The sequence below is a fragment of the Nocardioides ginsengisoli genome (assembly GCF_039537225.1).
Lineage (GTDB): Bacteria > Actinomycetota > Actinomycetes > Propionibacteriales > Nocardioidaceae > Nocardioides > Nocardioides ginsengisoli.
Genome location: NZ_BAABAC010000024.1, coordinates 251,621 through 307,005, shown reverse-complemented (window position 1 = coordinate 307,005; position 55,385 = coordinate 251,621). Strand labels below are relative to the sequence as shown.

General features: G+C 71.4%; 58 protein-coding genes and 2 pseudogenes (1 of these 60 cut by a window edge). 41 read left to right on the top strand and 19 right to left on the bottom strand.

The window, feature by feature from the left end:
* Window positions 1–65: 65 nt before the first annotated feature.
* From menC to AB4880_RS14720, 6 genes are all read right to left on the bottom strand, one after another.
* A complete protein-coding gene (gene menC / locus AB4880_RS14745) occupies window positions 66–1,172 on the bottom strand; it encodes an o-succinylbenzoate synthase (protein WP_367919969.1) in 1,107 nt (368 codons plus the stop codon).
* Window positions 1,169–2,032 carry a GNAT family N-acetyltransferase gene (locus AB4880_RS14740; protein WP_367919968.1) on the bottom strand — a complete coding sequence of 288 codons (864 nt, stop codon included), beginning with the start codon at window positions 2,030–2,032 and terminating at the stop codon, window positions 1,169–1,171. The genes menC and AB4880_RS14740 overlap by 4 nt, the downstream gene beginning before the upstream one ends.
* Entirely contained in the window at window positions 2,029–3,171 is a 1,143-nt protein-coding gene (locus tag AB4880_RS14735) for a M20 family metallopeptidase (protein ID WP_367919967.1), read from the bottom strand. The genes AB4880_RS14740 and AB4880_RS14735 overlap by 4 nt, the downstream gene beginning before the upstream one ends.
* Before the next feature lie 159 nt (window positions 3,172–3,330).
* Window positions 3,331–4,287 carry a 2-hydroxyacid dehydrogenase gene (locus AB4880_RS14730; protein WP_367919966.1) on the bottom strand — a complete coding sequence of 319 codons (957 nt, stop codon included), beginning with the start codon at window positions 4,285–4,287 and terminating at the stop codon, window positions 3,331–3,333.
* Window positions 4,284–4,964 (bottom strand): GntR family transcriptional regulator, encoded by a 681-nt coding sequence (locus AB4880_RS14725; RefSeq protein ID WP_367919965.1) that lies wholly within the window; start codon window positions 4,962–4,964, stop codon window positions 4,284–4,286. The genes AB4880_RS14730 and AB4880_RS14725 overlap by 4 nt, the downstream gene beginning before the upstream one ends.
* Before the next feature lie 3 nt (window positions 4,965–4,967).
* Window positions 4,968–6,185 (bottom strand): M24 family metallopeptidase, encoded by a 1,218-nt coding sequence (locus AB4880_RS14720; RefSeq protein WP_367919964.1) that lies wholly within the window; start codon window positions 6,183–6,185, stop codon window positions 4,968–4,970.
* Between the two features lie 254 nt (window positions 6,186–6,439).
* Between AB4880_RS14720 and AB4880_RS14715 the strand changes: the two genes are divergently transcribed.
* Genes AB4880_RS14715 through AB4880_RS14680 form a run of 8 tightly spaced genes read left to right on the top strand, consistent with a single transcriptional unit; the run spans window position 6,440 to window position 15,439 of the window.
* Window positions 6,440–8,011, top strand: coding sequence for an ABC transporter substrate-binding protein (locus tag AB4880_RS14715; RefSeq protein ID WP_367919963.1), 1,572 nt, complete (start codon window positions 6,440–6,442; stop codon window positions 8,009–8,011).
* Between the two features lie 4 nt (window positions 8,012–8,015).
* Window positions 8,016–9,050, top strand: coding sequence for an ABC transporter permease (locus AB4880_RS14710; RefSeq protein WP_367919962.1), 1,035 nt, complete (start codon window positions 8,016–8,018; stop codon window positions 9,048–9,050).
* Complete coding sequence (locus tag AB4880_RS14705) at window positions 9,050–9,907, top strand: ABC transporter permease (RefSeq protein WP_367919961.1); 858 nt, start codon at window positions 9,050–9,052, stop codon at window positions 9,905–9,907. Before AB4880_RS14710 ends, AB4880_RS14705 begins: the two co-directional genes overlap by 1 nt.
* Before the next feature lie 11 nt (window positions 9,908–9,918).
* Window positions 9,919–10,935, top strand: coding sequence for an ABC transporter ATP-binding protein (locus tag AB4880_RS14700; protein WP_367919960.1), 1,017 nt, complete (start codon window positions 9,919–9,921; stop codon window positions 10,933–10,935).
* A complete protein-coding gene (locus AB4880_RS14695) occupies window positions 10,935–11,762 on the top strand; it encodes an ATP-binding cassette domain-containing protein (protein ID WP_367919959.1) in 828 nt (275 codons plus the stop codon). The genes AB4880_RS14700 and AB4880_RS14695 overlap by 1 nt, the downstream gene beginning before the upstream one ends.
* Window positions 11,759–12,850 carry a sugar phosphate isomerase/epimerase family protein gene (locus AB4880_RS14690; protein WP_367919958.1) on the top strand — a complete coding sequence of 364 codons (1,092 nt, stop codon included), beginning with the start codon at window positions 11,759–11,761 and terminating at the stop codon, window positions 12,848–12,850. Before AB4880_RS14695 ends, AB4880_RS14690 begins: the two co-directional genes overlap by 4 nt.
* Window positions 12,847–14,358 carry an FAD-binding oxidoreductase gene (locus AB4880_RS14685; protein ID WP_367919957.1) on the top strand — a complete coding sequence of 504 codons (1,512 nt, stop codon included), beginning with the start codon at window positions 12,847–12,849 and terminating at the stop codon, window positions 14,356–14,358. The genes AB4880_RS14690 and AB4880_RS14685 overlap by 4 nt, the downstream gene beginning before the upstream one ends.
* Window positions 14,345–15,439, top strand: coding sequence for a sugar phosphate isomerase/epimerase family protein (locus AB4880_RS14680; RefSeq protein WP_367919956.1), 1,095 nt, complete (start codon window positions 14,345–14,347; stop codon window positions 15,437–15,439). Before AB4880_RS14685 ends, AB4880_RS14680 begins: the two co-directional genes overlap by 14 nt.
* Window positions 15,440–15,498: 59 nt before the next feature.
* On the opposite strand, the gene AB4880_RS14675 is transcribed toward AB4880_RS14680, so the two are convergent.
* Window positions 15,499–16,014, bottom strand: coding sequence for a MarR family winged helix-turn-helix transcriptional regulator (locus AB4880_RS14675; protein ID WP_367919955.1), 516 nt, complete (start codon window positions 16,012–16,014; stop codon window positions 15,499–15,501).
* 106 nt (window positions 16,015–16,120) lie between these two features.
* On the opposite strand from AB4880_RS14675, the gene AB4880_RS14670 reads away from it, so the two are divergent.
* The 8 genes from AB4880_RS14670 to AB4880_RS14635 are packed head-to-tail and all read left to right on the top strand — an operon-like array spanning window position 16,121 to window position 24,354.
* Window positions 16,121–17,068, top strand: coding sequence for a VOC family protein (locus AB4880_RS14670; protein WP_367919954.1), 948 nt, complete (start codon window positions 16,121–16,123; stop codon window positions 17,066–17,068).
* Window positions 17,065–17,871 carry an aspartate dehydrogenase domain-containing protein gene (locus AB4880_RS14665; RefSeq protein WP_367919953.1) on the top strand — a complete coding sequence of 269 codons (807 nt, stop codon included), beginning with the start codon at window positions 17,065–17,067 and terminating at the stop codon, window positions 17,869–17,871. The genes AB4880_RS14670 and AB4880_RS14665 overlap by 4 nt, the downstream gene beginning before the upstream one ends.
* Entirely contained in the window at window positions 17,872–18,720 is an 849-nt protein-coding gene (locus AB4880_RS14660; RefSeq protein WP_367919952.1) for an alpha/beta fold hydrolase, read from the top strand.
* Window positions 18,717–19,223: a cupin domain-containing protein gene (locus tag AB4880_RS14655; protein WP_367919951.1), complete on the top strand. Its 507-nt coding sequence runs from the start codon at window positions 18,717–18,719 to the stop codon at window positions 19,221–19,223. Before AB4880_RS14660 ends, AB4880_RS14655 begins: the two co-directional genes overlap by 4 nt.
* A gap of 3 nt (window positions 19,224–19,226) precedes the next feature.
* Window positions 19,227–20,012: an SDR family oxidoreductase gene (locus AB4880_RS14650; RefSeq protein ID WP_367919950.1), complete on the top strand. Its 786-nt coding sequence runs from the start codon at window positions 19,227–19,229 to the stop codon at window positions 20,010–20,012.
* Window positions 20,013–20,061: 49 nt separating this feature from the next.
* The gene (locus AB4880_RS14645; protein ID WP_367919949.1) at window positions 20,062–21,717 is read left to right on the top strand and encodes a thiamine pyrophosphate-binding protein; all 1,656 of its coding nucleotides are present in this window, start codon (window positions 20,062–20,064) and stop codon (window positions 21,715–21,717) included.
* On the top strand, window positions 21,714–23,195 hold the full coding sequence (locus AB4880_RS14640; RefSeq protein ID WP_367919948.1) for an aldehyde dehydrogenase: 1,482 nt from the start codon (window positions 21,714–21,716) through the stop codon (window positions 23,193–23,195). Before AB4880_RS14645 ends, AB4880_RS14640 begins: the two co-directional genes overlap by 4 nt.
* Before the next feature lie 28 nt (window positions 23,196–23,223).
* A complete protein-coding gene (locus AB4880_RS14635; protein WP_367919947.1) occupies window positions 23,224–24,354 on the top strand; it encodes an FAD-dependent monooxygenase in 1,131 nt (376 codons plus the stop codon).
* Here the strand turns inward: AB4880_RS14635 and AB4880_RS14630 are convergent.
* A complete protein-coding gene (locus tag AB4880_RS14630; RefSeq protein ID WP_367919946.1) occupies window positions 24,341–25,690 on the bottom strand; it encodes an FAD-dependent oxidoreductase in 1,350 nt (449 codons plus the stop codon). The genes AB4880_RS14635 and AB4880_RS14630 overlap by 14 nt on opposite strands.
* A 77-nt stretch (window positions 25,691–25,767) precedes the next feature.
* Between AB4880_RS14630 and AB4880_RS14625 the strand changes: the two genes are divergently transcribed.
* Window positions 25,768–26,700: a LysR family transcriptional regulator gene (locus AB4880_RS14625; RefSeq protein WP_367919945.1), complete on the top strand. Its 933-nt coding sequence runs from the start codon at window positions 25,768–25,770 to the stop codon at window positions 26,698–26,700.
* A gap of 107 nt (window positions 26,701–26,807) precedes the next feature.
* On the opposite strand, the gene AB4880_RS14620 is transcribed toward AB4880_RS14625, so the two are convergent.
* Window positions 26,808–27,704 (bottom strand): phenylalanine 4-monooxygenase, encoded by an 897-nt coding sequence (locus AB4880_RS14620; protein WP_367919944.1) that lies wholly within the window; start codon window positions 27,702–27,704, stop codon window positions 26,808–26,810.
* A 90-nt stretch (window positions 27,705–27,794) separates the two neighbouring features.
* Here AB4880_RS14620 and AB4880_RS14615 point away from each other — a divergent pair, with 90 nt between their 5' ends.
* Window positions 27,795–28,226, top strand: a complete 432-nt coding sequence (locus AB4880_RS14615) for an Lrp/AsnC family transcriptional regulator (protein WP_367919943.1) — start codon at window positions 27,795–27,797, stop codon at window positions 28,224–28,226.
* 25 nt (window positions 28,227–28,251) lie between these two features.
* On the top strand, window positions 28,252–28,473 hold the full coding sequence (locus tag AB4880_RS14610; RefSeq protein ID WP_367919942.1) for an SDR family NAD(P)-dependent oxidoreductase: 222 nt from the start codon (window positions 28,252–28,254) through the stop codon (window positions 28,471–28,473).
* Window positions 28,474–28,527: 54 nt separating this feature from the next.
* Here AB4880_RS14610 and AB4880_RS14605 read toward each other — a convergent pair whose 3' ends face one another.
* From AB4880_RS14605 to AB4880_RS14595, 3 genes are read right to left on the bottom strand one after another with little or no spacing between them, the layout of a single operon-like run.
* Window positions 28,528–29,109: a hypothetical protein gene (locus AB4880_RS14605; RefSeq protein ID WP_367919941.1), complete on the bottom strand. Its 582-nt coding sequence runs from the start codon at window positions 29,107–29,109 to the stop codon at window positions 28,528–28,530.
* A gap of 10 nt (window positions 29,110–29,119) precedes the next feature.
* Window positions 29,120–30,109 (bottom strand): hypothetical protein, encoded by a 990-nt coding sequence (locus AB4880_RS14600; RefSeq protein WP_367919940.1) that lies wholly within the window; start codon window positions 30,107–30,109, stop codon window positions 29,120–29,122.
* Complete coding sequence (locus tag AB4880_RS14595) at window positions 30,099–30,455, bottom strand: hypothetical protein (protein WP_367919939.1); 357 nt, start codon at window positions 30,453–30,455, stop codon at window positions 30,099–30,101. Before AB4880_RS14595 ends, AB4880_RS14600 begins: the two co-directional genes overlap by 11 nt.
* Window positions 30,456–31,059: 604 nt before the next feature.
* Here AB4880_RS14595 and AB4880_RS14590 point away from each other — a divergent pair.
* Window positions 31,060–31,665, top strand: coding sequence for a hypothetical protein (locus tag AB4880_RS14590; protein ID WP_367919938.1), 606 nt, complete (start codon window positions 31,060–31,062; stop codon window positions 31,663–31,665).
* 92 nt (window positions 31,666–31,757) lie between these two features.
* Here AB4880_RS14590 and AB4880_RS14585 read toward each other — a convergent pair whose 3' ends face one another.
* From AB4880_RS14585 to AB4880_RS14575, 3 genes are all read right to left on the bottom strand, one after another.
* Window positions 31,758–32,147, bottom strand: a complete 390-nt coding sequence (locus tag AB4880_RS14585) for a hypothetical protein (RefSeq protein WP_367919937.1) — start codon at window positions 32,145–32,147, stop codon at window positions 31,758–31,760.
* A 495-nt stretch (window positions 32,148–32,642) separates the two neighbouring features.
* Window positions 32,643–34,109 carry a hypothetical protein gene (locus tag AB4880_RS14580; protein ID WP_367919936.1) on the bottom strand — a complete coding sequence of 489 codons (1,467 nt, stop codon included), beginning with the start codon at window positions 34,107–34,109 and terminating at the stop codon, window positions 32,643–32,645.
* Complete coding sequence (locus tag AB4880_RS14575; protein WP_367919935.1) at window positions 34,106–34,387, bottom strand: hypothetical protein; 282 nt, start codon at window positions 34,385–34,387, stop codon at window positions 34,106–34,108. Before AB4880_RS14575 ends, AB4880_RS14580 begins: the two co-directional genes overlap by 4 nt.
* Window positions 34,388–34,485: 98 nt before the next feature.
* On the opposite strand from AB4880_RS14575, the gene AB4880_RS14570 reads away from it, so the two are divergent.
* From AB4880_RS14570 to AB4880_RS14560, 3 genes are all read left to right on the top strand, one after another.
* The gene (locus AB4880_RS14570) at window positions 34,486–35,166 is read left to right on the top strand and encodes a hypothetical protein (protein WP_367919934.1); all 681 of its coding nucleotides are present in this window, start codon (window positions 34,486–34,488) and stop codon (window positions 35,164–35,166) included.
* 317 nt (window positions 35,167–35,483) lie between these two features.
* Entirely contained in the window at window positions 35,484–35,885 is a 402-nt protein-coding gene (locus AB4880_RS14565) for a hypothetical protein (protein WP_367919933.1), read from the top strand.
* Window positions 35,882–36,601, top strand: coding sequence for a hypothetical protein (locus AB4880_RS14560; RefSeq protein WP_367919932.1), 720 nt, complete (start codon window positions 35,882–35,884; stop codon window positions 36,599–36,601). Before AB4880_RS14565 ends, AB4880_RS14560 begins: the two co-directional genes overlap by 4 nt.
* A gap of 25 nt (window positions 36,602–36,626) precedes the next feature.
* On the opposite strand, the gene AB4880_RS14555 is transcribed toward AB4880_RS14560, so the two are convergent.
* Window positions 36,627–37,292: a hypothetical protein gene (locus AB4880_RS14555; protein ID WP_367919931.1), complete on the bottom strand. Its 666-nt coding sequence runs from the start codon at window positions 37,290–37,292 to the stop codon at window positions 36,627–36,629.
* Window positions 37,293–37,431: 139 nt separating this feature from the next.
* Here AB4880_RS14555 and AB4880_RS14550 point away from each other — a divergent pair, with 139 nt between their 5' ends.
* Window positions 37,432–37,701 carry a hypothetical protein gene (locus tag AB4880_RS14550; RefSeq protein ID WP_367919930.1) on the top strand — a complete coding sequence of 90 codons (270 nt, stop codon included), beginning with the start codon at window positions 37,432–37,434 and terminating at the stop codon, window positions 37,699–37,701.
* A gap of 75 nt (window positions 37,702–37,776) precedes the next feature.
* Window positions 37,777–38,394, top strand: a pseudogene (locus AB4880_RS14545) (SDR family NAD(P)-dependent oxidoreductase); the annotation flags it as partial.
* Here the strand turns inward: AB4880_RS14545 and AB4880_RS14540 are convergent.
* A complete protein-coding gene (locus AB4880_RS14540) occupies window positions 38,391–39,143 on the bottom strand; it encodes an alpha/beta hydrolase (protein WP_367919929.1) in 753 nt (250 codons plus the stop codon). The pseudogene AB4880_RS14545 and the gene AB4880_RS14540 sit on opposite strands and share 4 nt — an antisense overlap.
* Window positions 39,144–39,429: 286 nt before the next feature.
* On the opposite strand from AB4880_RS14540, the gene AB4880_RS14535 reads away from it, so the two are divergent.
* The 10 genes and pseudogenes from AB4880_RS14535 (at window position 39,430) to AB4880_RS14490 (ending at window position 49,294) form a co-directional block, all read left to right on the top strand.
* Window positions 39,430–39,780, top strand: a complete 351-nt coding sequence (locus AB4880_RS14535; RefSeq protein ID WP_367919928.1) for a type IV pilin protein — start codon at window positions 39,430–39,432, stop codon at window positions 39,778–39,780.
* Between the two features lie 82 nt (window positions 39,781–39,862).
* Window positions 39,863–40,963, top strand: a complete 1,101-nt coding sequence (locus tag AB4880_RS14530; protein ID WP_367919927.1) for a type IV pilus twitching motility protein PilT — start codon at window positions 39,863–39,865, stop codon at window positions 40,961–40,963.
* A gap of 15 nt (window positions 40,964–40,978) precedes the next feature.
* Window positions 40,979–42,715 carry a GspE/PulE family protein gene (locus AB4880_RS14525; RefSeq protein WP_367919926.1) on the top strand — a complete coding sequence of 579 codons (1,737 nt, stop codon included), beginning with the start codon at window positions 40,979–40,981 and terminating at the stop codon, window positions 42,713–42,715.
* A 2-nt stretch (window positions 42,716–42,717) separates the two neighbouring features.
* Window positions 42,718–43,923, top strand: coding sequence for a type II secretion system F family protein (locus AB4880_RS14520; RefSeq protein WP_367919925.1), 1,206 nt, complete (start codon window positions 42,718–42,720; stop codon window positions 43,921–43,923).
* Entirely contained in the window at window positions 43,923–44,402 is a 480-nt protein-coding gene (locus AB4880_RS14515; RefSeq protein ID WP_367919924.1) for a type II secretion system protein, read from the top strand. The genes AB4880_RS14520 and AB4880_RS14515 overlap by 1 nt, the downstream gene beginning before the upstream one ends.
* The gene (locus AB4880_RS14510) at window positions 44,393–45,031 is read left to right on the top strand and encodes a prepilin-type N-terminal cleavage/methylation domain-containing protein (protein ID WP_367919923.1); all 639 of its coding nucleotides are present in this window, start codon (window positions 44,393–44,395) and stop codon (window positions 45,029–45,031) included. The genes AB4880_RS14515 and AB4880_RS14510 overlap by 10 nt, the downstream gene beginning before the upstream one ends.
* The gene (locus AB4880_RS14505) at window positions 45,028–47,160 is read left to right on the top strand and encodes a hypothetical protein (protein WP_367919922.1); all 2,133 of its coding nucleotides are present in this window, start codon (window positions 45,028–45,030) and stop codon (window positions 47,158–47,160) included. Before AB4880_RS14510 ends, AB4880_RS14505 begins: the two co-directional genes overlap by 4 nt.
* A gap of 8 nt (window positions 47,161–47,168) precedes the next feature.
* Window positions 47,169–47,957: a prepilin peptidase gene (locus AB4880_RS14500; protein WP_367919921.1), complete on the top strand. Its 789-nt coding sequence runs from the start codon at window positions 47,169–47,171 to the stop codon at window positions 47,955–47,957.
* Window positions 47,958–48,039: 82 nt separating this feature from the next.
* Window positions 48,040–48,927 (top strand): annotated as a pseudogene (locus tag AB4880_RS14495) (DUF222 domain-containing protein); the annotation flags it as partial.
* Between the two features lie 76 nt (window positions 48,928–49,003).
* Window positions 49,004–49,294: an HNH endonuclease signature motif containing protein gene (locus AB4880_RS14490; RefSeq protein WP_367919920.1), complete on the top strand. Its 291-nt coding sequence runs from the start codon at window positions 49,004–49,006 to the stop codon at window positions 49,292–49,294.
* Window positions 49,295–49,301: 7 nt separating this feature from the next.
* On the opposite strand, the gene AB4880_RS14485 is transcribed toward AB4880_RS14490, so the two are convergent.
* Both AB4880_RS14485 and cls read right to left on the bottom strand, forming a co-directional pair.
* Window positions 49,302–49,523 (bottom strand): hypothetical protein, encoded by a 222-nt coding sequence (locus AB4880_RS14485; RefSeq protein WP_367919919.1) that lies wholly within the window; start codon window positions 49,521–49,523, stop codon window positions 49,302–49,304.
* A 131-nt stretch (window positions 49,524–49,654) separates the two neighbouring features.
* Window positions 49,655–51,127: a cardiolipin synthase gene (gene cls, locus AB4880_RS14480; RefSeq protein ID WP_367919918.1), complete on the bottom strand. Its 1,473-nt coding sequence runs from the start codon at window positions 51,125–51,127 to the stop codon at window positions 49,655–49,657.
* 41 nt (window positions 51,128–51,168) lie between these two features.
* Between cls and AB4880_RS14475 the strand changes: the two genes are divergently transcribed.
* The 6 genes from AB4880_RS14475 to AB4880_RS14450 all read left to right on the top strand — a co-directional run.
* A complete protein-coding gene (locus tag AB4880_RS14475; protein ID WP_367919917.1) occupies window positions 51,169–51,366 on the top strand; it encodes a hypothetical protein in 198 nt (65 codons plus the stop codon).
* 25 nt (window positions 51,367–51,391) lie between these two features.
* Complete coding sequence (locus AB4880_RS14470) at window positions 51,392–52,078, top strand: HD domain-containing protein (RefSeq protein WP_367919916.1); 687 nt, start codon at window positions 51,392–51,394, stop codon at window positions 52,076–52,078.
* A 38-nt stretch (window positions 52,079–52,116) separates the two neighbouring features.
* On the top strand, window positions 52,117–52,890 hold the full coding sequence (locus AB4880_RS14465) for an IclR family transcriptional regulator (protein ID WP_367919915.1): 774 nt from the start codon (window positions 52,117–52,119) through the stop codon (window positions 52,888–52,890).
* A gap of 115 nt (window positions 52,891–53,005) precedes the next feature.
* A complete protein-coding gene (locus tag AB4880_RS14460) occupies window positions 53,006–54,277 on the top strand; it encodes a cytochrome P450 (RefSeq protein ID WP_367919914.1) in 1,272 nt (423 codons plus the stop codon).
* Window positions 54,274–55,371, top strand: coding sequence for a PEP/pyruvate-binding domain-containing protein (locus AB4880_RS14455; protein ID WP_367919913.1), 1,098 nt, complete (start codon window positions 54,274–54,276; stop codon window positions 55,369–55,371). Before AB4880_RS14460 ends, AB4880_RS14455 begins: the two co-directional genes overlap by 4 nt.
* Window positions 55,371–55,385, top strand: partial view of a PEP-utilizing enzyme gene (locus AB4880_RS14450; protein ID WP_367919912.1) — the 5' end (the start) only. 1,836 nt of this gene lie beyond the right edge of the window; only the first 15 of its 1,851 coding nucleotides appear in the window; its start codon is at window positions 55,371–55,373; its stop codon lies beyond the right edge, outside the window. Before AB4880_RS14455 ends, AB4880_RS14450 begins: the two co-directional genes overlap by 1 nt.

Below are 55,385 nucleotides of genomic sequence, written 5' to 3'. Positions count from 1 at the left end.
TCCGCCGCCTTGCCCTGCACGCACCCGGAGCACGGGCCACCCCGAAGGGGCTCCAGAGATGACCACTAGTCGACAGGGACCCACTCCCGGGCCACGGTCACCGCGTCCAGGACGTCGGGCAGCGGGCTCACCCCGATCCCCGGCCCGGTGGGCACGGCGAGATGGCCGTCGTCCAGGACGAAGGGCGTGGTGAGGTCCGTCGCGTAGTAGCGCTCGGACGCCGAGGTGTCGCCGGGGAAGGCGAAGCCGGGCAGGGCCGCGAGCGCCAGGTTGGCGGCGCGGCCGAGGCCGGTCTCGAGCATCCCGCCGCACCAGACCGGGACGTCGTGCGCGACGCAGACGTCGTGGATCCGGCGCGACTCGAGGTAGCCGCCGACCCGGCCGGGCTTGATGTTGACGATCGAGCAGGCGCCGAGCGCGATCGCGTCGGCCGCGGCCCGTGCGGAGACGATCGACTCGTCGAGGCAGATCGGCGTGGTGAGCCGCTGGGCCAGCTCGGCGTGACCGAGCAGGTCGTCCTCGGCGAGCGGCTGCTCGAGGAGCAGCAGGTCGAAGGCGTCGAGCTGGGCGAGGTGGCGGGCGTCGCCGCGGCGGTAGGCGGTGTTGGCGTCGACCTGGAGGGGGAGGTCGCCGAACCGCTCGCGGACGGCGCGCACCGGCTCGACGTCCCAGCCGGGCTCGATCTTCAGCTTGATCCGCAGGTAGCCGTCGGCGAGATAGCCCGCGACGACGTCGAGCAGCGCCGGGATCGACTCGGTGATCCCGACCGACACCCCGCACGGCACCCGGTCGCGGACGGCGCCGAGCGCGTGCGCGAAGGACTCGTCGCGCGCCCGCAGGTCGGCGTCCAGGATCGCCGTCTCCAGCGCCGCCTTCGCCATCCGGTGGCCCTTGACGGCAGCCATCGCGGGCGCGACCCGGTGGGGGTCGAGGTCGGTGACCGCCGCGACCGCGGGGATCAAGTGGCGGCGCAGCACGTCGACTGCGCCGTGGGTGTACTCCGAGGAGTAGAACGGCCCGGTGCCCGCGCCGCACTCGCCCCAGCCCTCCGCGTCGTCGGTGACGGCCCGCACGAGCACCGCCTCGCGCACCGTCTCGGTGCCGAAGGACGTGCGGAAGGGCGCGACCAGCGGCACCTCCACGGTTCGGATCTCCACGCCGGTCAGCTTCACGCTGTGGTCCTCTCCACGATGTACCAGCCGTTGCGGTCGAATCCGGTGACCCGACCGCCGTCCTCCAGCAGCCCGCCGAGGACCTCGCGCAGCGCGCCGCGCCACGCCCCGGCGAGCGCCGGGTCGTGCTCGCGCAGCGCCTCGATGTCGTCGGGGACGCCGACCAGCACGGTCCGCGCGTACGACGCCCGCCCGACCGGCCGCACGATCGGCCCGTCCGCGGCGGAGGCCTCCAGGGCCACGGCCGCGCCGTGGGTCCGCAGCGCGGCGCCGTCGAGCGCGCGCGGCGTCCCGGCGCAGGCCGCGTCGACCGCGGGCGCGAGCAGCGGCCAGCGGATCAGGATCCGGTCGGTCGGGTCGGCGCGGTTGATGTCGTCGTCCATCGGTCCGTAGAAGTCGGGGAGGTACTCCGCGACGTCGGCCGCGAGCTTGCCCAGGTTGAACCAGGCGTTGCGGCGGATCAGCGGGTCGTAGGTCCAGGTGATCGCGCCGGCGCCGCGCTCCAGCGCCCACGCCCGCTGGTGCAGCTTGAGGGCGTAGCCGACCTTGCGCACGCGGACCCGGGGCAGGACCCCGGCGATGTGGCTGTGCAGCGCGTCGCGCTCGGGCGCGGAGAAGAATCCGAAGCAGGCGCCGACGAGCTCGCCGTCGTCGTACGCGCCGCTGACGTAGCTGCCGACCTTCGCCATCGCGCGCAGCAGGTCGGCGGTGATCGGCGGGTTGGCGGCGCCGGTGCGCCAGATCTGCTCGTAGAGACGGCGGACTGCCTCGAGGTCGGCGACCTCCTCCAAGGTCCGGATCTCCACGCCGGACGCGGTGATCGCGGCCCGGGCGGCGTCGGCGGCGGTCAGCGTGGTCACGCGTTCTCCTCGGCCAGCAGCTCGGCAAGGAGCTCGGCAAGGAGCGCGGCGAGGAGCGCGGTGCGCCGGGGCAGCTCGGCGACCAGGACGTGCTCGTCGTCGGCGTGCGCGCCGCCGCCGACCGCGCCGAGCCCGTCGAGGGTCGGCGTCCCGACGCCGGCGGTGTAGTTGCCGTCGGACGCGCCGCCGACCGCCGTCGCGGTGAGCGGGTCGAGCCCGAGCTCGGCCGCGATCCGCTGCGCGCGGCGGAAGAGGTCGGTCGTCGCGGCGGGCGTGAGCGGGGGCCGGTTGGGGCCGCCGACCACCTCGACGTCCGCGCCCGGGAGCACCGGCTGCAGCGCGAGCATCGCCTGGTGGACACGCTCCTGCTCGTCCTCGTCGCGCACGCGTACGTCGACGCCGAAGCCCGCGGCCGCCGGGACCGTGTTGATCGTGGTGCCCGCGTCGAGGCGGGTCGGGGTGACCGTCGTACCGACCTCGGGGGCGGCCAGCGCGGCCACCGCGTGCACCTGGTGCGCGACCTCGATCGTCGCGTTGACGCCCCGCTCGGGCTCGAGGCCCGCGTGGGCGGCGCGGCCGGTGACCAGGACGTCGTACCGGGAGACACCCTTGCGCTCGGTCTTCAGCGCCCCGCCCGGACCCGCCGCCTCCAGCACCAGCGCCGCCACGCAGCCGCGTGCCTCGTGCTCGATCAGCGCCCGGGACGACGGCGACCCGATCTCCTCGTCGCCCGTCACGAGGAGCGTGACGCCGGCCCGCAGCTCCGGCGGCAGCGCGGCGATCGCGTGCATCGCCATCACCACGCCGGCCTTCATGTCGAAGCAGCCGGGGCCGCGCAGGACGCCGTCCTCGACGCCGACGGGATGGCTCGTCAGCGACCCGACCGGCCAGACCGTGTCGTGGTGGCCGAGCACGAGCACCCGGGACGTCGTACCGGCGGCGGGGGCGGGGGCGAAGCGCCAGCGCAGATGCGTCCATCCGTCGAGCACGATCCGCTCCGCCTCGACGCCGAGCAGGCGGACGCCGAGCGCGGCGACCGCGTCGGCGCTGCGGGCGACGGCGGCCAGGTCCTCCGAGGGCGACTCGCAGCGGACCAGGCCCTCGATGTCGGCGACGAGCGGGTGCATGGCGACCAGCATCGGGACTCCGGCGGCGCGGCAGGCTGTCGTCCCGGCCAAGAATCGGGGGTCCGGTTGGGGTGCGCGGATGAAGGTGGGGACGGTCTCACCCGGCAGAACTGCTCCGTTTCCGGGCGATCGACGACAGATCTGCCGGGTGAGACCGGGGGATGCGGGAGGTCAGCGACCCATCTCGGGGATCGGCGTGAGCAGCGTGCCGTCGGTCAGCCAGGACGCCAGGTTGTCGAGCGTCAGCCGGCGCATCGCGGCGCGGGTCTCGTGGGTGGCGGAGCCGACGTGGGGGAGCAGGACGACGTTGTCCATCGTGGTCAGCTCGGCGGGCACCTGGGGCTCCTCGGCGAAGACGTCGAGACCGGCGCCGCCGAGGCGGCCCTCGACGAGCGCGGCGACGAGAGCGTCCTGGTCGACGACCGAGCCGCGGGCGACGTTGATGAGGACGCCGTCGGGCCCGAGCGCGTCGAGCACCTCGCGGTCGATGATCGCCTGGGTCGCGGCGCCGCCGGGGACGACGGCGATCAGGTTGTCGACCGAGCGGGCGAGCTCGGCCGGCGACGCGGCGTAGGTGTGGCTGACGCCGGGCACGCGGTGCCGGTTGTGATAGCTGATCGTGCAGCCGAACACCTGCAGCCGGCGGGCGATCGTCTGCCCGATCCGCCCCAGGCCGAGGATGCCGACCCGGCTCCCGGAGACCTGGTCGGTGAGCGGGAACTCGCCCTTCGACCACTCGCCGGCGCGGACGAAGAGATCGGCCACCACGACCCGGCGGCGCACCGCGAGCAGCAGGGCGAGGGCGGTGTCGGCCACCGCGTCGTCGAGCACCTCGGGGGTGTTGCTGACCGCGATCCCGCGCTCCAGGGCGGCCGGGACGTCGATGTTGTCGTAGCCCACGCCCTGGTTGGCGATCACGCCCAGCCGGGGGAGCGCGGCGATCAGGTCGCCCGGCACCCGCCCGCCGTTGGTGCTGACGATCGCGACGACGTCGCCGCCGTGCTCGGCGAGGAAGGCCGCGCGCGCGTCAGCGTCGGTGGGCAGGTCGAGCGCGTCGTACCGATCGCCGACGGCGGCGTGCAGCTGGGGGCTCAGGGGCGGGACGCGGAGGACGGTCGGTCGGCTCACGCCTCCAACTTACGGGCCAGCGCCTCCAGGGTGGGACGGCGCCCGCGCGCGACGTGCGCGTAGGCCAGCGCGGCCGCGATCTCCTCGTCGCCGTTGCGGATCGCGTCGAGCATCGCCTCGTGCTCGGCAGCCTGGCCGTGGTCACCGAGGTCGGTGGTGAGCCGGAACAGCCAGTGCACCCGGCCGGACACCACGCGCATCAGCGCTTTGAGCAGGCTGCTCTCGGTGAGCTCGAGCAGCACCTCGTGGAAGTGGGCGCTGGACGCGACGATCCGCCGCTCGTCGCCGGTGCCGTGGGCGATCTCGGTGCGCTGGAGGGCCTGTTCGAGCCGGGCGACGCCGTGCTCGGAGATGTGCCGGGCGGCGAGCCGCGCGACGAGCACCTCCAGGGCCTCGCGGACGTCGAAGAGCTCCTCGACGTCCGCGATGGTCAGCTGGCGCACGGTCGCCCCGCGGCGCGGCCGGATCTCGACCAGGCCGTCGAACTCCAGGCGCCGCAGCGCCTCGCGGACGGGCACGCGGGACACGTCGAGCAGCTGCGCGACGTGGACCTCGCGCAGCCGCTCGCCCGGCGCGATGGCGCCGGACACGATCCGCTCGACCAGGTCGGCGTAGATCCGGTCGACGAGCAGGTCGTCGGTGAGTTCGTCCTCGCCCTCGGGGCGCATGTCGAGCATCGGCTAGACCACGTTGACCCGGAGACAGAGAGAGTTGAGCTCCTCGACGCCCTGCTCGGTGATGATCACCGTGCCGCCGATGCTGACCCGCGCGCGGTCGAAGCAGGCGTTGGGCTCGAAGGCGAAGGCGACGCCCGGCTCGATCACGAAGTCGCCGTCGCGCGGCGAGGTGGGGGGCAAGGGCACGCCAGTGAGCCCGGGCTGCGCGTCGAGCCCGACGTGAGTGGCGCCGTTGTAGATCACAGGGGACACAGTCTGCACCACCGGCCCCATGTTCCACGCACCTGCCGCGCGCAGCGGCTTCTCCATCACCGCGCACAGCTCGGCGAAGGTGCCGCCGACGTGGAGGTACTCGACGCCGCGGGTGTAGGCCTCGACCGCGATCTCCTCCAGGCGGCGGTGGGCGTCGTCGGGCTGGCCGATCGAGATCTCCATCTGCTGCTGGGACTCGAAGCCGCCGTAGAGGGTGAAGAGCTCCTCGCCGAAGACGTCGCCCTTCTCCAGCACCCGCGAGCCGCCGCCCATCCAGAGCCAGTCGGCGCCGGCCCAGCCGAGCCGCTCGGCACCGCTGCGCTGCGGGCCGTTGAGCCACAGCCCGCCGGCGGCGGTGACCGACTGCATGCCGGCGGCCACGATCTCCGCCTCCCGTACGCCGGGCCCCGCGGCCGCGATCATCGCCGCGCACGCCGCCTCGCCGATCGCCGCGGAGTGTCGGATCATCGCCAGCTCGGCCTCGCTGTGCACCAGCATCAGCTGCTCGAACTCGGCGTGCAGGTCGACGAAGCGCGCCTCGGGCAGCCGGTCGAGCACCCGCTGCCAGGTGCCGTAGGGGATGGTGCCGGCGACACTGGCCGGCGCCCGGCTGCGCAGGCCGACCACGCCGATGGTGGCGGCGGTGAGGCCGAGGTCGGCGAGGACGTCGCCGAGCTGGTGGCCGGGCCGGGTCAGCCGCTGGTCGGCGACCCACCGCTGGTAGCGGCCGCCGGGCTCGTCGTACCGGCCGAGGGTGATGTTGCCGGTCGGCACCACGGAGACCGGGTCGCCGTGGCGGGGGAGCACGCAGTAGCTGCGGGTGCCCTCGTTGGTCAGATAGCGGTCGAGCTGGTCGCGGCCCTGCCCGGACACCAGGACGGCGTCGACGCCGGCGGTGTCCATGAGAGCGCGGACGGCGGCATAGCGCCGGTCGCGCTCGGCGGTCGTGAGGGTGGGGAGTGGGGTCACGCTTCCTCCGTCATCAGTGCAGGATGCCCTGCGAGATCAATGCTTGTATGCAAAACGCAGTCCTGGCGATCGCCTCTCCTGAGGCGCGAGACGGGCAAGATCAGCGTCAGAAGCACCGTAGCAAGCGGGATTCAATTATTTAAGCCCTTAAAAAGTTAGAAGAAAGCCTTGTGCTCCTCGGCCGCCTCATGGTGTTCTAGTATACAGAACGGTGAAGTTGCTCACAGGTTCACCACGGACAGAAGGAGCACGGAGTGAGAACGTTTCGGACGAAGAGGGCGGTCGGCCTCGGCCTGGCGGCCCTCGCGCTGGGGACCGTCACCGCCTGTGCTGCCGATCCCAGCGGCCCGGGCGCGGACGGCGACACGACACTGACGTTCGGCGTCGATGGCACGGTCCCCAATATCGATCCGGTGCTGGCCGACAACAGCACCGTCGACCAGTCGGTCGTCCCGATGTACGAGTCGCTCGTCGACTACGACCCGGACGGCACGCTCGCGGGCCGGCTGGCGTCGTCCTGGAAGGTCGCCGACGACGCGACGTCGGTCACCTTCACCCTGCGCTCGGGCGCTCTCTTCCACGACGGATCCCCGGTCACCGCCGAGGACGTGAAGTTCACCCTCGACCGCGCCAAGGCACTCGGCCTGGGCGTCGCGCAGTACCTGACGGAGTACGTGAGCTCCGAGGTCACCGGCGACAACGAGCTGACCGTCCGGCTGGCGCACCCCTCGACGCTCTTCGTCGGCGGCCTCGCCAAGGTCTACATCCTCAACTCGAAGCTGGTGCAGAAGAACGCCGGCTCCGACCAGGGCCAGGCCTGGCTCGCCTCGCACGAGGCCGGCAGCGGCCCCTACACGCTGAAGACCTTCAAGCCCAACCAGCAGATCATCTACGTCAAGGACGCCGACTACACCGGCACCAAGAACCCCGACGCCCCCGACACGATCGTCTACCGGCTGATCCCCGAGGACGCGCCCCAGAAGGAGGAGATGCTCGCCGGCAATATCGACGTCTCCGACGGCCTGGAGGCCGGGCCCGACCTCGACGCGGTGCTGGCCGACGGCTCCAAGAAGGCGGTCGAGCTGGCCAAGCCGCAGGGCATCTACATCTTCTTCAACACCCAGCGGGCGCCGTTCAACGACCCCAAGGTGCGCGAGGGCATCCGGCTCGCCTACGACTACCAGGCCCACGTGAAGACCATCCTCAGCGGGCACGGCGAGGTCGCGACCGGCGTGGTGCCGGCGGTGATGGCGTGCCGTCCCGACGTCCAGCCCTTCGCCCAGGACCTGACCAAGGCCAAGGAGCTGCTCTCCGGCCTCGCGAAGAGCGGCACCGAGCTGCACCTGGCCTACCAGCCGATCTTCTCGGAGATGTCCGACGCCGCGACGGCGCTGCAGTCGTCGCTGCGCGACCTCGGCGTCAAGGTCAAGCTGGTGACGACCGACTACCCGACCTACATCGAGGACCTCAAGTCGATCGACAAGACGCCCGACATGACGGTCGTGTGGGACAACCCGCCGACGCCCGACGTGGGCAGCCTGCTCAGCACCCGCTACACGACCAAGTACGTCGAGAAGGGCACCAACTTCGGGCAGTACTCCAACCCCGCGGTCGACGCCCTCGTCGACAAGGCCATCGGCACCGCCGACGACACCGAGCGCTGCGACCTCTACAAGCAGGCCCAGCAGAAGCTCGTCGACGACTCGGCGAGCATGCCGATCGCCGACGAGGTGACCACGGTGATCACCCCGAAGAACGTCACCGGCGTCGAGCTCTATCCCGCCCACGTCGGCTACATGCCGCAGACCTACCGGATGAGCAACTGAGCGGATGACCCCCAAGGATCTGGCACTCTTCGTCGTTCGTCGCCTGCTGCTGCTGGCCACGACCCTGCTGGGCATCGTCACGATCGTCTTCTTGATGATCAAGGCGATCCCGGGCGACGAGGCCCAGGCGGCCGCCGGCCTCACGGCCTCCCCCGAACAGGTGGAGGCCGTGCGGCGGCGGCTCGGTCTGGACGACTCGGTGCTGCAGCAGTACGTCGGCTATCTCGGCCGGCTGCTGCACGGCGACCTGGGCAACTCGATCTTCACCTTCCGCCCGGTCGCCTCCGACCTGAGCGGGCTGATCCCCTACACCATCGAGCTGGTCGTGCTGGCGATGCTGATCAACGTCTCGGTCGGCGTGCCGGCCGGCATGCTCGCCGCAGCGCGGCACCGCTCGCGGGTCGACGACTCGGTCCGGCTGCTCGCGATCTTCTGCGGCGCGCTGCCCACCTTCTGGCTGGCGATGATCGGCCAGGCCGTGATCGGGCGCCAGCTCGGGCTGACCCCGATCTCGGGCGTCGCGACGATCGGCCTCGACGTGCCCAGGCGTACCGGCTTCCTGACGCTCGACAGCCTGCTGGCGGGCAATGTCGTCGCCTTCAACGACGCGCTGGCCCACCTCGTGCTTCCGGCCGCGGTGCTGTCCATCCCGTTCATGTCGTTCGTGATCCGGGTGGTGCGCTCGTCGATGATCACCGCGCTGGAGGCCGACCACGTGACGGCCGCCCGGGCCAAGGGCGCCTCGGAGCGCACGGTGCTCGTCCGGCACGGGCTGCGCAACGCGATCGCGCCGGTCAGCACCCTGCTGGGCCTGCAGATCGGCTGGATGATGGGCGGCGCGGTGCTCGTGGAGACGGTGTTCAACCGGCCCGGCTTCGGCAGCTATCTGACCCAGGCGGTCGCGCACAAGGACACCTTCGCCGTCCTCGGCATGGTGCTCGTCGTCGGCGTGATCGTCACCTTCGTCGGCCTCGTGGTCGACCTCGTCCAGCTCGTCGCGGACCCGCGCGTCCGCCTGCTCGAGGCCAGGAGGGCCTGATGACCACCGTTGCGATCGCCGCGACCGCCAGCCGACCGCGTCGCAAGCGGCTGCCCGTGCTCGACGTGATCGCCTTCGGCGCCGTGGTGGTGCTGCTCGCGATGGCCGTCGCCGGCCCGTGGCTGGCGCCGCACGACCCCTACCAGGTGCGCCTCGACCGGGCCCTGCTCTCGCCCTCGGGCGACCACCTGCTCGGCACCGACGGCCTCGGCCGCGACGTGTTCAGCCGGATCCTGGTCGGCGCCCGGTCGTCGATCTTCGCCGCCCTGCTCGCCGTCTCCGGCGCCGCCCTCATCGGCATCGTGGTCGCGATGGTCGCCACCATCGGTCCCCGCTGGCTCGACGACGTCGTGATGCGCCTGTGCGACATCACCCTGTCGCTGCCGGTCATGGTGATGGCGCTCGGCGTCGCGGTCGCCCTCGGCCCGAGCCTGCACTCCGCGATCGTCGCGATGATCGTCGCCTGGTGGCCCGGCTTCGCACGGCTCGCGCGGGCCGAGATGCGCACCGTGCTCACGGCGCCGTACGTCGAGGCGGCCACCGTCCTCGGCGCGAGCAGGGCCCGGGTGATGACCCGCCACGTGCTGCCCAACTCGCTCGACGGCGTCTACGTCCAGGCCACCCTGGAGATCGGCGGCGCCACCTTGATCATGGCCGGCCTGTCCTTCGTCGGCGCCGGCGCCCAGCCGCCCAGCGCCGAGTGGGGCGCGATGGTCGAGAACGGCTCGCGCTACCTCAGCTCGGCCTGGTGGATCTCGACCTTCCCCGGACTGATGATCACGCTCACCGCGCTGGCCTTCGCCCTCGCCGGCGATGCCCTGCGCAACCGCAGCCACCCCGACTCGACCCTCGGATGAAAGGCCACCACGTGCGCCTCGACCTGGCCACCGCCGCCCCGGAGGCGGCGCCCGACGCGGCGCCGCGCCCGCTCCTGGAGATCCGCGGCCTGACCGTCAGCTATCCCGGGCCCACCGGCCCGGTGGAGATCGTGTCCGACCTCGACCTCACCGTGGGCCGCGCCGAGCGGGTCGCGATCGTGGGCGAGTCCGGCTCCGGCAAGTCCGTCACCGCACGCTCGCTGCTGCGGCTCGACCGCCGGGCCACGGTCACCGGCTCCCTGCTCCTCGACGGCACCGACCTGCTCGCCCTCGGTGAGAAGGAGATGCGGTCCTACCGCGGGCGCCGGATCGCGCTCATGCTGCAGGACCCGATGACCACCCTCAACCCGGTGCTCACCGTGGGCAGCCAGGTGATGGAGGCGCTGCGCGTGCACGGCGTCGGCAAGGCCGAGGCCCGGCGGCGCGCGATCGCGGTGCTCGACCGGCTCGGCATCCCGGACGCCGCCCGCCGGATGCGCGCCTACCCCCACGAGTTCTCCGGCGGCATGCGCCAGCGCGTCTGCCTGGCGATGGCGATCGTCGCCGAGCCCGACCTGCTCATCGCCGACGAGCCGACCACGGCGCTCGACGTACGGGTGCAGGAGCAGGTGCTCACCCTCATCGACTCGCTCGTCGACGAGCTCGGCATGGGCGTCATCCTGATCACCCACGACCTCGGCCTGGTCGCCGGCTTCGCCGAGCGCGTCGCCGTCATGTACGCCGGCCGCCGGGTCGAGACCGGCGCCGTCGACGAGCTCTACCGCAGCCCGCGGCACCCCTACACCGCCGGCCTGCTGGGCTCGGTGGCCCGCGTCGACCGCGACGACCCGCTGCGGCCGATCCCCGGCTCGCCGGTGATGCCGACCGCGCGTCCCGTCGGCTGCGCCTTCCACGTGCGCTGCGCCCACGCCGAGGCCGACTGCGGCGTCGAGCGTCCCGAGATCCGCCTGGTCGGCCACTCCGACGTGGCCTGCCATCACCCGCTGGCACTGCGCGAGGGGGCGTGATGACCGACCAGCCGATCCTGGCCGCGTCCGGCCTGACCAAGACCTTCGGCTCGCGCCGCGACCCCCACCGTGCGGTCGACGGCGTCAGCCTCGCCGTCCATGCCGGCGAGATCCTCGGTGTGGTGGGGGAGTCGGGCTCCGGCAAGTCGACCACGCTGCGCTGCGTCGTCGGCCTGGAGAAGCCCGACGCGGGCCGGGTGACCTACGACGGCCTCGACCTCGCCGGCGCCTCCCGCGACGTCCGGCGCCGCTTCCGCCGCGACGTGCAGATGGTCTTCCAGGACCCCTACGCCAGCCTCAACCCGCGGATGAGCGTCGAGCGGATCGTCGGCGAGGGCCTCGACATCCACCGCCTCGCCGCCACCAAGCAGGCCCGGCGCGACCGGGTCGTCGAGGTGCTGGAGGTGGTCGGCCTCGACGCCACCATCCTCGACCGGCACCCGCGCTCGTTCTCGGGCGGCCAGCGGCAGCGGATCGCCATCGCCCGCGCACTCGCCGTCGGCCCGCGCGTGCTGGTCTGCGACGAGCCGGTGTCCGCGCTCGACGTCTCGGTGCAGGCGCAGGTCGTCAACCTGCTGCTCGACATGCGCGAGCGGCTCGGCATGGCCGTCGTCTTCGTCGCCCACGACCTGGCGCTGGTGCGCCACCTGTGCGACCAGCTGGTCGTCATGCAGCACGGCGTCGTGGTCGAGAGCAACCGCTGCGCCGACGTCTTCGCGACGCCCGCGCACGACTACACCCGCAGCCTGCTGGCCGCGATCCCGATCCCCGACCCGGCGCTCGACCGCGCCCGGCGCCGGCGCGCGGCGGGGGAGGTGCCCGCATGAGCGCCGTCCTGGTGGGCGCCGACGTCAAGCTGCCGTCGCCGCTGCGCTCGCTCAAGGGCACCGTCGAGGAGCCGTGGCAGCAGGTGCTCGCCGACACCGCGGCGCAGGGCCTCGACGGCGTCCTGGTGCGCACGCTCTACGAGCTCAGCCCGACGCTCGACGCCGGCCTGCTGCGCGAGGTCGCCGACACCGCTGCCGGTCTCGGCCTCTACCTCGAGCTCGGCGTCGGCAAGGTCAACCCCTACATGGCCGCCGAGCTGCCGGAGATCCGCCGGCTCGGCGACGGCAGCTATGTCGAGGGCATGGCGCGCATGATCGAGGCCGCCGCCGCGATCGGCTGCCACGAGCTCTGGACGGCGACCGGCAACTTCCAGGCCGCGCTGCCCGGGCTGCACAAGAACGACCGCTACCGCCGCGACGCCCCCTGGGCCGACCAGGTGGCCGCGACCCAGCGGCTGCTCGAGCAGCTCGCGCCGGTGCTGCGCGCCCACGGCTCGCACCTCAACCTCGAGACCCACGAGGAGATCACCACCCCCGAGGTCGTGCGCCTCGTCGAGGCGGTCGGGCCCGACGTGCTCGGCATCGCGTTCGACAGTGGCAACGTCTACGTCCACGGCGAGACGGCCGAGGCGGCCGCGCGCCGCGTGGCGCCGTACACACGGATGTGTCATCTGCGTGACGTCGCGATCGTCGAGGGCCCCGAGACCCTCGACCGCTACCTGGTCCCGTGCGGCGAGGGCACCATCGACTGGGCGCAGGTGCTGGGCGTGCTGCTCGCCGCCACGCCCGACCTCCACCTCACCGTCGAGCCGGCCGGTCCTCGCCAGCCGGCCATGCAGATCTGGTACGACGACCCGCGCTGGCGGGCCGCGCACCCCGATCTCGACCCCCACGAGCTTGACGCGGTCCTCGACTGCGTCGGTGCCTACGAGCACCACGTCCGCTCATTCGATCGTCCCGACGCAGCCGCGCTGCGGGCGGGCGGGCTGTTCACGCGGGAGGAATTCCTCCGCCGAAGTGCCGGGCACCTCCGCAGCGTCGTCGCTGCCGGAGATCACACCCATCCGACGAAGGAGTACATCCGATGAGCACGACCGCGAGCACGACCCAGGCGGACATCGCCGGTCTGAAGAGCGCCGTCGACTGTCCCGTCATCCTGCCCGGCGAGCGGCACTACGACCTCGAGCGGCACGTCTGGAACGCCGACATCGACCGCAGCCCGGCGGCGATCGTCTCCTGCCGCAGCGCGCAGGACGTGTCGCGTGCGCTGACCTGGTCGCTGCAGAACGGCTACGAGGTCACCGTCCGCGGTGGCGGTCACAACCTCGCCGGCACCGCCGTCATCGACGGCGCGGTGCTGCTCGACACCGGTCCGATGAAGGAGGTCACCTTCGACCACGCGGCCGGCACGGTCACCGCCGGGGCCGGCTGCCGGCTCGGCGACCTCGACCGCGCGTGCGCCGAGCACGGCGTCGTCGTCCCGGCCGGAACGGTGTCGCACACCGGCGTCGCGGGCCTCACCCTCGGTGGCGGAACCGGCTACCTGTCGCGGATGTACGGCCTCACCACCGACCACGTCGTCGAGGTCGAGTTCGTCGTCGCCGACGGCCGGATCCTCACCGTCAACGAGAACGAGCACCCCGAGCTGTTCTGGGCGGTGCGGGGCGCGGGCCACAACTACGGCATCGCGACCAAGTTCACCTTCCGCTACACGCCCTTCACGATGAAGGCCAACGTCCGCCAGGCGTTCTACGTCGGCGAGGACCGCAAGCGGGTGCTGCAGCACTTCCGCGACTGGAGCTACGACGCTCCCGACAACGTGGTCACCTACGCCCGCACCGTCGAGGTGCCCAGCTACTGGAGCGTCGTGCCGGCCCGCTACCGCGGCAGCCAGGTCGTCTCGGTCGCCACCATCCACTGGGGCGACGCCGATGAGAGCCGCCGGCTCACCGACGACATGATCGGCTCGGGCTCGCCGGTCTGGCAGACCGAGTACCAGGTGCCGCACGTCGAGCTGCAGCGCGCGTGCGACGACGACTTCCGCTACGGCGTGCGCCGGTACTGGAAGAACAGCATGCTCAACGAGTTCCCCGACGAGGCGATCGACACCGTCCTCAAGTGGTCGGACGCCTACCCGGGCCGCCCGCTGCAGGCTCGCTCGACGATCGCGCCGCACTTCGCCTGCCCCTACCAGCTCTACCCCCGGGGCGGGCAGGCGGCGCGGGTCGACCCGATGGCGACGTCGACCAGCGACCGGACGTCGGCGAAGTTCATGGCCAGCGCCGGCGCCGAGTGGGAGTTCCCGTCGGAGGCGCCCGAGCTGATGGACTGGGTCTCGGCCTTCGACGCCGAGATGGACCCCTACAAGAACGGCACCTACATCAACTTCACCAGTGTCGCCGGCGACGAGGCCGCGGCCCGCTACGCCTACGGCGACAAGTACGACCGGCTGGTCGCGGTGAAGCGGGAGTACGACCCCCACAACGTCTTCCGCCGCGGTCTGGTCGACCTGTCCGACCACGAGGACGGCGACGGCGCTGACGGGGTCGGCGGGGACGGCGGGGACGGCGGGGACGGCGACGATGCCGGAGCCTGAGCCGACCTTCCGGATCGGCACCGACAGCTCGAAGTTCCCGGCGCCGGCGGGCACCGACGCGGCCTGGCTGCTGCAGAAGGCCGCCTCCGCCGGGCTGGAGGGCGTCTTCTTCCGCTCCGCGCTCGAGCTCAGCCCGACCCTGGACGTCGGCGAGCTCACCGCGCTGCGGCAGCAGGCCGACGAGCTGGACCTCTACCTCGAGGTGGGGGCCGCGAAGATCAATCCCTTCGCGGCCCCGGAGGCGCCCGAGATCCGCGCGCTCGGCGACGGTGACTACCTGCTCGGCATCGAGCGGATCGTGGCCGCCTGCGCGGCTGCTGGCATCCACGAGATCTGGGCGGCGACGGCGAACTACAAGTTCGACCTCGCCGGCCGGCTCGCGTGCGACCGCTACCGCACCGACGTCACGTGGGAGGAGCAGCTGCGGGCCACGGCCAAGGTGATGGCCGAGCTGGCGCCGGTCCTGCGGGCGCACGGCAGCCACCTCAACATCGAGACGCACGAGGAGATCACCACCTTCGAGCTGGTGCGCCTGGTCGAGGAGGGCGGCCCCGACGCCTTCGGGATCACCTTCGACACGGCCAATGTGCTGATCCGTGGCGAGGATCCGGTCGCGGCCGCGCGCCGCGTCGCGCCGTACACGCGGCAGACGCACGTGCGCGACGGCGCCCTGTTCTTCACCGACCAGGGCCTGTGCCGGATGCTCGCGCCCTGCGGGCAGGGTGTGATCGACTGGCCGGCGCTGATGGCCGCGCTCGTCGGCGCGCCCCGGCGCGCACTGTCGATCGAGGGCATCATGGGCCGCCGGTTCCAGCTGCCGATCCCGATCTACGACCCGCTCTGGCATGCCGGACAGCCGGACATGACGACGGTCGAGATCACCGAGCTGGTCCGCCTCGCCCGTGCGTACGACGCCGCGGTGGCCCGCGGTGAGCGCCGCTCGCTGGCGTCGCTCTCGGAGCCCGCGGACGACGACGAGCGCGAGCGGTTCGTGCTCGACAGCGTCGCGCACCTGCGCGCGGTCGCGGTCGGGATCGGCGCCACCGTCGACACCCGGATCGGGGCGGGCGCGCCGCGATGACGCCGTCCCGGTCGCCGTCCGCGCCTCGGCGCGGGCGGCGGCGCGGGCGGGGGTACCGGCTAGGCCTGGGCGTCGAGGATCGAGTCCTCGAGCCGCTGCAGCAGTGCGGCGAGCTGGGCCGCGTCGTCGGCGCCGACGCCGGCGAGCAGCCGGTGCTCGTTGGCGAGGTGCGCCCCGATGGCCTGGTCGATGAGGGCCAGGCCCTCGGGGGTCAGCTGGGAGTGGACGACGCGCCGGTCCGCGGTGTCGCGGACGCGGGTGATCAGCCCGGCCTGCTCGAGCTTGTCGAGCCGGAAGGTGATGCCCGCCGACGACAGCAGCGACTCGGCGGCGAGCTCGGTGCCCGTCATCCGGTAGGGCTCGCCCGACCGGCGCAGCGCGGCGAGCACGTCGAAGGAGGCCGGGTTGAGCCCGAACTCCTCGAAGTTCTTGGCGATCACGGCCTGGTAGCGCAGGTAGACGCGGTGCACGCGCCCGAAGAGCGCGATCGGCGAGGGGTCGAGATCGGGGCGCTGGTCGCGCCACTGCTGGACGAACCGATCGACGTCGGAGACCTCAGCGTCCTGGGAGCCCATGGACGCCGATGCTAGCCAGCATCCGCCGACATCTTCTAGCCAACATGCTTGACGGTGAATAAATAAGTGTTTAAAGATTAAGACCTAAAGAAACTTGGAGGCGATCATGGAACAGCCCGTCGTGCGACTGCACTCGCTGCGCTCGGTCCAGCTGCACGTCCCCGACATCGCCGCGTGCAGCGACTTCTACTCGGAGGTCTGGGGGCTCTCGGTCGTCGACCGCGACACCGACGACACCTGGCTGCGCGGCACCGGCCCGAGCCACCACGTGCTGCAGCTCAGCCGCGCCGAGCGCAACGCGCTGGGGCGGATCAGCTTCGCGGTGCGCACCCGGGCCGAGGTCGACGAGGCGGCCCGCCGGCTGACCGCGCTCGGCGTCCCGCTGCTGCGCGAGCCCGGCTCGCTCGAGGACGTCGGCGGCGGCTACGGCCTGGTGCTCGTCGATCCCGAGGGCCGCCGCGTCGAGCTCAGCTGCGACCTCTTCTCGGTCACGCCGCGCAGCCGCGACCAGGCGGTGCCGATCGGCGTCACCCACGTCGTCCTCAACACCGTCGACATCGACCGGGCCGTGGAGTTCTACACGCAGGTGCTGGGCATGCGGGTCTCCGACTGGTCGGAGCACCAGATGGCGTTCCTGCGCTGCAACACCGACCACCACAGCATCGCGTTCAACCAGGCCGCCTGGACGTCGGTCAACCACGTCGCCTACGAGATGGCGTCGATGGACCACTTCATGCGCGGCATCGGCTCCCTCAAGCACCACGGCATCACGCCGCTCTGGGGCCCCGGCCGGCACGGCCCGGGCAACAACACCTTCTCCTACTTCGCCGACCCGGCCGGCCTGGTGTGCGAGTACACCTCCGACGTCGCCCAGGTCGTCGAGGACCAGTGGCTCTGCCGGGTCTGGCGCCGGGTGCCCGAGCTGTCCGACCTGTGGGGCACGGCCGGCCCGCCCTCGCAGGACGTCCGCACCCACATGGCGGGCATCGAGGACCGCGGCGCGCTCGCCGCTCCCGCCGCCCCCGCCGCGTCCGAGCCGGTGAGCGCGTCATGACCCGCCCGTACGGCGACCCCGTGCGCGTCGCGGTCATCGGCGGCGGAGCGATCGGCGCCAGCGTCGTCGCCGCGCTCCGCGAGGGCCGGCTGCCCGGCGTGGTGCCGGTCGCCGTGGTCGACGGCCGCTCGGTCGGCGACCTCGGCGTCCCGCAGCTGCGGCTGGAGGCCGCGCTCGACCAGGCCGACGTGGTCGTCGAGTGCGCCGGGCAGTCGGTGATCGCGCAGAGCGCCGCCGACATCCTCAACCGCGGCATCGACCTGCTCATCTCGTCGGTCGGGGCGCTCGCCGACCCCGAGGTCGCGGCCGCCGTCCGGGCCGCGGGCCCGGGACGGTTCGTGCTGACCGCGGGCGCGATCGGCGGTCTCGACATCCTCTCCTCGGCGGCCGCCCAGGGGCCGATGACCCGGGTCGAGGTGACCACGACCAAGCTGCCGGCCACGCTGGTCCAGCCCTGGATGGACGACGCCGACGCCGAGCGTCTGCGCGCCACCACGGCGCCGGTCGAGGTCTTCCACGGCAACGCCCGCGAGGCGACCCGGATGTTCCCGCGCTCGCTCAACGTCGCGGCCACGCTCGGCTGGGTCGTCGGCGACTTCGACAAGGTCGACGTCCGGCTGATCGCCGACCCGGCCGCCGACCTGACCTGCCACCACGTGCGGGCCGAGGGCGAGGCCGGTCGCTACAGCTTCGAGATCCGCAACCTCCCGTCGGCCGAGAACCCGCGCACCAGCGGCGTCGTGCCGCACGCGGTGCTGCGCTCCCTGGCCGCGCTGGTCGGCCGCCCCACCGGGGTGGTCTGAGTGGTGCTCGCCTTCCGCCGGGCCGGCACCGGCGCCCCGACGCTGCTGCTGCACGGCATCGGCTCGTCGTCGGTCGCCTTCGCCCCCCAGCTGTCCGCGCTCGCCGAGGAGCTGCGGATGGTCGCCTGGGACGCGCCCGGCTATGCGGCGTCGTCCGACCTCGAGGCGCCGCTCGACCTCGACGGCTACGTCGCGCGGGCCGTCGCGCTCGCCCACGACCAGTTCGGCGACGAGCCGGTGCACCTGGTCGGCGTCTCGTGGGGCGGCGTGCTCGCGCTGCGGACCGCCGCCACGCACCCCGCGCTGATCCGCAGCCTGACCGTCGTCGGCGCCAGCCTCGGCTCCGGCGTCGACCCCGCCCGCGCGGCCCAGATGCGCGAACGGGCCGGCGAGCTGGTCCGGCTCGGCAACGCCGCCTTCGCCCGCGAGCGCGGCCCGCGGCTGCTCGCCCCGGACGCCGACCCGGCCCTCGTCGAACAGGCCGTCGCCACGATGGCGTCGGCCGTCCGCCCGGACGGCTATGCCGGCGCCGCCGAGGTGATGGCGTCGGCCGACCTGACCGGCGACCTGGCGCGGATCGCCGTACCCACGCTGGTCATCGCCGGCGCCGAGGACCGCGTCACCGGTCCCGACCGGGCCCGTGAGATCGCGGCCGGCATCCCCGGCTCCGCGCTGGTGCTCGTCCCGGGCGCCGGTCACCTCGCCAACCAGGAGCGCCCCGCCCTGGTCAACGCCTGGCTGCGCGGCTTCACCCGCGCCGCCGACCTCCTGGCGGCAGCGCTGCCAGGAACGCACGAACCCACCACCGTCATCCACGCTCTGCCCACCGAGAAAGGGACCACCCGATGACCCTGCAGTACGACGACGCCGACCTGGCGGAGTTCACCGACTCGCTCATCCTCACCCAGGCCACCCGCCACGAGGACTGGGACACCCTCGGCTTCCAGGCCAAGGCCGGCGACCAGTTCCGCCGCGCCCAGATCCGGTACGTCGGGTCCGGCGCGACCGGCAACCACGACAACGACCGGCGCACCATCGCCTCGCGCGGCTTCACGTTCTCCAACATGCTGCTGCCCCCGGGCGCGGAGGGCCCCGAGCACACCCACCACGACGCCGAGGAGGCCTTCTTCGTCCTCGAGGGCGAGGTCGAGGTCGGCATCCACCGCGACGGCCAGGTGGTCAAGCGGACCCTCGGCTACCGCGACATGATCGTCGTCCCGGCCGGCGTGCCGCGCAGCCTGAAGAACAACGGCGAGACCGACGCGCTCTTCTGCGTCATCATCGGCGCGCAGAAGCCGCAGGTCCCGACCTACCCCGAGACGTCGGCGATGCACGGCGTCAGCCGGGACTGACCGGTGGACCTGGAGCTTCGCGACCGCACCTACCTCGTCACCGGGGGCAGCTCGGGGGTCGGCCTGGCCACCGTCGAGCTGCTCCTGGGCGAGGGCGCCCGCGTCGTCACCTGCGGGCGCCGCGCCGACGCGCTCGAGGCTGCGGCCGCGGCGCTGGGGTCGCCCGACAACCTGCTGTCCCGCGTGTGCGACGTCCGGGACCCCGATGCCGTGGCGGCGCTCGTCGCCGCCGCAGGGGAGACCTTCGGTGGCATCGACGGCGTCGTCAACAACGCCGGCCAGTCCCGGATGGCGGGCCTCGCCGACGTCGACCGGGCCGACTTCCTCGACGAGCTCGACCTCAAGTTCAGCAGCGTCCTCAACGTGCTCGGCGAGGCGCTGCCCTGGCTCGCGACGTCGCCGGTCGCGTCGGTCGTCAACGTCAACGCGGTCCTCGCCAAGCAGCCCGAGCCGCGCCTCGTCACGACCTCGGCGGCGCGCGCCGGCCTGCTCAACCTGACCAAGTCGATGTCGGTCGAGTACGCCGCCCAGGGCGTCCGCGTGAACTCCGTGTGCCTCGGCCTGGTCGACACCGGCCAGTGGCGCCGGCGCTACGAGGGCTCCGGCGACGCGCGCGACTACGCCACCTGGGAGCGCGACATCGCCACCGACCGCGGGATCGCGCTCGGCCGCTTCGGCCGCGCCGACGAGGTCGCCTCGGCGATCGCCTTCCTGCTCTCGCCCCGGTCGTCGTACGTCACCGGCGCCGCGCTCGACGTGTGCGGCGGCGTGTCCCGCGGCCTGTTCTGACCACCCCCATCCCTCTTCATCCTCTCCACTCCAGTCCCCGAGGAGCACCATGACCAGCCCGGCACCGGACCGCACCGGCGGCGACCTGCTCGTCGACCTGTTGCGCCGGTACGACGTCGACACCGTCTTCGGCGTCGTCAGCGTCCACAACCTCCCCCTGGTCGAGGCGGTCGCCCGTGACCTGCGCTTCGTGCCCGTGCGGCACGAGGCCAGCGCGGTCAACGCCGCCGACGGCTACGCCCGTGCCACGGGCGGGCTGGGCTGTGCGCTGACGAGCACCGGCACCGGCGCCGGCAACGCCGCCGGCTCGCTGGTCGAGTCGCTCAGCTCGGGGACGTCGGTGCTGCACGTGACCGGGCAGGTGGACACGCCCTACCTCGGCTCGGGGCGCGGCTTCATCCACGAGACCAAGGACCAGCTCGGCATGCTGACCGCCGTCTCGAAGCACGCGGTCACCGTCACCGACGCCGCGTCCGCCGGCGTCCTGCTGCAGGACGCGGCCGAGCGGGCGCTCGCCGCACCCGGCGGTCCGGTGAGCGTGGAGTGGCCGATCGACCTGCAGTACGCCGTCCCGGGTGCGCTGCCCGCGCCGGCCGAGCGCGCCGCGGTGGCGGCGGCCGACCCGGTGCGCGTCGCCGAGGCGGTCGCCCTGCTGCGCCGCAGCGAGCGGCCCGCCATCTGGGCCGGCGGCGGCGTCGCTGGTGCGGGGGAGCAGCTGTGCCGGCTGGTCGAGCTCACCGGCGCCGCGCTCTTCACCAGCAACTCCGGCCGCGGCGCCGTGGCGGAGGACCACGAGCTCTGCATCGGCAACTACGCCACCACTCCGGGCGGCCGGGCGCTGCTCGGCGACGCCGACCTGCTGCTGAGCATCGGCACGCACTTCCGGTCCAACGAGACCGGCGACTACGGGCTCGCCGTACCGGCCGAGCACGTCCAGGTCGACCTCGACCCGGCCGCGATCGGCCGCGTCTACCCGGCGACGCTCGGCGTCGTCGCCGACGCGGCGGCCTTCCTCGACGCGGTCGTCGACGGCCTCGCCGCCGCCGGCGCCCAGCCCCGGCCGGCCTGGGCGGAGCAGGTGCGCGTCACCCGCGCCGCGGTGCGCGAGACCCAGCGCGCGGGCCTGGGGGAGCACGCCGCCTTCGCCGACGCGCTGCGCAAGGTGCTGCCGCGCGAGGCCGTCGTCGCCCGCGACGTCACCATCGCGTCGAGCGCGTGGGGCAACCGGCTCCTCGAGACGTACGACGTCCGCGCCAACGTCTTCCCGCGCGGCGGCGGCATCGGCCAGGGCCTCGGCATGGCCATCGGCGCCGCGCTCGCCCGTCCCGACCAGCCGACCGTCGGCATCGTCGGCGACGGTGGGCTCGCCGTCCACCTCGGCGAGCTGACCACGATGGCGCAGGAGCAGCCCTGGCTGGTGCTGCTCGTCTTCAACGACGGCGGCTACGGCGTGCTCCGCAACATGCAGGACTCGCTCGGCAGCCCGCGCTCGGGCGTCGACCTGCTCACCCCCGACTACGGCCTGCTGTGCCGGTCGCTGGGCCTCGAGCACCTGCGGATCGCCGAGCCCGGCGCGGTCGCGGCGACGCTCGAGCAGGCCGTCGCGCACGGCGGCCCGGTCGTCGTCGAGATCGACCTCGCGTCGTACCCGCCGATGCCGCGGCCCTTCACCCCGCCCGTCCACGTCCCGGGAGCACCCGCATGAGCGCCACCCGCCTGGCCCCCGAGGGCCGGATCCTCGTCGGCGGCGAGTGGGTCGAGGGCTCCGGCGCCGACATCGTCTCCGTCGACCCGGCCGACGGCAGCACCGTCGCCACGGTCGCCGGCGCGACGCCGGCCGACGTCGATCGCGCCGTACGGCGGGGCGAGGCCGCGCGCTCCGAGCGGACCTGGCGCACGATGCTTCCGCACCAGCGGGCCCGCTACCTGGCGCGAGCCGCCGACCTGATCGAGGCCCGCAGCGAGCAGCTCGCCCTGCTGCAGAGCCGCGACAACGGCAAGCCGCTCCCCGAGACCCGGGGACTGGTGGCGAGCGCCGCCGGGACCTTCCGCTACGTCGCGGCGCTGCTGGAGACCCAGGAGGGCACCATCCCGCCCTCCCGCGGCGACTACCTGAGCTTCTCGGTGCACGAGCCGATCGGCGTCGTCGGCGCGATCACGCCGTGGAACAGCCCGATCGCCTCCGACGCGCAGAAGGTCGCGCCCGCGCTGGCCGCCGGCAACGCCGTCGTCCTCAAGCCGGCCGCGTGGACGCCGCTGCTCGCGCTCGAGCTCGGCGCGCTGCTCCTCGAGGCCGGTCTGCCCGAGGGACTCGTCAGCGTGCTGCCCGGCCCGGGCCGCACGGTCGGCCAGGCGCTCGTCGAGCACCCCGGCGTCGGCCACCTGTCCTTCACCGGCGGCACCGACACCGGACGCGAGCTCGCCGCGACCGCGGCCCGCCTGCTCAAGACCACCTCGCTCGAGCTCGGCGGCAAGTCGCCGACGATCGTCCTGCCGGACGCCGACCTCGACGTCGCCGTCAACGGCATCCTCTACGGGATCTTCAGCTCGCAGGGGCAGTCCTGCATCGCCGGGTCGCGGCTCTTCGTCCACGACAGCGTCTACGACGAGGTGGTCGCCCGGCTGGCCGAGCGCGCCGACGCGCTGCGCGTCGGGCACCCGCGGGCCGACGGCACCCAGCTCGGCCCGCTCATCACCGCCTCCCACCGCGACTCCGTCGAGAGGTTCATCGCCGACGGCCTCGCCGCGGGCGGCACCCTGCGCGCCGGCGGCGTCCGGCCCGCCGACCCGGACCTGGCCGCCGGCAGCTATCTGCGGCCGACGCTGATCGACGGGCTCGCCGCCGACGCGCGGATCGTCCGCGAGGAGATCTTCGGCCCGGTCCTCGTCGCGCTGCGGTTCCGCGACGAGGAGGAGGTGATCGCGGCGGCCAACGACACGACGTACGGGCTGGCGTGCGGGATCTGGACCCGGGACTTCGCCCGTGCCTGGCGCCTCGCGCGCGCCATCGACGCCGGCACCGTCTGGATCAACACCTACAAGCAGCTGTCGATCGCGACGCCCTTCGGGGGCGTCAAGGACAGCGGCTCCTCCCGTGAGAAGGGCATCGGCGCGATCCGCGCCTATCAACGTCAGAAGAGCATCTATCTGGGGACGTCCGGGCCGATCGCCTGGGCCGACTGAGCGACTTTCGAGTGAAGGGCAGAGAACAATGAGCGTGCACGTCGGCATCGTCGGAGGCGGCATCGGGGGACTCGCCGCCGCCATCGCACTCCGCGACCTCGGTCATGAGGTGGCCGTCTTCGAGCAGGCACCCGAGTTCGGCCGGGTGGGCGCGGACATCAACCTCACCCCCAACGCGGTCCGTGCCCTCGACGGGCTCGGCGCCAGCGTGGGCGCGGCGATCCGCGACACGGCCGCGCGGCCGACGTACCGGATCAGCCGGACGTGGGACACCGGCGAGGAGACCTCACGGCTGGAGATGGGCGACGCCGCCGAGCGCAAGTACGACGCCCCGCAGCTGACCGTCCACCGCGCCGACCTGCTGTCGGCCCTCGAGGACGCGCTGCCGGACGACGTGATCCGGCTCGGTCACCGGCTGACCACCCTCGAGCAGGAGCCGGGCGGCCCGGTGCGGCTGGGCTTCGACGGCGGCACGTCGGCCGAGGTGGACGTCGCGGTGGGCGCCGACGGCATCCACTCCGCCGTCCGCTCGGCGCTGCTGGGCAAGGAGAGCCCCGAGTTCACCGGGGTCGTCGCCTTCCGCGCCGTCGTCCCGTCGGACCGGCTCGACGTCCCCAACCTCGACGCCTTCACCAAGTGGTGGGGCCCCGACCCGGAGACGCAGATCGTCACGTTCCCGCTCAACCGCGGGCGCGACACCTTCATCTTCGCCACCACGCCGCAGGACTCGTGGACCGAGGAGTCGTGGACGACGCCCGGCGACGTGGTCGAGCTGCGTGCGATGTACGAGCACTTCCACCCGGAGGCGCGGGCCCTGCTCGACGCCTGCGACTCGGTGCTCAAGTCGGCGCTCTACGTCCGCGACCCGCTGCCGCAGTGGTCGTCCGGCCGGACCACCCTCCTCGGCGACGCGGCCCACCCGATGATGCCGTTCATGGCCCAGGGTGCCGCGATGTCGATCGAGGACGCCGTCGTCCTGGCCCGCTCGATCGCGCTCGGCGAGGACGACGTCGAGCAGGCGCTGAAGGCCTACGAGACGGCCCGCCTGCCGCGCACCGGCCGGATCCAGATCGGCTCGCGCGGCAACACCTGGCTGAAGTCCAGCGCGGACGCCGACTGGGTCTACGCCTACGACGCCTGGAACGTCACGCTGGGCTGACCGCGGCCAGCATCCCGGCGCGGGTGGCGACCTTGACCCGGGTCCGGCCCTCGGCCTCGCCCAGCGCGATCTCGTGCGCGTCGAGGCGCTCCCAGCCGGTGTGGGTGACGACGGCGACGTCCCGCTCGGCGAAGTAGGCGTCGACGTCCTCGGTACGACGCGCGGTCGCGGTCGGCGTGGTGTCGGCCAGCAGGTTCGCGACGGTCTCGGCCGCGTCGGACTTGGTGTGCCCGATCAGGCCGACCGGGCCGCGCTTGATCCAGCCGGTGACATAGGTGCCGGGGATCGGCGCGCCGTCGAGGTCGAGCACCCGGCCGCCCGCGTTGGGGATCACGGCCGCGCGCTCGTCGAACGGCAGGCCCGGCAGGGCCGAGCTGCGGTAGCCGATCGCGCGGTAGACCTGCTGCACCTCCCAGTCGGTGACCTCGCCGGTGCCCTCGACGTTGCCGTCGGCGTGGGGGGAGTGGGTCCGCTCGGTGCGCAGCGCGGTCACCGCGCCGTCGGCGTCGGCGACGATCTCGACGGGCGCCTCGGCGAAGTGCAGGTGGATCCGGTGCGGCTTGCCGACCGGGTCGGCGCCGACCCAGCTGGTCAGCGTGTTGAGGACCATCTTCTGGGCCTTGTGCTGGGCGATGTGCTCCATGCCGTGCTCGTCGACGTCGAAGCCCTCGGGGTGCACGATCACCTCGATGTTGGGGGAGTGGTTGAGCTCGCGCAGCTCGAGCGGCGAGAACTTGGCGTACGCCGGGCCGCGGCGCGCGAACACGTGCACGTCGGTGATCGTCTTCGCCTGCAGGCCGGCGTGGACGTGTGCCGGGATGTCGGTCACCAGCATCTCGTCGCCGGTCTTGGCGAGCACGCGGGCGACGTCGAGCGCGACATTGCCGACGCCGAGGACGGCGACGCTGGTCGCGTCGAGCGGCCACTCCTGCGGGACGTCGGGGTGGGCGTCGTACCAGGACACGAAGTCGGCGGCGCCGAGCGAGTGCTCCTCGCCGGGGATGCCGAGGTCGCGGTCGGCCATCGCGCCGGTGGCGATCACGACGGCGTCGTAGAACTCGCGCAGGTCCTCGAGCTTGACGTCGACGCCGTACTCGACGTTGCCGAGGAAGCGGACCTCGGGCTTGGCGATCACGCGCTGCAGCGCCTTGATGATCTCCTTGATCCGCGGGTGGTCCGGCGCGACGCCGTACCGGACCAGGCCGAAGGGCGCGGGCAGCCGCTCGAGGATGTCGACGGAGACGTCGGCCTGCCCCGCCTCGTTGGCCTTGGTGAGGATGTCGGCGGCATAGATGCCCGCCGGGCCGCCGCCGACGATCGCAACACGAAGAGTCATGCTGACGAGTCTGCGGGGTGCGGGGGTGCTCACAGAACGAGGTTGTGGTTGGGTGCTCACAAAGATAGGTTGTGAGTGTGCTCGGCTCCCACGTCCCGGACCTGCGTGCCCTGGAGCTGCTGGTCGTGGTCGCCCGCACCGGCAGCCTGGGCGCCGCGGCGAGCGAGCTGGGCATCAGCCAGCAGGCGGCGTCGTCCCGGGTGCGGACCATGGAGGCCCTCGTCGGCGAGCCCCTGGTGGCCCGCACCAAGCGCGGGTCGTCGCTGACCGCGACGGGTGAGCTCGTGGTGCAGTGGGCCGACCGGGTCCTCGACGCGGCGCAGGCGCTGGACGCCGGCATCGCCGCGCTCCGGGCCGACCGGCGCGGCCATCTCGACATCGCCGCGAGCCTCACCATCGCCGAGCACCTCCTGCCCGGCTGGCTGGTCGGCCTGCGCACCCAGCAGCTGCAGCGCGGCCAGCAGCCCACCGAGATCACGATGACCGCGACCAACACGGTCCGCGTCACCGAGCTGGTGCAGGCGGGCGAGGTCGCGGTCGGCTTCGTCGAGGGACCGGAGGCGCCGCGCGGGCTGCGCCGCCGCCTGGTCGGCACCGACGAGCTGGTCGTGGTCGTCGGCCCCGGTCACCCGTGGGCCGCCCGGCCCCGGCGCCGGGTCAGCGCGGAGACGCTGGCGAGCACCCCGCTCGTGGTCCGCGAGGTCGGCTCCGGCACCCGCACCGTCCTGGAGCGGGCACTGGTCCGCAACGGCCTGCCGCAGGCGGCACCCGCCCTCGAGCTGTCCAGTACGGCGTCCGTGCGCGCGGCCGTCGCGGCGGGCGCGGGGCCCGCGGCGGTCGGGGCGCACGCCGTACGCGACGACCTGGCGACGGGCCGGCTGGTCCGGATCGCGGTGACCGGGCTCGACCTCACCCGCCGGCTGCACGCGGTGTGGAAGGGCGGCCCCCAGCCGCCCGAGGGACCGGCCCGCGAGCTGGTCGCCTGGGCGGCGCGGAGCGCGCGCTCCTAGCCGGAGCCGGTCGGTCTCCTGTCGTACCGGACGTTGGGGTCGCTGTGTCCCCGAATCGACGACCCGAACGTCCGGTACGACGGAGACCAGCCCCGCAGGCGAGCCGCTCAGGTGTGCGCCGGGTGGCGCTCCATGAGCGCCGCGATCGAGTCGTCCGTGCACTCGGCCCAGAACGTGCCGACGACGTCCTCGAGCTGGCTGAAGGAGTCGGCGACGTAGAGGACGTTCTGGTAGTCGGTGATGTCGTAGGTCATGCTGCCCATCTCGCCGATGTCGAGCGGGCGGATGGTCATGCCGCGGAACGCCTCGATCTCGCCGGGGGAGGAGAGGATGCCGGCGCCGTAGGCCTTGAGCTCGGACTGCTCCCAGAGGACGCCGAACTCGAGGGTGAACCAGAAGACCTTGCTGACGAACTCCAGCGCGTCGGCGGAGCGGACCCGGCGCGAGGCCTGGCCGGCGAGCTCGTAGAGCGCCGTGAAGCGCGGGTTGGCGAGGGTGTTGCCGTGGCCGACGACCTCGTGCAGGACGTCGGGCTCGGGCGTGTAGAGCGGGACCGAGTGGTGGCGCACGTACTGCGTCGACCAGAACGCCTTGTCGGCGAGCGAGCCGTAGAACTCGCGCAGCGGCACCAGGCCGGCGGCCGGCTGGTAGCGGAAGCCGGTCAGCGGCGCGAGCCACTCGCTGACCTCGGCGAGCTGGGGGATGTGGTCGATCGGAAGCGCCAGCGACTCCTTGCCGTCGAGGAACTCGCGGCAGGCGTAGGAGCGGTGCTTGGTGACCAGCGCCTCGCTGACCACGCGCCAGACCTCGTGCTCGTCGGCGGTGTAGTCGGCGTACGGCGCCGGGGTGCCGGGCGTCCAGTTGTTGGCGAGGGTGGCCAGCGCGTCGCGGCGCGCGCGGTAGTCGGGGTCGGCGAAGCCGGGGTGGTCGGCGCCGAGATGGACCTTGAGGGATCCGTCGTCGTCGGCGGTCACGGGGGCGAAGTACTGCGCTTCCTCGAACATGGGGTCAGTCTGTGACCTGGTCCACAGATTTGCGAGTGTCGTCAGACGAATGGCTACCGCGGACCGGCGAATGGTGGCAGTCTGTCCGGCGTGGACGCGGTCGACCTCGGAATCCTGGACATTCTGCGCGCCGACTCCCGGACGTCGATCCGGGAGGTCGCCGAGCGCCTCGGCATCAGCCGCGCCAGCGCCTATGCGCGGGTCAAGCGGCTCGTCGACACCCGGGTGATCCGGGGCTTCACGATCGACGTCGACCCGGCCGCCCTGGGCCTCGGGCTGCCGGCCTACATCCACGTCCGGATCAAGCAGAACACCTGGAAGTCGTTCCGGAAGAAGGCGTGGGCGCTGGAGGAGGCCGCCCACGTCGCGCTGGTGGCGGGCGACTTCGACTGCGTGATCCTCGTCCGCGCGCGCGACGCGGAGCACCTGCGCGAGCTGGTGCTGGAGCGGATCCAGGCGCTGCCGGAGGTGCTCGCGACGCAGACGGTGCTGGTGTTCGAAGAGCATCTCGGGCACGCCTGAGGGGCGGCTCTGCCAGGGTGGGCGCATGGTGACCCGCGCGTTCGTGTTCGGTGGCTCGGAGGGGATCGGCCTGTCGGTCGCGGCCCGGCTGGTCGCGAAGGGCGCGGACGTCGTCGTCCTGTCGCGATCACCGGCCAAGCTGGACGCCGCCCTGGCGCTCCTCGGCCCGCGTCCAGAGCATCCCGCAACGGCTGTGGGGCGGGGGAGTGGTGGTCTGCGCACCATCTCCTCCGCCCCGCAGCCATGACCAGGCGGACGCACGGCGGCCGGCGGGTCAGACAGGCGCCGCGTCTGGGCCTCGTCAGTCCGGCGGATCGCAGGAACGATCGAGACCAGGTGGGCAGACGAGGAATCCAGTTGAGGTCGAGTCGTGGTACCTCTTGCCGCCGCTGGTGTACCTCACCTCGCTGCGAGGCCAGAACCAGTGGCCCTGCTCCTTGACGTTCACGATGTAGAGCAGCTCGGCCGTCGCATGGGGCGCGAGCTTGTAGCCCTCAAGCGGCGCCGCGCCTTCGGCATAGCGTTTGAACGGCCACACGGCGGCGCCGACGTAGTCCGCACCCGCCGCGACGGGGCGGACCAGCACCGTCGCCAGCCGGGCACCTTCATCAGCGACGACATCGTCGGGTCCGGTGAGGATGGCGCTGGTCAGCGTCGCGGCCTCGTCGCCATGGTTAGTGACGCCAAGGGCGCCGAAGACCACCTGCTGGCCCTTGGCTGCTCGGACGAACGCCCACTGTTCCCCACCATCTTTGGAATCGAAGCTGACCGGGCCGGTCCCTCGACCGGCCCCCGCGCCGTCCTTGCTGTCACATGCTCCGAAGAAGATGCACAGCGTCAGGACCAGCACGGCGGCCAGTCGATTGTGGATCAGTTGTCTCACTCAGTCGGTCCTAGGGTTGATTCTGCGCGTGGATGACACCCGCGTCGATCGGCCCGTAGTTGGTTCCGCACAACCAGATTCCGTGACCGCGGACGACGTCCCAATGCAGGACGACGTTCTTCGAGTATCCGCTGCGTGCGCCGACCTTGATCGGCCCAAGGTTCACGGCTGCGCCGATCTTGGCCGAACTGTTCTTGTCTCGCGTGAAGCCGCTGCCCTTGGGGTATTCGTTGCGGTGACCGGACTGCGGGGATTTGGCGCAGCCGATGAATTCCGATCCGTCCGCGGTGTTGGAGCCGACGCCGCCGTACCAGGAGCCGGGGACCTTGACGTAGCTGCCCGGGGAGATGGTGGTGTCTTGGCACCACTTTCCCTGCCCATAGCCCTGGTAGTGCCCGTCGGTGTACTTGAAGGTCGAGGTTCCGTAGTTGTTGGCCTTCGAGCCGCCGCTGTACGAGCGGTAGACCGTCGCGCCCTTGCTGTTGCCGATGTGACCCGAGCCATGGGCCGACCAGCCCTTGTCATCCCCGGCGTAGTCGATCCCACCCTCAAGATCAGTGTCGGCGCTCTCGCCGTAGGTCCACTTGCCATTGCTGTTGCTGGCGTTGTGGAACTCGACGACGTTGACCGAGCGGACCGGATGCGCGTCGACGATGAAGCTGCACGGCAGGTACGTAGGTATGGAGGCTTCAGCTGCGGCGACGGACCGGCTCGTCGCACCAGACGTGGTCGGGGTTCCGGCGGCGTCAGGCGAGTCCTCGGTGAGGACGAAACTCGGCTGCGCCTGAGGGTTCTCCGCCAGCGGGCTGGCCTTGCCGGCTGTCAGAGCCGCCGGATCGGGGTCAGCTGGGTCGTCGCCACCGTCGGGGTCAGCCGGGTCACCGGTGCCATCGACGTCGGTGTCCGTGTTCACCAAGTCGGGCAATCCCCACTGGCCCAGCAGGTTGAGCTTCCGGATGACCGTAGTCGTGTCGTACTTCCCGAGCGCCTCATCGAGCACGCCGAGCTCGAGGTTGATGTACCCCCCCGTTCGCCGCGGCTTCCTGGACCATCTTCTGGGTCGACCTCAACGGCAGCGTGAAGGAGCCGTCACCCAGAGTCAGGACGCTCCCAATCTTCTGGATCGGCAGCTCAGCGCCGACCTCCGCCGTGTGCTGTCCCGGGATCCACCAGGCGGTCACCCGCGCCCCGACGACCGCCTCGAGTACACCGTCGAGGTTGCTCAGGACGTCGCCGAGGATGTTGTCGGCGGACGCGGTGGTCCCGCTTGACACGGCTGGAGCTGCAACGGCGGGCGCATCCTTCGGCGCGGCGGTGGCTGCGGGAGCGTAGAGCGCGCTCGCCATCAGCGCCCCGATCCCCACAGCCCCGATAGTTCTCTTAAGCACGTGCTACCTCCAGACTCCCGCGGGCTCAGTAGGGGCCCGATGGCCACTGCGCGCGCGATGCGAACGCGCTCCCCCGAGACGCCCCATGCGTCCAGCTCGCGGCCTGAAGCGTAGGACCGTTCGCGAGGCCGCGTGACAGATTTTGGTGAAAACTCATTTACACGAGTTCGAACGTGTCGGGCGAGACTGCTTGTCCTCCCCTCACGGGGCCGGCCAGCGAGCAGCGTTGAGCATGGACCGCACGTGCCATTAGGGCCCGGCCGCCAGCGGCCGAGAACGCGAGCGCCTACGGCGCCCACAGCCCCCACGGCAAGGATCCGACGCCTCGAGTGTCCCGTAGCCACGGACGTGGCAGCCCGACAGCCGGGACGCCTGCGGAGCCGCCGCGGACATCCCAGCAGCCGGGGGAAGTGCTGCCTCGTCCGCTGAGTCCGCCGCGCCGCGACGGGTCGGTTCCCACGGGACCGACGCCGTCCGTGGAACCCCGAGGAGAGCCGGAGAGGTAGACAGCCGTGTTAGTACCAGGATCGGCCCCAGCGCCATCTGGTCATCTATCATCACGGTGTCCAACCAGTCTGTCGGACCGGCGTCAGTTACTGAGCTAATCGCCCTCAATCGCTGGGTCACGGCCGCGCGCCGCAAGGGCCACGCTGAGGCACTCGAGTCTGTCGCCCCACCGGCTCGGCCGCAGCTGCGCCGCTACTTCAGGGTGCGAAAGAGCCGAATCGACCTCTGCAAAATGCTGCTTGATCTACACGCTCAACAGCCCACCACCTTCGGACCGCTTCTTGACGTTGTCCGAGGGATTCAGGTCAACGACCTCTCGCCAAATGAAGCCGCCCGAAGGGGAACTCAACTCGCGGTCCTCAATATGTGGCTCGAGCAGCAGGCGCGGGCACTCTTGGCCCTCACGCAGAGAGCCAGCAGCGCACCCAGTCCCTGCGCAACTGAAATCCGCCATCTAGTCGACCACTATCTCGACGCCTTCGGTCCCGATCAAGAAGCCATCATCCTCGACGACCGAGCGAAGACCCGAAAGGGCTTCAAGATGAAGGGCTCTTCCCTAGGAGCCAAGGCCAACCCGATCCACCTGACCGGTGAGAGAAACAGATATCAAACGCCCAAGGTTCGCGACCGCTCCAACGACCCCAGGCCCCAGACACAGTAGAAGGCCGGACTCGTGGGGACGGCCGCAACGGCGACCGTCCCCACAGGCATGCGGGGCTACGCCGCGCCCGCGGCGATGCCCAGTAACGCTATTTACTCCAGGATGCCCATTCCTATGAAGTGTTCCAGCGAAAGATACAACGCAAGAAAGGCCACCAGGTCGACGACGCCCATCTGTAGCCGCGGTGGCCGGCCCTCCTCTTCGATATTCCGCCAGTATTCCTCGGGAAGAAATCGCCAGATGTTCCCGCGTGACCGAATCGCCGTTACTGCCAGGAGTGACGCGTAGGCAAGGTCGAGCGAGATCACCCCTCGGTACCCGCGAGTGCTGAGCGCCAGGTAAGTAATCAAGGGCCCAAGGGTGCCGGCCACTACGAACCACGCTGCAGCGGCCGTCAGGTGCGTAGCGGAGCGAACGACAAGGATTGCGAGCACCGATCCGGCAATGACATCAAGCACTACCCTCAGTGTGGTGTCGATCATCGCCCTCCCTCTCTCTAGAGGCGAACCCCTAGCAACTCGGCATAGTCAGGGTATTTCTCGGCGATGTAGGTAAAGATCTTTGCTCCTGTAAGCCATCCCTTGATTTCGTAGTACATGTCACGGCCTTGGCGATTTCCGAAGACGGCGATGATCGGCTTCTAAGAGAGAACGTCCCTTCACTAGTTCGGGATGGCGCTTTCATGCTTGCCCGACCAAGGGACCCGCGGAAAGCCCGACGCTGCCGACGCTCGCCGAGTCGGTCGGATCTTGTCATCCGCGTGAGCAATTCGCGAGGGCGTAGCGATCGCACCACCTCGTGGTCGAGCAGCCTGCGTGGTCAACGGCCCAAGCCGTGGGGGAGCGCGGGGCCCGCCACCTACTGCCGCGGAATCTTCAACCTCCTCGTCGCCGACCCCGGCCGCGGCGACACCCTGGGCGACCTGTACAGCGGATGGGACCGATTGCCTGGCTTCACCTCATCGACGCCAAGTCTGGTCACGAAGACCGGCTGCGTGACCACCACCGGCGCTCGGTCTTCGGGCTCGGCCCGGGGAGCCGTGGGCCGAGCTTCGCCTGACCTTCGGGGAACAGGGCATCAACGATTGACGCGTGGTCCTCCTCGGCCCACCAACGGAACAACCGCCAGGAAGGGAGTACCGGGAAGGTCAGTGTCGCGACGAACTCGGGGCGCGTGAAGACCTTCGGCGAGCGCTCGGGTGGAGGAAGACGGTGCTGGTGATTCACGATGAGAACGCCGCCGTCGACGGGCTCGTTCGGGCACAGCTCGGGCCACGTGCTGAGGTGCCGTATGAGGTCACGGGCCTTGTCTTCGCCGGGCATGCCGGCGGTCGCCTTCACCTCGATCAGGCGCCGTCGCCCGCCAGGGCCGGTTGCCAGGAGGTCGGCTGACTTGCCGTCGAACTGGGCGTCGAGGTCGATGACCGAGAGACCGCAGTCCTCGAGCACGGTTCGCACTGCGACGACCACCTGCGCACCGGTCCCGAACAGAAGCCCGTCGCGGACCCGCTCTGCGCGGACGCGAGCGGCATCCAGGCGCTCGTGGATTGCCGACCGTTCGCGGTCGTACTCCTCTTCGAGCTTCGTCAGCGCTTGTGAGGCGTCGCGCTCGGACCGGGTCTGTAGGGCGGGGTCCTCGAAGTGTGACGACCTGACCCGTCGCAGTGCGCTCGGCACGAGCTCGGGGAGTCCGTGAGCAATGAGCCATCCGAGGACCGTGTCCCAGTCAGTTCCGTCAGGGATGATGTACCAGCACTCGTCCTCCGTGTCGGACATCCACGCTGCCACGATCGGGTCGCCGAGGCCGTCGACCAGAATCGGAACCAAGCGACCCTCCGCCTGATGCCGCGTCTCCCCGCCCCAGCCGTCGCCGCGTACCGTCGTCGCGCCTTCTAGGTTTAGCGACCACCACGCCGAGTTGTCGCTGCTCTGGTTCACGATCCGAAGCGCGAGGTCGCGATCGGCGGGGGAGAGGTCGTCCGCAAGCTGCGGCCTGGTGCCTGCCGGGAGACGGCGGCCGGAGATGGTGGTGTAGCCCGTGACCCACACGCGGCCGCCTGGTGGGCCGAAGATGTTCCACGAGTACGGGTTGTTGGCGACCGCATGGCCGATCCCGGCGATGACGACGGCGACTTCCCCACGTGACTTGGCGCCGGCGAGGAATCGCTTCCGCTCGGTGTCGCCGCGGCCGGCGTAGTGACCCGGGTCGATCGCGGCGACGCAGTCGGCGGTCTCCTGGCCGATCCACCGGGGTGTGAGCCCGTGCCTCTCCCAGTCGACGTCTGCCGGCACGCGGAGGTGGTCGTCCGTACTGCCGCTACGGCTTTCGCGAGCGTTCTCCCAGATCCGAAGCTGAACGCTCTCAGCCTCCGACCCTGGAGGGTGCTGACCGATGTGCACCGCCACCAGTCGCGAGGCGTCGACGCCACTCGGCCGCTGCGTCACGAGATGACCGCCGAAGCGGAGGCCGGACAGCGCTCATGGGCGGACAGCCGTCGCATCCCAGCAGCCCGCGCGATCTCCTCCCAGATGCCCCCGGTCGCCCGCGCCGCGCCCACGGGGGCTTCAAGCTCGTGCTCCGCCGCCGTGATCGCCGCTCGCGCCCTAGCGATCGCCTCGAGTGCGGCTTGGCCGGCCATGCGCTCGCGCTGCCAGCGGCCAACGAGGGCCGTGAAGGTGTTCTTGTCGCCGGCTACGTAGACGAGTCGATCCAGGCCGGGCACGCGGGCAAGGCTAGACGAGACGCCCCTGCCCTGCGGCTCGCCGCGGGGCAGGGGCGACTCGCCACAGCCTGGTGCGCCGCTCGGGTACGGTGCCCGGCGTGGAGGACTTGCTGAAGGTGGTCGGCGCGACCGTCGCCGCGGTCGCCTCGCTGGCCGCGGTGGCACTGGCGGTCGACCAGTTCACCCTGCGGGCGCGCCTTCGCAAGACCGAGGAGTGGGCGGTTAAGGCGCTGGCCGCGGAGATCGACGGCAACCGTGTGCCGGTCCTGACGGACATCCGCCACGACTCGACCGCGCGGATTGTGGCGGGCCTGCTCGTGCCCGTCTGGTTCTTTGCGGAGGGCGTCGTTTGGGCCGTCGCCGCGCCGTCGGCCGTGGCGGTCACCGTCCAGGCCTCCGGCACGTCGACCGGGACTGCAGCCGCGATCACGTGGGTGGCATTCTTTGCGCTCGCGTTCACGTTCCGCCCGACGGTCAGGCACTTCCTGGAGCGGTGCCGCGTGGCCTCCGAGTACCGCCGAGGCCTCCCGGTGGCTGAGCCGAAGCGGGGCCTGCTGGCGGCGATGGAGGGCGGCTACCGGGTGGAGTTCGTGTTCGCGGCGGGCTTCTCGGCGGGTGCCTGCGCGCTCGGCCTGGGCGTCGGCTTGGCTGTGTCCGGGCACGACGTGGACGGTTGGCCGCTGGCGCTGATGCTGCTCGGGGGCTTCAGCGCGTACGGCGTGCTCGACCTACTGCGGGTCTACGCGCGCTCGCGGCACCCGATGCGGGACCCGAGTTGACCGGGGGCAAGATGCATGGATGGTGACATAAGATTTGTTATCGGCGGTGAAGACCGCCCCTCTGAGCAAGCGTTTCGGCCCGAGCGATCACGGGAATCGCTCGGGCCGTAGCGTGGGGCTGGTCAGGGCTGGGCGGCCGCCGCGCGTGGCCGCGCTCCCGGATCCTGGGCGTCCTGGGGATCCTCGGCGTCGAGGAGCACGTCGAGGTCGACCAGGACGTCCTGACATGAAACTGTTATTGGTGGCGTGATTTAGGGTGTGATTAAGAAAGCGATCTGACCCTGTATCTACGCCGCATGTCGTGACACAATATGGGCATGAGCATCCAGTCGACCGTCGCCCGCGGCGACCTCCGCGCCTATGAGGAGTCCGTTCGGCTGGCCACGCCCGAACTCGTTGAGCGCCTGCGCGACCTGCTCGGTGCGAAGCTCGTGGCCTACCTGGGCTCCGTCGGTGAGACCAGGGCGGTGCGCCAGTGGGCAGACGCCCACGACGGGCGCACGCCCTCGACCGAGGTGGTCAACCGCCTTCGGATGGCCTACCGGATCGCGGCACTCTTGCGCGAGAAGGACTCCGCTGCAGTGGTCCAGGCATGGTTCCAGGGCATGAACCCCCGGCTGGACGACGTCGCGCCGGCGCGGCTGCTGCGCGAGGCCGAGCTTGACGAGGTCGGCCCGCAGATCCTGGCCGCCGCTCGAGCCTTCGCGGCGGGCGGGTGACAGGGCTGGTGTCTGAAGGCCCCCGGCTGGTCGTCGTCGAGGCGGCCGAGGAAGTCTGGCGCGTCGGCTTCAGGCCTGAGCCGTGGGCATGGTCGGGCTGGGAGTGGGCGGGAGCAGATGGCCGGTTCCACGGCCGGTGGGACGACCGGCAGGGCAACTTTCGCACCGTTTATGCCGGGTCCTCGCTGCTGGCTTGCCTGCTCGAGGCCCTGGCCGGCTTCCGGCCAGATCCCACGCTCGCGGCCGACCTCGAGGACGTTGTCGAGGATGACGAAGACGCGGCCATGCATCCAACGGCTCGAGCAGGCGAGATCCCGTACGCCTGGCTGGAGCCCCGCTCCGCCGCGACAGCAGTGCTCACCGGCCGATTCTGCTCCGTCACGGCGGCCGAGACGATCGCGGCCCTTCGTCCGCAGTTCGTCGCCCTGGCGCACCGCCTCAGCCTTCACGACTTCGACGCCGCCGCCCTCAAGGACGGGCGTCCGCGGGAGCTGACCCAGGCGGTCGCTACCCACCTGCACGCGACGACCGAGCTCGACGGCATCACGTTCGCCTCCCGCCACGGCGACAACCTCACCCTGTGGGCGGTCTTCGAGCGTGGGGCCGACGACGCCGCAGTCAGCCCCACGCTCAGCAGGATCGAGCACCACGCCCTGTCGCCAGAACACCCAGACGTCGAGCACGCGCTGAGGATCCTCGGCCTCAGTTGGTCTTAACGCGCAAGCCCGCGGCCGCGGGCCGTCAGCGGCAGTACAGAGGCTCCGAGCTGCTGTAGGCGGTCCATCCGACCACGACGCCGCTGCGGTAGAACTTCCCGACGGTCCGGAACGCCGTCGGGGTGGAGATGCCGCACAGGTACGCCGTGCTGAACTTCGTCGTTCCAGCGGCGACGGCGCCCTTATCGACTGTCATCAGGTGCCAGCCGCCGCCGTAATACGCTTCGAGTCGCAGGCGGAACGTGATGCCCACTGGGTTGCCGCTGCAACCCACGGTCGCGGTGCCAATGGCCCGGGCCGGGCCCGACTTGAGCGTGGGTAGGTTCGCCGTTGAAAGGCAGACATACAACGGGCGGCCGAGGACGTCGCCAGGTCCATCGACGCCACCCTCGCCGTCGCCTACAGCAGATGCGGTCGCGGTCGAGTCCAGCGACTCCGAGCTGACGGCGCCGAGGCCGGCCCCGGCATCCTCGGAGTCCGTGCTTTCGGAGGTGACGCCACCGAGTCCCGCGTCCGAGTCTCCCTCATCGCCGAGGGCTGCGAGGGCGTCGGCGTACATCTGCGCGCTGTCGGTCACGGGCTGGCTGGGATCGGCCGAGGCGCTGGGGCTGGGCGAGATCGCCACGGCCGCCGTCGCCGCGATCAGAGTGCTCGCGCTGATGAGTCGGCGCAGGCGCCTGGTGTTCGTCATCTGTTCCTCCCGAAAATTGGTGATGCCTCGTACGAGGTTGCGGCAACGTAACCGGCTTCGCCGCCGGGCGCCGGGCATCCCCGACTTTGGGGACCAAGGTCCCGGGGTATCGAGCGCTGCACCGTCCTAAGGTGACCGGGTGAGCAACGATTCAGGGCCTGGGCAGGGAGGCGACGGCGTCGACCAGGAGCCGCCGGCGATCACGTGGGACCAGGTGCGCGAGGAGGTGGCCGCGTTCGAGGCGCGGCACCCGGGCCTGGGCGCCGACAACTACCGCGACGCGTTCACGGACGCGGCCGGCGCCGTTGTCCACAGCGCCGAGCTGGAGTGGATCGAGAGCCTTTACACGGCCCTGGAAGTGGCCCCGTCCGGGGAGCCGCACCCTGGCCACGGCTTCCTCATCGGCTGACACGTCGAGCCGCACCGAGCCGTCAGTGCTCGGCCGGCACGCTCGTCGTCGTAGCCCCGCAGCGCCTCCGCTCGCTCGGTCGGCGTCACCTCCGCGTCGGCGGTGCGCGAGTCGGTGGAGGCGCTGGTCGCCGAGGGCGGTGTGCCGGACCTGGTGGTGACGACCGCCGGCTACGCCCGCCCCGGCTATCTCGAGGACCTGCCCGAGGACGACGTCACCGGCATGGTCGCCACCAACCTGCTCGGCACGATCAACGTCTGCCGCGCCGTCCTCCCGCACCTGCGCGCGGCCGGCGGCGGCACGATCGTGACCACGTCGTCGATGGCGGGGCTGGCCGGCGTGTTCGGCTACACCGTCTACAGCGCCACGAAGTTCGGCGTGATCGGCTTCTCCGAGGCGCTGCGGCGCGAGGTGCGGCCGTACGGCATCCGGGTCAGGGTGCTGTGCCCGCCGAACACGCTGACCCCCGGCTTCGAGGAGGAGAACCGGCACAAGCCGGCCGAGGTCCTCGCCGCCGAGGAGAGCGTCAGCACGCTGACGGCCGACGAGGTCGCCGACGAACTGATGCGCGCACTGCCGCGGCGGCGCGGCTTCCTCGTCGTACCGGGTCGGGACAGCCGGCTCGCCGCCGTCGCGATCCGCCATCTGCCGGCGGTCGTCGACCGGGCGCTGCGGCGGCCCGAGGTCTCCTAGCCCTCGGCGGGGCGCAGGTGCCGGGCGAAGAACCGCGCCGCGTCCTCGCCGGCCCAGGCCGGCACCCCGGTGTGCCCACCGAGGTTGGCCTGCAGGGTCTTCTGCTGCGAGCCGAAGGCGTCGAACAGGTCGAGCGCCGCCTGCCGGTCGTTGCCCGCGTCGTCCCACTGCAGCAGCACGTGCAGCGGGATGGCGACCTGTCGCGCCTCGGCGAGCGTGGCGGCGGGCACGAAGCTGCCCGCGAAGAGTCCCGCCGCGACGATCCGCGGCTCGACCACCGCGAGCCGGACGCCGACGGCGATCACGCCCCCGGAGTAGGCGACCGGCCCCTCGATGTCAGGCAGGGCGAGCAGCTCGTCGATGAGCTGCTGCCACTCGGGGACCGCCTGCTCGACGAGCGGAAGGATCAGCCGGTCGATGATGTCGGCGGTCGGCCCGCTGCCGTCCGCGAACGCCTCGCGCAGGTCCGCGCGCGCCCGCTCCGCCTCGGCCAGCACGGGCCGATCGCCCTTGCCGGGCAGCTCGACCGTGGCCGCCGCGCACCCCAGCTCGACGACCGACGTCCGTGCCCGCCCTGCGAGCCGCGGCCGCAGCTGCTCGAGGCCGCCCGGGTGCCCGAGCAGGATCAACGGCACCGGCGCCGCTGGTGACGCCGGCGTCCAGAGGATCCCGGGAATCCCGTCGAGGGTGAATGCCCGCTCGACGACGCCGTCCTCGGTGTGGGCCTCTGCGGTGAAGGTCAGCGTCATGCCGGTCGCTTCCTGCGGTCGTAGGGGGGTCGCAGAACCCTAGCGATCGGGGGGTGGAGAGGCCCGCGTCGATTGTGGGGAGAAGACGACGTCTGCGCAGGTGAACCGGGGGTTTAGTGGGTTGTTTCACCCATCTTGGGGAGGAGGGGTCTAGACCGAAATCGTAGGAAAGTAAAGAAAAAAAGAAAGCCGCCACGGGGGCTCAGCACGCGGAGTTTCCTGGTCGCAGTTGCTCGGGGCTGCTCCTCATTCTCATTCATCTCTCTCGTATTCCGGAGGACCTGGCATGCGCCGACTCACTGACCGCCTCTCCGAGGCCCGCCGCGACCAGCGCGGCTTCACGCTCATCGAGCTTCTGATCGTCATCGTCATCCTCGGCATCCTCGCCGCGATCGTCGCCTTCTCGGTTCGTGGCATCGTCGACCGTGGTGACGTCGCAGCCTGCAAGGCCGAGGTCAAGACCGTTGCGACCGCCGAAGAGGCCAACTACGCCAAGCTCGGCTCCTACGCCACGCTCACCGACCTGCAGGCCAACGGCTTCCTGCGTGCCGGCACGCCGAAGTACGTGTCCGCCGCCAGCGCGACGGACGGCAGCCTGACCCTGTCCGGCAACCCGGCCGGCTGCACCGCGGGCTGATCCTCAGCACCATCTCGGAGGGCTGCCGCCCCGGCGGCGGCCCTCCTTCGGCATCCATCCGGCTTCACCTCAGGGGGTCATCGTGTTCCACCACCTGCACCGCATCGGCGACCGCGTCGACCGCCTCCTCGAGGCGCTCTGGGACGCCCGCGGCACCGACCTGATGCTCACCGTCGGCCTGCCGCCGATGATCCGGGTCGACGGCACGCTCAAGCCGATCCCCACCCAGTCGCCGCTCACCGCCGACGACACCAACTCCCTGCTCGCGGAGGTCCTCACCCCCGAGCAGCAGGGCATCTGGGAGTCCAGCCACGAGTACGACTTCTCCTTCTCCTGGCGTGAGCACGCCCGCATCCGCGGCAACGCGTTCACCCAGCGCGGCCTCACCGCCGTCGCGCTGCGCATGATCCCGCGCAGCGTCCCGACCCCGGACGACCTCGGTCTGCCGCTCATCCTGCGCGACCTCTCGATGCGCCACCAGGGACTGATCCTGATGACCGGCCCGACCGGCTCCGGAAAGTCGACGACCCTGGCCTCGCTCATCGACCTGATCAACACCAACCGCGGCTGCCACATCATCACCGTCGAGGACCCGATCGAGTACGTCCACGACCACAAGTTGGCCGCGGTCAACCAGCGCGAGGTCGGCACCGACACGGAGACCTTCCACAACGCGCTGCGCTCCGTCCTGCGCGAGGACCCCGACGTCCTGCTCGTCGGTGAGATGCGCGACCTGGAGTCGATCCAGTTCGCCCTCACCGTCGCCGAGACCGGCCACCTCGTGTTCGCGACGCTGCACACCAACGACACCGCCCAGTCCCTGGGCCGCATGATCGACGTCTTCCCGGCCGAGCAGCAGGCGCAGATCCGCGTCCAGCTCGCCGCGGCGCTCAGCTGCGTCGTCTACCAGCGGCTCATCCCGCGGATCGGCGGCGGCATGATCGCGGCGTACGAGGTCCTCGTCGCCACGCCCGCCGTCCGCAACCTGATCAAGGAGGGCAAGACGCACCAGCTGCGCAACTCGATCGTGACCGGCGCCCAGGACGGCATGGTCACCCTCGAGCAGTCGCTGTCGCAGCTGATCCAGAACGGCATCGTCATCGAGGAGGAAGCCGCCGCGCGCAGCCTCTATCCCAAGGACATCGAGGCCCGCCCGCGGTACGCCGTGGGCATGGGCAGGTAAGGCGTGGCGAGGTCGATGAGGCTGAAGGGCAAGCACACCAAGGTCGAGGGACCGGTCGCGGTCGCCCGCACCGACGAGGACGACGAGCGCCTCGGCCGGATCCTGGTCGCCGCGGGCCGGGTGCAGCCGTACCAGCTCGACGTCGCCCGCACCCAGGACGGCGACTCCCTGGGGGTGAAGCTGACCTCGGCCGGCATCGTCACCGAGGACGTCATCGCGCAGACGCTGGCCGAGCACCACCGGGTCGGCGTCGCGGACTTCCGCACCCTCGACCCCGAGGACGACGCGGTCGCCCTGCTCACGCGCGACCAGGCGACCACCCTCGACGCGCTGCCCCTGTTCGTGGACGACGACGCGGTCACGGTGGCGGTCCTCGACCCCGCTCCCGAGCGCGTGCAGGCGCTCGCCGCCGTCCTCGAGCGCGAGGTGCGTCCGCTCGTCACCACCCGGCGCAACCTCGAGCGCGGCATCGCGTCGGCGTACCGCGCGACGGGAGAGGTCGTCGGTCACGTCCAGGCCTTCGAGGCGCGCGACGTGCTGCGTCGCGAAGCCGAGCAGCTGGAGACCATCAGCGTCAACGAGGAGGCGCCGGTCGTCCAGGTGGTGCAGAAGGTCATCACCCAGGCCCTGCGCGACCGGGCGTCCGACATCCACGTGGAGCCGTCGGGCGACCGCGTGCGCGTCCGCTACCGCATCGACGGCGCGCTGGTCGAGGTCCTCGACCTGCCGGGATCGATCGGACCGGCGATCGTCAGCCGCGTCAAGATCCTCGCCAACATGAACATCGTCGAGCGGCGCCGCCCCCAGGACGGCCAGATCTCGATGGACGTCGACGGCCGCGAGGTCGACATCCGCGTCTCGACCACGGCCGTCGTCGGCGGCGAGAAGGTCGTCATGCGGCTGCTCGACAAGAGCCGCCCGCTGTTCAAGCTCGAGCAGCTGGGCATGCCGGTCGACACGGCCGCGCGCTACACGCAGCTGATCCACTCGCCGTTCGGCATGGTGATCTGCGCCGGCCCGACCGGTGGTGGCAAGACGACCACCCTCTACGCCTCGCTCGGCGAGCTCAACAGCACCGACAAGAACCTGATGACGATCGAGGACCCGGTCGAGTACACCTTCGACTCGATCAACCAGATCCAGATCAACGAGCAGGCCGGCATCACCTTCGCCGGCGGCCTCAAGTCCATCCTGCGCCAGGACCCGGACGTCATCCTCGTCGGCGAGATCCGCGACGTCGACACCGCCCGGATCGCCGTCCAGTCGGCGCTCACCGGTCACTTCGTGCTGTCGTCGCTGCACGCGACCGAGGCCGTGTCGGCGCTCTACCGCCTGCTCGACATGGGCATCGAGGCCTTCCTCATCGCCTCGTCCGTCACGGCGGTCGTCGCCCAGCGCCTGGTGCGCCGCAGCTGCACGTCGTGCCTCGAGCCGTACCAGCCGTCGCCGGAGGAGATCGCCTTCCTCCGGACGTTCGGCGGCTCGGAGCCGCAGAACGGCTTCTTCCACGGGACCGGCTGTCACTTCTGCGCGCACACCGGCTACCTGGAGCGAATCGGCGTCTACGAGATGCTCGTCGTCACCGACGAGGTCCGCGAGCTGATCGTCGACCGTGCGCCGCACGACCAGATGCGCAAGCTGGCCCGCAGCCAGGGCATGCGCACCCTCCAGGAACAGGCGGTCCGCCTGGTCTCCGACGGTGTCACCACCGCCTCCGAAGTCATGCGCTCGATCTACGTCGCAGGAGTCTGACCATGCCCAAGTTCGCGTACGTCGGGGTCGACCTCGAGGGCCAGCGGGTCAAGGGGACCCACAAGGCCGCCAGCCGCGGTGACGCCGAGGTCGCCCTCTACCAGCGGGACATCCGCAACCTCCGGGTCACGGAGAAGAAGAGCGTCCTCCAGTACGAGCTGTCAGGACCGCGAATCAAGCGCGAGCACGTGATGCACCTGTCGCGCCAGATCGCGGCCTTCCTGCGCGCCGGCCTGCCGATCCTGGACGCCGTCCACTCGATCGGCGCCGAGAGCGAGAACTCCTCGGTGCGCCGGATGATGCACGACATCGAGGACGGCCTGCGGACCGGCGAGCGCTTCTCGGACACCTTGGAGCGCTATCCCAAGGTGTTCCCGGAGTACTACCGCGGGATCGTCCGGTCGGCCGAGCTGACCGGCGAGCTGGACCACGTCCTCGGCCGGCTGGCCATCTACATCGAGCGCGACCTCGAGGCCCGGCGCAAGATCAAGTCCGCGCTGATCTATCCGACCGCCGTGGCGATCATGTCGGTCTTCACGGTCGGCGTGCTGGCCATCTACGTGCTGCCGAAGTTCAAGTCCTTCTTCGCGGACTTCCACGCCCAGCTCCCGCTTCCCACGCGGATGCTGCTGTGGGTCACGGACTTCCTCGGCAACTGGTGGTGGGCGCTCCTGGCCGGGATCGCGATCACGATCGTCCTGTTCTTCATCACCCAGCGCTTCGAGGGCGGGAAGTACGCCTGGCACAGCTTCGTGCTGAAGGTGCCCGTCCTGGGGTCGACCATCCAGTACGCGCTCGTCGAGCGGTTCTGCCGGGTGATGTCCTCCATGGTCAGTGCGGGCGTCAACCTGCCGGAGGCGATCCGGGTCGCCACCGACTCGCTGCGCAACCGTGTCTTCATCAAGCGGCTCAACGGCGTGACGGAGCAGATGCTCGAGGGCCAGGGGCTCGCCGGCCCGCTGGCCCGCACCCAGCTCTTCCCGGGCACCGCGACCTCGATGCTGCGCGTGGGCGAGGACACCGGCTCCATGGACACCCAGCTCCAGGTCACGGCCGACTACTACGAGGTCGAGCTCGACTACAAGATCGCCAAGCTGACGGCGCTGTTCGAGCCGATCGTCATCGTCATCATGGGCGGCATCGTCGGGTTCGTCGCGATCGCCCTCGTGTCGGCGATGTACGGCATCTTCCAGCAGGTGAACGTCTGATGGACCTCCGCGGACGGCTGCGCACGGGCTCCGACCGGGGCGAGACCCTGGTCGAGGTGCTCGCGGCCGTCGTCATCCTCGGCATCGCCGGCGTCGCGATCGTCGCGGGCCTGATGCTCTCGGTGCAGGCCTCCGACATCCACCGCAAGGAGTCGACGGGGGGTGCCTACGTCCGCAGCTACGCGGAGGCGATCGAGAAGTACCTCAACACCACGGCGCACTACGTGAAGTGCGCGGGGTCCGGCGACTACTCGCTCTCCGACATCGGGTTCGCCGCGCCGACCGGCTACACGGCCTCCCACACCGCGGCCACCGTGCTGGCCGGTGACGGGTCCGCGGTGACCACGGGGAGCTGCCCGAGCCGCGACACGGGCGTGCAGCGACTCACACTGACCGTTGCCAGCAACGACGGTCGCGCGAGCGAGCGGCTCACGATCGTCGTCCGTCGGGACTGCGGAACGGGGACGTCATGCGACTGAACGAGAGGTCTGACGACCGGCCCCTCGACGACTCCGGGTTCACCCTGGTCGAGCTGGTGATCACGGTGGCGATCGTGGGCATCGTCGTCGCGGCCCTGGCCGGCATCGTGATGAGCTATCTCCGGACGTCGGTCGACACCCAGGCGCGGTTGACGGAGTCGCACGACGTGCAGTTCGCGGCGGCGTACTGGCAGCGCGACGTGGCCAGCATCGGCGTGCGCTCCTACGACGCGGCGACCAAGTCGTTCCCGCTCGGCCAGTCGGTCAACGTGTCACCGTCGTGCTCGCTCCCGTCGGGCACGACGGTGGTGACCCTGGCCTGGAGCGAGTACACCTCGGCGGACTCCACCGCGCCGCCGACGCAGATGACGGTCAGCTATGTCGCGCGACTCAGCGGGAGCGTCTACTCCCTGCTGCGCGTGCGGTGCACCGGTTCGACCGTCAACTCGACGGTGAAGGTGGCGAACAGCCTGACCGGGGTGCCGACCCTCAGCTGCGACGTCACCTGCACCGGCTCCGGCAGCAATGTGCCGTCCGTCGTCAACCTCAGCCTCTCGGTGCTCGACCGGGACGGTCACGGCACCGTCCCCTACACCGCCCTTCTCTCGGGCGAACGGAGACAGACATGAAGCACCTGCGTCGTCACCTGCCCGCCCGCGGCGATGGCGGAGCGGTCCTCGTCCTCGCGATGATCATCGTGACGGTCGTCGCCCTCGTCACGGGATTCGTCCTCACCCGGGGCGACGGCAGCCTCCGCGCGACGGTGGCACTCCGTGACGTCGCCCGGACGTCGTACGCGGCCGATGCCGGCGCCCAGGTCGCGATCAACGCCCTGCGGACCGGATACAACACGGGCAGCGGCGAGCCGAGCCCGTGGTACTTCACGAACGTCCTCGGCACCGGTTGCTTCGGCTACAACGGGACGTCACCGTCGACCACGCCCATCAACTCGCTGGAGCTCAAGAGTCTCGTCCCGAAGAACGCGGGCGAGACCCAGCAGACGACGTCGGCCCGCGTCGAGTGTGCCGTCGACGACGACACCGGTGAGCAGGGGTCGGCGGTGCCGATCAACAACCAGAACAAGCCGGGCTACGCCATCGTCGCCCTCAACGGTGCGGTGGACGCGACGGGATCCAAGGCTCCGGGCCTGCTGGTCAAGGGCGGGATCTACGCCAACGGCGCGGTGAAGGGCAATATCAACGTCCTCGATGGTGGTGTCCGGGCCACGGGGTCGTGTGACAGCACCGTCGTGGCCAGCCCGAAGAACTGCAACGTCGGCCCGCCGGTCAGCGACCCGAACTACTCCAACGAGCTCGGTGGCACGGTCCCGACGCTGCAGAAGCCGCCGACGACCTGCACGGGCGGCTATCTCGCGGTCTTCAACCCCGGCTACTACGACAGTGCCAGCGCGCTGAACACGGCGACGAACCTCTGCAACGAGCTCTGGTTCAAGCCGGGCAACTACTACTTCGACTTCCACAACGACAGCTGTGCGAACGTGTGCCCGAGCAATGTGTTCGGGACCGGAGGGAACACCTGGACGATCAGCGGGCAGACCGTGGTCGGCGGCACGCCGATCGACGCGAACGGCAACACGCTGAGCCAGCCTCCGAACAACGTGAGCGTTCCCGGGGCGTGCCGGAGCCCGATCACCGACGTCAACGCGCAGGGCGTGCAGTTCGTCTTCGGTGGCAACAGCCGCATCTACATCGACCAGAATTCCAACGTCGAGCTGTGCGCGACCTACCACTCGGACCGCCCCCCGATCGAGATCTACGGCCTCAAGTCCGGGAGCACCCCGACGGCGACCAATGCCAACGGCCTCGTGCTGACCAGCAACCCGACGTCAACCGGCGGCGGAATGTGGACGGGCCTCACCACGGCGAATATCTCCTCGGTGGGCAACGGCAGCGCGACGTGGAACCCCGGCTCCGCCAGCGCCACCTCCAGCACGGTCACCGTCTCCGGCTTCGCGCCCGGATCGGCGGTGCCGGCCGGCTCCGTCCTGACGTCGGCGACGCTCCATGTGCGGCACCAGGACTCCGAGGCGACGTCCACCTCGGCCGGCACCGCCACCATCCAGGTCGGCTCGACCACGACGGCAGCACTGCCGATCGGCGCGGTCGGCTCGACCAGCATGGTGACGACCGACGTGCTCCTCAACAGCTCGACCAACACGGCTGCGTTCAACAGCCTGCAGACCGCGATCCACGACGGCGGATACACGGGCGCGACGGTGGCGTACACCGCCAAGTCCAAGAAGAACGCCACCGCGGCCCTCGACGCGATCAGCCTGGACCTGACCTACTACGTGCCTGTCCTGCGTGGCCAGGGGGGCACGTGCATCGACGGCACCGGCGGCAGCTGCAAGTTCATGGACATGAAGAACGGCAACAACAAGGAGCTCGTGTACTTCCAGGGGACGACCTATGTGCCCTACGGCGACCTCCAGCTCCTGCTCGGCAACTTCGCGTCCGAGATCATGAAGTTCGGTCTCGTCGCCCGGCAGCTCGAGTTCGCGTTCTGGAACGGGAACTCCGTGCAGGGTGTCCCCGTCATCGAGATCCCGGACAACTCACCCGGGTTCGGCTTCGAGACCACCCTCGTGCGGTTGCAGGTCTATGTGTGCCCCGGAACATCCTGCTCGTCGGGCGGTAGCCTCGCCTTGAACGTGAAGGTGAAGATCTTCGACAACGGGGGCCAGCCCGGACCGCCGAATCGGCAGGTCACCGTCCTGAGCTGGAGCCACACACGCTGACCGAGCAGATGTTCCTCGACCTGACCATCCCGACCATCGCCGGGCTCTTCGGGCTGGCGATCGGGTCCTTCCTCAACGTCGTCGCGCACCGCGTGCCGGCGGGGGAGTCGATCGTCAGCCCGCCCTCGGCGTGCCCGAGGTGCGGGCACGAGATCCGCAACCGGCACAACGTGCCGGTGCTGGGCTGGGTGGTGCTGCGGGGGCGGTGCTACGACTGCGCCGAGCCGATCAGTGTGCGCTATCCGCTGGTCGAGCTCGGGACCGGACTGATGTTCGTGGTGGTGGCGCTGCGGCTCGGGACCGATGACACGGGGCTGCGGCTGCTGCCGGCGTACCTGGCGTTCGCGGGGATCGGCATCGCGCTGGCCCTGATCGACCTCGACGTACGTCGGCTGCCGGACGTGATCGTGCTGCCGTCCTATCCGGTGCTCGGGGCGCTCCTCGCCCTCGGCGGTGACGGGCATGCGCTGCTCCGTGCCGTCGAGGGCGGGGCGATCCTGGGCGCCTTCTTCTTCGTCGTCTGGTACGTCGCGCCCGGCGGGATGGGCTTCGGCGACGTGAAGCTCGCCGGCCTCGTGGGCGCGATGATCGCCTACCTGGGCTGGGGGACCTTCCTGGTCGGCGCCTTCCTGGGCTTCCTGCTCGGCGCGGTCGCGGGGGTGCTGCTCATGGCCGGGGGGCAGGCGGGGCGCAAGAGTGCGGTGCCGTTCGGGCCGTTCATGATCCTGGGGGCCTGGACGTCGATCCTCGGCGCGGGGGCGCTGGGCGACGTCTACCTGAGGAGCATCGGCCTCTAGAACATATGTTCGAATTTGTGCTAGGGTGACGGCCTCGCCTCGCCGGTGAGACTCTCCGAGGTTCGGGTCCCGAGGAGGTCCGATGTCCGTCGCCACGCTCGCGCCGCCGCATCCCGTCGTGGGATGCGTGTCCGCGCTGCGTGACGTGCTGGCGGAGGTCGCCGACGTCCAGCCGGCGTTCATGGCGACCGCCGACAAGCGATGGGCTCTCGTCCAGCTCGCCCAGGCGCGAGCACAGCTGGCCGAGCTCGAGCTGCGGGTGCTCGCTGCCTCCGACGAGGTCGGCGACGCGACCGGTGCGCGTGACTGCGCATCATGGCTCGCCCACGTCACGCGCTGCGACCCGCGAGCCGCCCGCGCCGAGCGTCGTCTCGCCGCCGCCCTCGAGCGCCATGAGCGCCTGGCCGCCGGCATGCGCAGCGGCACGGTGTCCGAGGAGCAGGCGCGGGTGGTCGCCGCCGCTCTCGACGACCTGCCCGCCCACCTCGGGCGCGACGCCCACGCCGCGGCCGAGGCGACGATGGTGCGTCACTGTGCCGAGTTCGGGCCGCGTGAGCTGCGTCTGCTCGGTCGCCGGCTCGTCGAGGTGGCCGCGCCCGAGATCGCCGAGGCCGAGGACGGCAAGCGGTTGGAGGCCGAGGAGCGGCGGGCGAGGGAGACGGCCTCGCTCCGGTTCCGCGACCTCGGCCATGGCCGTACCCGCGTGTCGGGCACGCTGCCGACCAGCCTCACCCAGCGGCTGCAGCACTACCTGCAGGCCTGGACGTCGCCGCGCCGGCCGGGGGTCGCGGACGAGGGGGAGTGGGCGCCGCAACACCGCGCCTACGCAGACGCCTTCGGCCAGCTGCTCGAGGCGATCGACCCCGACGGCCTGCCCCAGCACGGCGGGGACGCGACGACGGTGCTGGTCACCGTCACGCTCGACCAGCTGCGTGCCGAGCTTGCCGCCGCGGGCGTGATCGCCGGCGACGGCGAGGAGAAGATCTCGGCGGGCGAGGCGCGCCGGCTCGCGTGCCAGGCGACGATCGTGCCGGCGGTGCTCGGCGGTGCTCGGCGGGCGGGGCGAGGTGCTCGACCTCGGCCGGGGGCGACGACTGTTCAGCCGCGCGCAGCGACGGGCGCTCCGGCTCCGCGACCGCGGGTGCCGGGCCGAGGGCTGCACGATCCCGGCCGCGTGGACCGAGGCCCATCACCTACGACCGTGGTCCGAGGGCGGCCCCACCGATCGCGGCAACGCGATCAGCCTCTGCGGTCGCCACCATCACCTGGTGCGCGACCGGCGCTACGCGATGACCTCACTGCCCGACGGCGACGTCCGCTTCCATCGGCGGACGTAGGAGCGGGTCAGCGGCCGCCGAAGCAGACCAGGCAGGAGCGCGGGTCGTGCTGGATGTTGGCCTCGTGCAGGCGCTGCGCTCGCACCAGCACGTCGTCGAGCGAGCGCTCGGACTCGGCGATCTCGATGATCGCCTCGGCGAGCTCCGGCGAGAGCTGCGGTGCGGACGGCGCGCCGGCGGGTGAGGCGTCGGGCGTGATGTCGAACTGGAAGGCGGTGGCTGCACTCATGCTTCGAGGATCCGCGCGCTGCGGGGCACCCGCAATGCCTCGGCGGGAGGTCCGGCCGAAGGATTCGGGGCCCCTGCCCGCCGGGACTACGGTCCTGGGACCTATCGGCCCGGTGGTCTAGCCCGGCGGCCCTACTGCAGCGCCGCGGTGAGCCGGGCGACGTTGTCGACGTACCGGGTGCGGGCCGGGCGCAGCTCCCAGTCCGGGAGGGTGAGCTCCTTCGAGAGGCGGCGATAGGTGTCCTCGACCTCGCGCATCTTCGCGACCACGGCGGCGTCCGGCATCATCAGCGACACCTCGTAGTTGAGCGCGAACGAGCGCATGTCCATATTGCTCGAGCCGACGACGGCGACCTCGTCGTCGATCGTGAAGTGCTTCGAGTGCAGGATGTACGGCGCCGGGTACTGGTAGATCCGCACGCCGGCCTGCAGCAACGCCCGGTAGTACGACGCCTGGGCGTGGCCGACGAGGAACTGGTCCGACACCTCGCTCACGAACAGCTCGACGTCGACGCCGCGCTCGGCGGCGGTGGTCACGGCGTACAGCAGCGACTCGTCCGGCACGAAGTACGGCGAGGTCAGCGAGATCCGCTCGGTGGCGGCGTAGATGAGCGTGGTGAACATCCGCAGGTTGTTCTCCGCGACGATCCCCGGGCCGCTCGGCACCACCTGGCACGGGACGTCGAAGACCTCCTCGGGGCGTGCGTCCGGCTCGCCGAAGACCGGCACCAGGTCGACGACCTGGCCGGTCTCGACGTACCAGTCCGAGGCGAACACGGAGTTCAGCGCGCCCACGACCGGCCCCTCGAGCCGGACCATCAGCTCGACCCACTCCCGGCCCAGCCGGTGGTTGGCCGCCTTGTTGTAGCCGGGCTCGGTGAGGTTGAGCGAGCCGGTGAACCCGACGCTGCCGTCGACGACGAGGATCTTGCGGTGGTTGCGCAGGTCCGGGCGGCGGAAGCGCCCCTGCAACGGCTTGATCGGCAGCATCGGGTGCCAGGCGATGTCCGTGGCGCGCAGCCGCTTGATCATCGCCTGGTAGCCGGGGATGCGGCGCGAGCCGATGTGGTCGAAGAGCAGGCGTACGTCGACGCCGCGCGCGGTCGCGCGGATCAGCGCCTGGAACACCGGGTCGGTCACGTCGTCCCACGCGGTGATGTAGAACTGCACGTGCACATGGCTGCGCGCGCGGTCGATCTCGGCGGTCATCTCCGCAATCGTCTCGTGGTAGTCCGGCAGCAGCTCGATCTCGTTGCCGCCGGTGAGCGGCAGCGAGCCGAGGTGCCGGTTGAGCGAGGCGACGCGGGCCATCGGCGCGGGCAGCCGGGTGATGTCGAACGACAGCGGGAGCAGCTCGCTGCGCTCGTGGATGGCGGCGAGGGCCGTGCGCTGGCGGGTGATCCGCCGGTTGCCGAGCCGGGTCCGGCCGAGCAGCAGGAAGATCGAGAAGCCGATGATCGGCTCGATCATGATGAGCAGCAGCCACGCCATGCCCGTCGACGGCTTGCGGTTGCCGGGGATGATGCCGAGCGCGACCAGTCGCAGCACCATGTCGACGCCGAAGACGATCCAGCCGAGCGTCGACGACGGCACGAGCAGATTCATGGGTGCACCCTAGGGGCCGCGGGACGCGGAACGCTGGCGCCATGACGCACCCCGAGTCCGCGACGTCCCCGGGGCACAGCCTCCTCGACCTGATCGCGCGGACGGCGGTCGTCTACGACTGGGGTGGCCGGACGGCGCAGCTGCCCGACCCGCTGACGGCCTACCTCCGGGCGCACGACGCGGTCTGGCCCCGCGACGAGCACGCTTCCGGTCACCGGAAGCGCGCGCTTGCCCGGTGACCGCGGCTCCGCAAGGCTCGCGAGCGTGCTGCCCCTTCTCGCGCCCACCCGCAACGACCTCGGCCGCGACGTGGCGGGGCACGTCCCCGATGCCGACGGGCTGCGCGGGATCTACGTCCTCGACGATGCGCACGCGGCCATCTGGGAGCGCGCCGTGCCGTACCTCACGGTCCGCGACAACGACGCGCACACCATCTATGCCTACGGGCTGGGGCGGGCGCTGCTCGACCTGACCCCGGACGCCGACCCGGACGTCGTGCTGCCGGCGATCCTGCTCCACGACACCGGCTGGTCGCAGGTGCCGGAGCCGGAGATCCTGGAGGCGATCGCGCCCGGCGGCGGCCGGCCCGACCTGGTCGTGCGGCACGAGAAGGAGGGCGCGCGGATCGCCCGCGCGATCCTGACCGACGTCGGCTGGGACGCCGCGCGCGCCGAGCGGGTGATCGCGATCGTCGACGGCCACGACACCCGCCGCGCGGCGATCTCGCTCGACGACGCGCTGATGAAGGACGCCGACAAGCTCTGGCGGCTCACCCCGCACGGCGTCGACACGGTGATGGGCTGGTTCGGCCTCACCCGCGACGAGGCGCACCGGCTGATCGCGAGCCGGGTCCACGACCACCTGCTCAGCGACGCCGGCCGGGCCCTCGCCCTGGCCCTGGCGGCGGTCGTCTCGATCGACACGTCACCGCAGCGGATCGCCCTCGGATGAGGGGGCCCGCGCGCCCGGACCGCGCGTAGTCTCGGGCCGTGGTGGCAACCGACGGCGGTGGACGCACCGTCACCTCCAAGGTGCTCGCGCTGCTCGCGGCCTTCGAGCACGGCCCCGGCGCCCAGACGCTGAGCGAGCTCGCGGCGCACGCCGACCTGCCGCTGCCGACCGCGCACCGGTTGGCCGGCGAGCTCGTCGCGTGGGGTGCGCTGGAGCGCACCCCTGAGGGTCGGTACGTCGTCGGGCTGCGGTTGTGGGAGGTCGCCCAGCACGCCGGCCGGCAGATCCGCGACGCCGCCCGCCCCTACCTGCAGGACCTCTTCTCGCTCACCCAGGAGACCGCCCACCTCGCCATCCGCGAGGGCCACGAGGCGCTCTACATCGACCGGATCTACGGCTCCAAGCGGGTGCCGCGCGCGAGCCGGGTCGGCGGCCGACTGCCGCTGCACGCGACCGCGGTGGGCAAGGTGCTGCTCGCCTACGAGGACCGCTGGCTGCAGGAGGCGTACGTCGCCGAGCGGCTCGACCCGGTCACCGCGCGCACCCACGTGCACCCGCAGCGCCTGCTCGAGGAGCTGGCGTCGATCCGTGAGCGCGGCTTCGCGACGACCTACGAGGAGGTGCGGGTCGGCAGCTGCTCGGTCGCCGTCCCCGTGCTCACCCGGGACGGCCGGGCGCCGGCCTCGATCGGGCTCGTCATGCACTCCGCGCAGGCGGACCAGATGCCGCGCCATCTCCCGACGCTGCGGGGGATCGCGGCCCGGATCGCGCCCTCGGTGAGCCGCTGGGCCGGCTCCGCCGCACCCCGCTGACGCACTTCCGTTCAACGGAAGGCGGCCATTGTGAGCGGCGTCGCCGGGGGCCAGTGTTGACCCTGTGACCGGGGCCACTGAACGCCCGGTCCGAGACCTTTCAGAAGGGTGCGAGATGACCACCACGCACGAGCCCGGCACCGGCTGCCCGGTCGCCCACCACGGCTACCAGCCGTTCGCGATGGACGACCCGTTCCCGGCGTACGCCGCGCTGCGGGCCGAGGAGCCGGTGATGTACGACGAGCGCGTCGGCTACTGGGTCGTCAGCCGCTACGAGGACGTCAAGGCGGTCTTCGAGGACTGGGAGACCTTCAGCAGCGAGAACGCGCAGGCGCCGGTCCGCGAGCGCGGCCCCGAGGCGCGGCGGATCATGGAGGAGGGCGGCTTCACGGCGTACTCCGGCCTGTCGGCGCGGGTTCCCCCCGAGCACACCCGGATCCGCAAGGTGACCGCGAAGGCATTCACCCCGCGCCGCTACAAGGCGCTCGAGCCGGCCATCCGCGCCCACGTCGTCGCCCTGCTGACGGCGATGCGCGAGCGGCCCGAGCGGGCCGGCGACATCGTCCGCGACCTCGCCTACGACGTCCCGACCGTCACCATCTTGACCCTCATCGGCGCCGACACGAGCCAGGTCGAGCTGTTCAAGAAGTGGTCGGACTCGCGGGCCGCGATGACGTGGGGCGACCTGTCCGACGAGGAGCAGGTGCCGCACGCCCACAACCTGGTCGACTACTGGACCGAGTGCCGGCGGCTGGTGGCCGAGGCGCACGCCGAGGAGCGGGACTCGCTCGTCGGCGACCTGGTCCGCGCGCAGGCCGAGGGCGACCCGATCACCGACCACGAGATCTCGTCGATCTGCTACAGCCTGCTCTTCGCCGGCCACGAGACCACCACGACGCTGATCTCCAATGCGGTCCGGACGCTGTTGGCCCACCCCGACCAGTGGCAGCGCATCCTCGACGACCCGAGCCTGATCGCGGGCGCCGTCGACGAGGTGCTGCGGATCAGCCCGTCGATCGTGGGCTGGCGGCGCAAGGCGCTCACGGACACGACCGTCGGCGGCGTCCCCATCGCGGCCGGGAGCGAGCTGCTCCTGCTGATGGGCTCGGCCAACCGCGACGAGTCCCGCTTCGAGGACGCCGACGCCTTCGACGTCACCCGCGCCAACGCCCGCGAGCACCTCGCCTTCGGGTTCGGCATCCACTACTGCCTCGGCAACATGCTGGCCAAGCTGCAGGCCAAGGTCTGCCTCGAGGAGATCGCGCGGGTCGCCCCGGACCTGCGCCTCGTCGACGCCGACGCCATCCGGTTCGGCGACAACCTGTCCTTCCGGGCGCCCGTCGCGGTGCCCGTCACCTGGGGCGCGACTTCCGAGGGGGAACGATGAGCGAGCGCTACGTCCAGTTCTTCGACGCCGACGAGCCGGCCGAGCACGACCTGCTCGGCGGCAAGTGCGCCTCGCTGGTCACCATGACGGCGGCCGGGATGCCGGTCCCGCCGGGGTTCGCGGTCACCACGGCGGCCTACGACGCCTTCGTGCGCGAGTCCGGGATCGCCGAGCGGGTGCACGCCCTGCTCGCGGGCCTCGACCCGGCCGACGTGGTGAAGGTGGAGGAGGTCGCCGCGCAGATCCGCGAGCTGCTCCTCGGCTGCCCGGTGCCGGACGGCGTCCGCGACGCCACCCGCGCGGCGTACGACGCGCTGGTCGCGCGGATCGGCGCGGACGTGCCGGTCGCCGTCCGGTCGTCGGCCACGGCCGAGGACCTGCCCGACGCGAGCTTCGCCGGCCAGCAGGACACCTACCTGTGGCTGCGCGGGTGGGACGACGTCCGCGAGCACATCCGCAGCTGCTGGGCGTCGATCTACACCAGCCGGGCGATCCTCTACCGGCTCAAGAACGACATCCCCGACGAGGGCCTGTCGATGGCGGTGGCCGTGCAGAAGATGGTCGACGCCCGCGTCGCCGGCGTGGCGATCACGCTCAACCCGACGACGGGCGACCGGTCCAAGATCGCCATCGACGCGTCGTACGGCGTCGGCGAGATGGTCGTCTCCGGCCAGGTCACCCCCGACCACCTGCTCCTCGACAAGGTCATGTTCAGCGTGGTCGAGGAGCACCGCGGCGCCAAGCACGCCGAGCTGGTCCCGGACGCCGACCTCGGCCGACTCGTCGAGCGCGAGGTCGAGCCCGAGCGCCGGGAGCGGCTGTGCCTCGAGCTCGACGAGTTCGTCGCCGTCGCCCAGCTCGCGAAGCGCGCCGAGAAGCACTACGGATGCCCGCAGGACATCGAGTGGGCCTTCGACCGCGACCTGGCGGCAGGGGAGAACCTCCTGCTGCTGCAGGCACGCCCCGAGACCGTCCACTCGGTGGCCGCCCCGCCGGCGGCCGCCACCCCTGCCACCACGGCCACCCCTGCCTCGGGCGGGATGACCGGCTTCATGTCCGGACTCACCAGCTCTCTCACCCCAAGGAACAACTGATGACCGTCACCGAC

What these genes read in the sequence shown, in the direction of transcription:
- AB4880_RS14515 (WP_367919924.1), top strand. Translation starts at nt 43,923, where the DNA reads ATGGACCTCCGCGGACGGCTGCGCACGGGCTCCGACCGGGGCGAGACC.
- AB4880_RS14680 (WP_367919956.1), top strand. Translation starts at nt 14,345, where the DNA reads ATGCCGGAGCCTGAGCCGACCTTCCGGATCGGCACCGACAGCTCGAAG.
- AB4880_RS14540 (WP_367919929.1), bottom strand. Translation starts at nt 39,143, where the DNA reads ATGACGCTGACCTTCACCGCAGAGGCCCACACCGAGGACGGCGTCGTC.
- AB4880_RS14535 (WP_367919928.1), top strand. Translation starts at nt 39,430, where the DNA reads ATGCGCCGACTCACTGACCGCCTCTCCGAGGCCCGCCGCGACCAGCGC.
- AB4880_RS14585 (WP_367919937.1), bottom strand. Translation starts at nt 32,147, where the DNA reads ATGATCGACACCACACTGAGGGTAGTGCTTGATGTCATTGCCGGATCG.
- AB4880_RS14485 (WP_367919919.1), bottom strand. Translation starts at nt 49,523, where the DNA reads ATGAGTGCAGCCACCGCCTTCCAGTTCGACATCACGCCCGACGCCTCA.
- AB4880_RS14735 (WP_367919967.1), bottom strand. Translation starts at nt 3,171, where the DNA reads ATGCTGGTCGCCATGCACCCGCTCGTCGCCGACATCGAGGGCCTGGTC.
- AB4880_RS14725 (WP_367919965.1), bottom strand. Translation starts at nt 4,964, where the DNA reads ATGCTCGACATGCGCCCCGAGGGCGAGGACGAACTCACCGACGACCTG.
- AB4880_RS14695 (WP_367919959.1), top strand. Translation starts at nt 10,935, where the DNA reads ATGACCGACCAGCCGATCCTGGCCGCGTCCGGCCTGACCAAGACCTTC.
- AB4880_RS14645 (WP_367919949.1), top strand. Translation starts at nt 20,062, where the DNA reads ATGACCAGCCCGGCACCGGACCGCACCGGCGGCGACCTGCTCGTCGAC.
- AB4880_RS14655 (WP_367919951.1), top strand. Translation starts at nt 18,717, where the DNA reads ATGACCCTGCAGTACGACGACGCCGACCTGGCGGAGTTCACCGACTCG.
- AB4880_RS14520 (WP_367919925.1), top strand. Translation starts at nt 42,718, where the DNA reads ATGCCCAAGTTCGCGTACGTCGGGGTCGACCTCGAGGGCCAGCGGGTC.
- AB4880_RS14665 (WP_367919953.1), top strand. Translation starts at nt 17,065, where the DNA reads ATGACCCGCCCGTACGGCGACCCCGTGCGCGTCGCGGTCATCGGCGGC.
- AB4880_RS14685 (WP_367919957.1), top strand. Translation starts at nt 12,847, where the DNA reads ATGAGCACGACCGCGAGCACGACCCAGGCGGACATCGCCGGTCTGAAG.
- AB4880_RS14475 (WP_367919917.1), top strand. Translation starts at nt 51,169, where the DNA reads ATGACGCACCCCGAGTCCGCGACGTCCCCGGGGCACAGCCTCCTCGAC.
- AB4880_RS14505 (WP_367919922.1), top strand. Translation starts at nt 45,028, where the DNA reads ATGAAGCACCTGCGTCGTCACCTGCCCGCCCGCGGCGATGGCGGAGCG.
- AB4880_RS14595 (WP_367919939.1), bottom strand. Translation starts at nt 30,455, where the DNA reads ATGGCGAGCGCGCTCTACGCTCCCGCAGCCACCGCCGCGCCGAAGGAT.
- AB4880_RS14675 (WP_367919955.1), bottom strand. Translation starts at nt 16,014, where the DNA reads ATGGGCTCCCAGGACGCTGAGGTCTCCGACGTCGATCGGTTCGTCCAG.
- AB4880_RS14640 (WP_367919948.1), top strand. Translation starts at nt 21,714, where the DNA reads ATGAGCGCCACCCGCCTGGCCCCCGAGGGCCGGATCCTCGTCGGCGGC.
- AB4880_RS14565 (WP_367919933.1), top strand. Translation starts at nt 35,484, where the DNA reads ATGAGCATCCAGTCGACCGTCGCCCGCGGCGACCTCCGCGCCTATGAG.
- AB4880_RS14455 (WP_367919913.1), top strand. Translation starts at nt 54,274, where the DNA reads ATGAGCGAGCGCTACGTCCAGTTCTTCGACGCCGACGAGCCGGCCGAG.
- AB4880_RS14690 (WP_367919958.1), top strand. Translation starts at nt 11,759, where the DNA reads ATGAGCGCCGTCCTGGTGGGCGCCGACGTCAAGCTGCCGTCGCCGCTG.
- AB4880_RS14630 (WP_367919946.1), bottom strand. Translation starts at nt 25,690, where the DNA reads ATGACTCTTCGTGTTGCGATCGTCGGCGGCGGCCCGGCGGGCATCTAT.
- AB4880_RS14525 (WP_367919926.1), top strand. Translation starts at nt 40,979, where the DNA reads ATGAGGCTGAAGGGCAAGCACACCAAGGTCGAGGGACCGGTCGCGGTC.
- cls (WP_367919918.1), bottom strand. Translation starts at nt 51,127, where the DNA reads ATGAATCTGCTCGTGCCGTCGTCGACGCTCGGCTGGATCGTCTTCGGC.
- AB4880_RS14620 (WP_367919944.1), bottom strand. Translation starts at nt 27,704, where the DNA reads ATGTTCGAGGAAGCGCAGTACTTCGCCCCCGTGACCGCCGACGACGAC.
- AB4880_RS14460 (WP_367919914.1), top strand. Translation starts at nt 53,006, where the DNA reads ATGACCACCACGCACGAGCCCGGCACCGGCTGCCCGGTCGCCCACCAC.
- AB4880_RS14705 (WP_367919961.1), top strand. Translation starts at nt 9,050, where the DNA reads ATGACCACCGTTGCGATCGCCGCGACCGCCAGCCGACCGCGTCGCAAG.
- AB4880_RS14500 (WP_367919921.1), top strand. Translation starts at nt 47,169, where the DNA reads ATGTTCCTCGACCTGACCATCCCGACCATCGCCGGGCTCTTCGGGCTG.
- AB4880_RS14555 (WP_367919931.1), bottom strand. Translation starts at nt 37,292, where the DNA reads ATGACGAACACCAGGCGCCTGCGCCGACTCATCAGCGCGAGCACTCTG.
- AB4880_RS14610 (WP_367919942.1), top strand. Translation starts at nt 28,252, where the DNA reads ATGGTGACCCGCGCGTTCGTGTTCGGTGGCTCGGAGGGGATCGGCCTG.
- AB4880_RS14635 (WP_367919947.1), top strand. Translation starts at nt 23,224, where the DNA reads ATGAGCGTGCACGTCGGCATCGTCGGAGGCGGCATCGGGGGACTCGCC.
- AB4880_RS14710 (WP_367919962.1), top strand. Translation starts at nt 8,016, where the DNA reads ATGACCCCCAAGGATCTGGCACTCTTCGTCGTTCGTCGCCTGCTGCTG.
- AB4880_RS14670 (WP_367919954.1), top strand. Translation starts at nt 16,121, where the DNA reads ATGGAACAGCCCGTCGTGCGACTGCACTCGCTGCGCTCGGTCCAGCTG.
- AB4880_RS14510 (WP_367919923.1), top strand. Translation starts at nt 44,393, where the DNA reads ATGCGACTGAACGAGAGGTCTGACGACCGGCCCCTCGACGACTCCGGG.